Source organism: Staphylococcus kloosii (assembly GCF_003019255.1).
GTDB classification, from domain to species: Bacteria; Bacillota; Bacilli; order Staphylococcales; family Staphylococcaceae; genus Staphylococcus; species Staphylococcus kloosii.
Genome location: NZ_CP027846.1, coordinates 807,402 through 865,072 on the forward strand (window position 1 = coordinate 807,402; position 57,671 = coordinate 865,072).

The following is a 57,671-nucleotide window of genomic DNA, read 5'->3' on the forward strand; positions in this document are numbered from 1 at the left end:
GCACAACGAGAATTTAAAGTCAGTGAAATGCCAAGTTTCTTTATGAGTTTGATCACAGCTGTATTACCTGTGATTTTAATGTTAATTTCAACGATAGTACAGTTAGTAACAGGACATGAAAAAGCTACAAATGGCTTTGAAGGTTTCATTTACTTTATAGGAACAGCAGGTACTGCTATGTTAGTTGCAGTTATCTTTGCAATGTTCTCAATGGGCGTTAAACAAGGGCGAAAAAATTCAGAAATTATGGATTCAGTATCAAATGCTATCTATCCAATCGGTATGATGATCTTAATCATTGGTGGTGGCGGTACATTTAAAGAAGTACTTATTGATGGCGGTGTAGGTGATACAATTGCACACTTATTCAAAGGTACAGAAATGTCACCAATATTATTAGCATGGATTGTAGCGTCAGTATTGCGTATTGCATTAGGTTCAGCTACAGTTGCAGCAATCTCTACGACAGGAATCGTATTACCATTGTTACAACATTCAGACGTTAATATAGCACTCGTCGTATTAGCTATTGGTGCCGGAAGTGTTATCTTGTCACATGTTAATGATGCAGGATTTTGGATGTTTAAAGAGTATTTTGGTTTAACTGTAAAAGAAACATTTTTAACTTGGTCTTTATTAGAGACTATTATTTCTGTATCAGGTATTATCTTCATTTTATTCTTAAGCTTATTCGTTTAGACAAAACTATTATATAATAAAAGAAATGTATTTTATTGCGAAAATATAGAATATAATTGTAAAATAGAAGAGCACTTATTACATATATGTGCACATCTATTAGTCTTATAAATATTGTATTATGTTACGCATAGTGCAGAGCCCTAACACAATCTGTTAGGGCTTTTATTTATAATGACACAGTATTAATCATTTTAGTTATAATTGATTAAAAGAAGGTGATTTATATGGAATATAGCCAACTAGATTTACTGAAAGCACATGCACAAGAGTTGTTAGGGATAAACTTAGAGGGAATAACAATTTCAAATTTATCTCGTATTACGCAATTATTAATTTCACCATTTACTAATATTAAAAGTAAAAAATTCAATACTACGTTAAAAGAATTTTTAAGCAATATGTCTAGCGAAACAATTTATCATTATTGTAACCAGTTTGGGGTTAACTACTTCATTTTTAAGTACAATAAAACGCAAGAATTGTTTGTTTTGGGTCCATATTTAGAACAGAGACCGAATGAACAACAATGTAGAGCATTACTAAATCATAATAATATTAGTATGAGTAGACTTAATGTCTTAAAGCAATACTTTATGAAGATACCGTTATGCAGTCATAGTAAAGTAAAAAAGATGTGCAGATTAGCAATCAAATTTATTAAAGATAGAAATTACATTTATGATATAGCAGCTATAGATTTTAACTTTCATCTAGATCAAGAAAATTACGCAACGAAAGAGTTACAAACACAATATGTAGATATGGATATTAAAGCACGCTATGACATTGAAAACAGTCTATTAATTGCTGTAGAAAATGGTGATGTTAATGAAGCGGTAGAGTTATTAAGTACTATGTACGCTAAAGTAGTAGGTTTAAAACGTCTACAAGATGAAGTGCAAAATGCTAAATATAAATCATTTATCATTAATGTGTTGTGTCGAAAAGCTGTAGAACGAGCAGGGGTGGCATTAGTAACGATTGATGCATTATCTACGAAATATGCTGCTATAATCGATAGCACGACGAGTTATGAAAATATGTACGACGTAACACAAGCAATGATTATAGATTATGCACAAGCCGCTTTAAAAATTAAAGCGACATTATATAGTCCTAAAATTAATAAAGTAGTGCAGTATATCGAATTGAACTTAATGAATGAACTGAATTTAAGACAGATAGCTGCTTATGTCGATCTAGCTCCGGCATATTTATCGCGTGTTTTTAATCAGGAAATTGGTATGTCATTAGCGCAATATATAACAGAAATGCGCATGGCGAAGGCAAGTGAGTTGTTAATGAGAACGTCATTAACTGTGCAAACAATATCTGAACAAATCGGATTTAAACAAATGAGCTATTTTAGCCAAAAATTCAAACAACATTTTGAAATGACCCCATTACAATATCGCAATAAATACCAAAAATTTGTATAAATAGTGTGTATTTTATGACCGTGAAGAGACTAAATCACCAAATATGTAAATAAATTACTAATTTAGTAAATAAAATAATAAAATAGCATCTAAAATTTTAAATATTTAGTCGTTTCGATATTAAATTAATGTGAAAGTAGAAATCTGAATTAATTATCGTGCATTAATTAACGATTTTGAAAAACACTATACATTAAGCGATTTGATGACAGTTCAATCTGTCGTAGTGATATAAAAAGTTAAATCACAAAATAACAACGTTGTTATTTTGTGATTGACTGTCTTATTTTTCAAAATATAATGGTATTTAAAGGGGGAGGAAAAATAAAACAACACCAATATAAAAATTTTTAAGCAAAAAAGAAAGCGTTTTCAATAAAGTTTTAACTTTAAGTGTTGTTTTTTAGTTAACAAGGGGTGAGATTATGGTTGTTGCAAAGTTAAAATCTGAAAATAGAAGATTACGTACATTTAAAGAAATCCAAGCACCTAAACTAAAATTTAGAGAAAAACTTTCTTACGGTTTTGGTGATTTAGGAAATGGCATGATGTTTGATATGGGTCAAATATACTTGCTTAAATTTTTTACAGATATTTTAGGGATTTCAAGTGTTTATGGTGGGTTAGTCTTCTTCCTTTCTAAAATATTTGATGCTTTTTTCGACACTGGTGTTGGTGCCTATGTTGATAATAGGAAAAACATTGGGAGTAAAGGTAAGTTTAGACCTTTCATACTATACGGTTCAATACCACTAGCCTTATTTACGGTATTAACTTTTATTTCACCAGATTTAAGTTATACAGGAAAAGTAGTATGGGCATTTACAACATACATATTGTTTAATTTTGCCTATTCTGTAGTGAACATTCCTTATGGTTCATTATCGGCGGCGATGACATTAAACGCTGATGATCGTACGCAATTATCTGTATTTCGTAACTTAGGTTCACAAGGGGCATTGTTTATCGCTGGTATTGTAGTTATTCCTATGGTTAATGCTTTTCCAAACCATGCGGTGGGTTATCCATTTGCTGTTGGACTACTTGGTATTGCCGGTGTTGTTTTCCATATGATTTGTTATAAAGGTACAAAAGAACGTCACGTTATCGAACAACCTAAAACAAAAAATATTGGTCGCAAAGCCTTTAAAGAATTATTTAAAAATTTACCGTTTATTATTTTAGTTATCTATACATTGCTCACTATTACGGCACAATTTTTAAAACAACAAGTGCAACTGTATTACTTCCAATACGTTCTTGATTCACCAAATCTGGTAAGTATTGTTAGTACATTGAACTTTATCGTATTAATACCAGGTTTAATTTTAACGACGTTCTTAAGTAAAAAATTCGGTAAGAAAATGACGGCTATTATTGGCGTAACTGCATTCTTTGTTTTTGAATTTTTAAACTTCGTAGTATTCGGTGGTAACTTAAAATCATTCTTGGTAGTAAATACATTATCTAATATGAGTTTGGTTATACCTACTACTGTTTGTTGGGCTTTTATTGCCGACGTAGTTGAATATCAACAGTGGAAAACAGGTATTCGCTCAGAAGGTATTATTTATTCAAGTTATAGTTTCACAAGAAAGATTACGCAAGCATTAGCTGGTTTGATTTCAGGTTCCGCATTAACATTAGTAGGATATCAACCCAATGTGCAACAAACGGCATCTACAATATTTGGTATGAAATTCATCTTCTTTGCAGTGCCTGGAATAGCTACACTTATTGGCATGGTAATATTCTTAATATTTTATCCTTTAACAGATAAACGACATAATCAAATCGTTAAAGAGTTAGCTTTACGTGAAGAAATATAATTTTAAAATTGAAAGGGGCTTTATTATGTTATATCCAATCACAAATGAACATAGAAGTATTATAGATTTAAACGGACTTTGGAGCTTTAAATTAGAAAATGTAGGTGATGTGATCGATGCGACGAAACCATTAGTTACAAACCAAGTGATGGCTGTACCCGGTTCTTACAACGAACAAGGCGTTACTAAAGAAATTCGTAATCACGTAGGTAATGTATGGTATGAGCGAGAGTTTACAATTCCTAAAGTATTGAAAGACGAACGTGTAGTTTTACGTTTTGGTTCAGCGACACATCAAGCTACTGTATACATTGATGGCGTTGAAGTTACTTCACATAAAGGTGGCTTCTTACCATTTGAAGTAGCATTAGATGAACAATTTTCACATGGTACGCACCGTTTAACTGTGTGTGTAAACAATATTTTAGACGAAACGACGTTACCTGTAGGTCTTTATTCTGAATCAACTGACAAAAATGGTGACACAGTGAGAAAAAATGAGCCAAACTTTGACTTCTTTAATTACGCTGGACTACATCGACCAGTCAAAATCTATACAACACCGCAAACGCATATTGAAGATATTACAGTCGTACCAGAAGTATTTCCTTCATATGCTAATGTGAATTACCAAGTAGAAACGAATGCACAAAGCGATGTACAAGTAAGACTACTAGACGCAGAACAAAACGTCGTTGCAAAAACTACTGGCGCTGAAGGCACAATTGAAGTTCAATCGCCACATTTATGGCAACCATTAAATGCTTATCTTTATAATTTAGAAGTCAGTTTAGTAGATAATGGTGAAGTTGTGGATCAATACACTGAAAGATTTGGTATTCGTTCAGTCGAAGTCAAAGATGGACAATTTTTAATCAATAATGAACCGTTTTACTTCAAAGGGTTTGGTAAACATGAAGATACTTACTATAATGGCAGAGGTATGAATGAAGTAGCAAATGTGATGGACTTTAACTTAATTAAATGGATTGGTGGTAATTCATTTAGAACTTCACACTATCCATACTCTGAGGAAATGATGCGTTTAGCAGATGAACAAGGGTTAGTTGTCATAGATGAAACGACGGCAGTAGGCGTGCATTTAAACTTTAATGCTGTATTAGATGGTACGAATGAACGTGATACGTTTAAAGAAATTGGTACACAAGAAGCTCATGAAAGTGTTATTAAAGAATTAATAGCTAGAGATAAAAACTATGCATGTGTTGTAATGTGGTCTGTTGCAAATGAACCAGCTTCCATGGAAGAAGGTGCGAAAGAGTACTTCGAACCACTTGTAAACTTAGCGCGTGAGTGTGATCCGCAAAATAGACCAGTTACTATCGTGACATTATTGACAGCTCAACCAGATAATTGTTTAGTACAAGATTTAGTAGATGTATTGTGCCTTAATCGTTATTACGGCTGGTATACACAAACAGCAGATTTAGATGCCGCTAAAACAGCATTAGCTAATGAAATGGATGAATGGGGACGTAAGCAACCTAACAAACCAATTATGTTCACGGAATATGGTGCAGATACTGTTGCTGGTTTACATGCTACGGACGATATTTTATTCACAGAAGAATATCAAGTACGTTATTATGAAGCAAACCATGAAGTTGTAGATAAGTATCCACAGTTTATCGGTGAACATACATGGAACTTTGCAGATTTCGAAACAAGTAATGGTTTAATCCGTGTTCAAGGTAATAGAAAAGGTATCTTTACTCGTGAACGTCGACCTAAAGCAGTTGCACATTACTTCAAAAAACGTTGGGAAAATATTCCAGATTTCGGTTATAAAAGTTAATATGTATTTGCGCAAAAGATAAAAATAAACGTCAATTTCTATATCATTAGAAATTGACGTTTTCTGCATTTATACATAGGCTTTAAAATTATGTTTAACTTCATTATATTCATATAAAGAATTATACATACGCATACGAATATGGTCTTCAGAAGCAAATGGTATACGAATATGGTCGTTTTTATTTACAAATATACGAAATTCACGTTCAAGAGATTGTCGTTGTTCGAGTGGTAAATCAATCCATTCTTGTTCAGTGAAAAGTGCGTTGAAATAAAATTCAAATGATGTACGACCTTTTTGTTCGCGTAATTCAGCAATTCTATCTTCAAAGTTCATAAGGATACCCCCTTATTTTTAGTATCTTATTTATTACTTTATTACTAAATTGTGCAATTTACAAGTAACGAAAGTGTTGATGGTTCTTAATTAATGATTGCAGCAGTGAATATGTGGTAGGGTTAAAATAGTAAAGTAGAATAGGGAGGTAAAATAATGAACTTAAATGGTAAAGTAGCTGTGATAACTGGTGCTAGTAGTGGTATTGGAGCTGGCATTGCTCAAGCATTTGCACAGCAACAGATGAATGTCGTATTAGGCGGCCGAAATGAACAACGTCTTAAAGAAGTAGCATCAAGCATCCAAGAAGATACACAAGTACAAGTGCGTACATTTGTCGTTGATGTTACTAAAAATGACGAGGTAAATAATTTAGTGAATTTTGCCCAAGAACAATTTGGTAAAATTGATGTTTTAGTTAATAGTGCCGGCCAAATGTTGTCATCAGCAGTAACAGATGGCGATGTCGATGCTTGGGATACGATGTTAGACGTCAATGTTAAAGGAATGCTTTATGGCATAAATGCTGTGTTGCCTAAGTTTTTAGCACAATCTTCAGGTCACATTATTAATATTGCTTCTATTTCAGGTTTTGAAGTAACTAAACAAAGTACGTTATACAGTATGACAAAAACTGCTGTGCACACGTTAACACAAGGTTTAGAAAAAGAACTGGCTAAGACAGGCGTTAGAGCAACAAGCATTTCACCAGGTATGGTAGAAACTTCAATGACAGAAAGTACAGATTGGGGCGGACGTAAAAAATTAGAGCCTAAAGATATTGCTGAAGCGGCAATATATGCGCTACAACAACCCGCACATGTAAATGTAAATGAAGTTACGGTACGACCAGTCTAAAAAAGAGAGCAGGACAAAAATCTTATTTTGATAAGAAGGTTTTGTAGTCCCATCACGCCAAGGATGACTATATTTGAAAGCAGCTTGGTATAAGCACAATTTAAATTCAGTCATCTACTGCCAATAAAAAAATGAGCCTGAAGACATTATGTCTCAGGCTCTTCATCGTTACCAATTATTAATATCTGAACGTTCACCTTTAAAATTGTTCGTTTGCTTGTGACGTTCTGCTAATACTTTTTCTACTTCCGTAAAGCTTATATCTAAATCATGTAGTAAGACAAATAAGTGATACAGTAAATCTGCAGTTTCGTTTGTCACTTCTTCACGATCATTTTTCATTGCACCGATAACAACTTCAAAGGCTTCTTCACCAAACTTTTTAGTGATTTTCTCGATGCCTTCTGCTAATAAATATTTAGTATATGAATTTTCTTTGTTAGATTCGGCACTAGTAGTAATAGTTTGCCCTAGATCTTGCACGCTGAATGGAATATCAGTATTAAAACAACTTTGGCTGCCAGTGTGGCATGTTGGGCCATTAGGTATCACTTCAATAAGAATCGTATCTTGATCACAATCTAAATAAATATTTTTCACTTCTTGTGTGTGGCCAGAAGTTTCACCTTTAGTCCATAGACGTTGTTTTGAACGCGAATAAAAACATACGACATTATCTTTAAGTGTTTGTTGATATGCTTGTTCGTTCATATAGCCAAGCATTAATACTTGTTTTGTACTCGCATCTTGCAAAATAGCGGGCAATAGTCCCTTACTAAAATCAGGTTGTTGTGTCATCTTACAGGAATACCTCCTTCAGACATAAATGATTTAATTTCATTAACAGTCGTTTCTTTATCATGTAATATGCTTGCAGCTAAACCAGCTGAGACATCCGTTTGGTTAAATAAATCAACGAAATGACTAGGTTGACCGCCGCCACCAGAAGCAATTACTGGTATATTTACGCGTTGTTCGATTTCATGTAAATGTGTGACATCAAACCCTTGTTTCATACCATCATGAGTCATACTTGTGATAAGTAATTCGCCAGCACCCAATGCTTCAACTTCTTTAACCCAATCATAAACACGTTTATCTGTTCGTTTCTTACCACCATGTGTATAACAAAAATAATCATCTAATGTTGAATCATAATTACTATCTATAGCGATACAAATACATTGTCTACCAAATTTATCGCTAGCTTCTTTAATAAATTGAGGGTTTTTTAATGCGCTAGAATTTAGTGATACTTTATCAGCACCATGATTTAATAATTGTGATATATCATCTAGAGTGGAAATACCTCCGCCCACAGTTAGAGGAATAAATAACTTTTCTGCAGTTTCTTCAATCACATCTAATACTAAATCATGACCAGCCTCGGTTTTTGAAATATCTAAAAAGACTAATTCGTCTGCACCTTGCTCATTATAATAAAGCGCGTAGTCTACTGGATTGCCAATGTCTCGTAAGCCTTTAAATTGAATTCCTTTAACGACTCTACCGTCTTTTACATCTAAACAGGGAATAATTCTTTTTTTAATCAAGACAATCCCTCCCAAAATTGTGGGTTATGTGCAGCCTTACCAACGATTGCCGCATAAACATTTAATGCATCCAATTTTTTAATATCTTCTTGGTCTCGAATACCACCAGAAGCAACGATAGGAATGTCAGTTTGTTGTACTAATTTACCAGTAATTTCAAAATTAGGTCCTGCTAAACGGCCATCTTTAGAAATATCTGTATAGATTAATCCGCCTAAAGGTAAGTGGTTTATTGTCTCTACAAGGTCAAATAAATCTAACTGTGCATCTTGTTCCCAGCCGTTGATTTTAATTGCTTGTTTATAGGCATCTACCGATAAATAAATACGATTTGGGAATTGTTGTGCTACTTGCGCTAACCAATCTAAATCTTGAATAGCTTTCGTACCAACTATGCAGTAATCAATACCTTGGTCAAAGTATGCTTTTATTGTTTCTACCGTTCGTATACCGCCACCAACTTCAATTGGTTTCGTTGTGAGTTCACGTAAAGTTTTAATATAATCTTGTTCAACTGAAGTTTGTTGTTTAGCACCGATTAAGTCAACAATATGGATACGATCAACACAGTCAAATTTGCTATAATAAGTAATACTCTCTTCAGCGCTACGAGCCATTTTCTCTTCAGAATCATATTTGCCTTCTGTAAGCCTCACGCTTGTTGCATTTATTAAATCAATTGCCGGCCAAAGCTTGATCATTTAAAAATCCTCCTTGTAAAGCTTGATTTAGAATAGCTAAACCATATTCGCCACTCTTTTCAGGGTGGAATTGGATGCCGATATAATTTTCATATTGTACAATGCCTGGGATTTTAGTGCCATAGTCAGCATAAGCTATGACATTATCTGACATTTCGGCTTGATAAGAATGAACGAAATAGACATCGTGTTCTAGTTGTTTATGGTCACTAATTAAATTATTCCATCCTAAGTGAGGTACAGGGTAGGGCGATTGAATGGGGATAATTTGACCTGGTATTAATTGCAAACCATCAACATCGCCTTCAGCACTATGTTCGAATAACAATTGCATACCTAAACAGATACCTAACATTGGTTTGTCCTTAATATTTTTTAAAATTGGCAATAATTGACGTTGGTTAATTGCACGCATTGCATCTTTAAAGTGTCCTACGCCCGGTAAAATAATGAAATCCGCTTGTTTTATAATTGATTCATCGTCTGTTAATTGAGCTGCGTAACCCAAATGTTCGACCGCGCGTTTTATATTTTTAATGTTACCTAAGCCGTAATCAATGATTGCAATCATTCAATCACTCCTTTTGAGGAAGGCACGCCTTGTACATCATTTGCTGCTAAAGCATCTTTTAAAGCTCTAGCAAATGATTTAAATATAGCTTCAATTTCGTGATGCGTATTACCACCTCTTATTAAATCAATGTGTGTAGTTAAGCGAGCATTGATAACTAGCGCTCGAAAAAACTCTTCAGTTAATTCCGTATCAAAAGTACCAACTTTTTCTTTACTAAGTTCACAATTAAATGATAAATAAGGTCTACCACTAATATCCATGACAGTGCGTGCTAAAGTTTCATCCATTGGTATATAACTTGTCGCATATCGACTAAACGATTGTTTTTCTTTTACCATTTCTAGTAGTAATTGGCCTAACACAATGCCTATATCTTCTGTTACATGATGGTCATCTACCTCTACATCACCGTCAGCGCGTATTGTTAGTGTTAACTGACTATGGAAAGAAAATAGTGTTAACATATGATCTAAAAATCCCACGCCTGTATTGATTTCGCTTTTAGCGCCATCATCTGATAATGATATGTCGAGTTTTGTCTCAGCTGTATTACGCGTTTTTTGAAATTTCATATTGTTTCCTCCAATCTTGAACAATTTGAGTTAATTCATCTAATTGTTCGTCAGTAGCGATAGAATATCTAACATACTCACTCATTTCTGGTTCATCATAAATTCTAGGTTGAAACCCTTTACCGGCGATATATTGACCTAAAGAATGTGCTAAAGCCCCTTTAGTTAAAACAAAATTAGTAGCCGAAGGGAAAATATAAATAACATCTCCGACATTATCATTGAATATGTCTTTAAGGCGTTGTGCTAAATGACGTTGATGTTCAATAAATTGTCTTGTTGTTGTCGAATGTTCAAACATATATATAGCGATATTTAAAGTTACTGTATTGAGTGGATAAGGATGTTCAATTTGCTTAATTTTATCTATTGTTTTAGGTGTGCTTATTAATACACCTAATCGAAGTCCAGCAATAGCAAATGCTTTAGACAACGTGCGCATTTGTAACACATGATCTGCCATACTGAAGTCATATGCTTCGCCAAAATCTAAATAGGCTTCATCAATAACGAAATAACCTCCGATGTCTTTCATTTTATTAGCAATCGCTGTTAAAAATGAAACGTCATATTGTTTGCCTGATGGGTTATGCGGATTACTCATGATGAAAAACGAAGGTTGATGTGTATCTATAGCCTTTAGAATTTTATTCAAATCGAACGTTAAATCTGTCTCTGCCTCTACAAAATGAATAGGGCGTTGAACTTGTTTAGCATAAGCTTGATACATAAAGAAATCTGGATTCAAAGTTAACGCAGGTCCTTCTGGCATAATAAGCATTAACTTTTGAATTAGTTCGTCAGACCCGTTACCTGCAATAATTTGCTCAGCTTCAAAACCATAAAACTGAGCGTATGCTTCTTTAAAACGTTCATATTCTGCATCTGGATAAAAGTTAAAGGCAGATTTACTAATGATAGAAGCTATTAATTCTTGCGATAATGGTTTAAGTGGGCTTTCATTTTTGTTAATTCTAATCATTATGATTCTCCTTTATTGATGCGCACCTTAATTGATTGTTCATGATTAAATAACTGCTCAGTGTGTGCGATAGTTTGCGCAGATTGTTGAATTTGGTTGAACGTCTGTTGAGACAAGTTAATAACAGAATGTCTCGTTAAAAAGTCATTTACAGATAGGCCGTTAGCAAAACGGGCATTTTGATTCGTTGGTAATACGTGGCTAGGTCCTGCAACGTAATCCCCAATAACTTCAGGAGAATAATAACCTAAGAATAAAGCGCCAACATGACGCACATGATTTAAATAAGCTTCAGGATCTTTAGTCTGAATAGATGCATGTTCTGGCGCAATGCTATTCATTACATCGCAAGCATCGTCAAAATTTTCAACATGAATAAGATAATGATTGCTATCGATACTTGCTTTTACAATGTCACGACGTTCTATTGTTGATAACGATTCAGTTATTTTTTGTTCTAGTTTTTGAAGTACAGTTAAGTCTTCACTAATAACAAAAGTACGTGCTAATTCATCATGTTCAGCTTGAGCAAAGACATCATAAGTAATTGCTTCTAAATCTGCAGTATCATCGATAATCAAGGCAATTTCACTTGGTCCTGCTATTTGGTCGATACCAACAGTTCCAAATAGATATTTTTTTGCGTATGCAACAAATTGGTTACCTGGGCCAACGATTTTATCTACCTTTGGAATGGTTTCTGTACCATAAGTTAAAGCTGCGATACTTTGAGCACCGCCAACTTGATAGACAGAAGTTATGCCCGTGATATAACAAGCAGCAAGCACGACATCTGATACACCTTGTTGTTGAGGTGGTGTAACAACTACGATATTATTCACGCCGGCTACTTGAGCTAGCGTCGCAGTCATTAACACTGTTGAAGGATAACTTGCTTTACCACCTGGTACATATATACCTACACTATCAAGTGGGTGATATAATTCATAACACTCTTCTTGGCTACGCTTTGATTCCCATTTAATAGATTCTTGGTACGCTTTAATACGTTCATAACTTTGTATTAATGATTTTTTAAGTTCGCTATCTATACGGCTATAAGCTTGCTTAATAGCATCGGCCTTAATCGCAAGTTGAGGTGTATCGACTTGATCAAACTGTTTATTATAGCTACGTATTGCAGCATCTCCAGAATGCTTAACATTATCACAAATATCTTTTACTAAAGGATATAAGTCCTCATTTAACGCAGGTGTATCTTTTGTTGAGTTTAGAAAAGAAGTTTTATTTAAAATCAATGAGTGACACCTCCAAAGTTTGTATAAAGCGATCTATATCTTTAGACTTTTGAAAATATGAATGTTTATTAGTGATTAGTTTCGCATTAATAGATGATATTTCGTCTTTTTCGACTAAGCCATTTGATTTGAGTGTTGTACCTGTTTGAACGATATCAACGATACCATCTACCATTTCAACTAAGCATGCAAGTTCTATAGAACCAGATAGCTTTACTAATTCAACATCTATACCTTGTTGTTCGAAATAATTTTGTGCAGTCTGTACATATGATGTTGCGACTTTATTAAATGTAGTCGTTTCTGGTTTTGCAGCTAGTGCGAAATGACAATCACCAAAAGGTAGGTCCAATAAATTATTAATGTTATATTGTCCTTCATCTAGTATATCGCTACCAACTATGCCAACATCTGCTACGCCTTGTTCTACATAAATTGGGACGTCACTACCTTTGACTAAAATAAATTGAATATCTTCCACTGATATTAATAATTGGCGTTGTCTATTTTCTAATGCTGCTACGATTTTAGTTTCATTTTTTTCGTGTAAATATTGAATAAAGCTTTTTAAAAGTCTGCCCTTGGCTAATGCAACTGTCAACATAACGTTTTCTCTCCCTCAAAATTAAAGTATAAATCCTAGGCCGAAACCTTCTAATGTGCCTTTGTAATAACCGCCAGTTAATTGTTGCTCTTTATTACGTTGTAACGTACAACTCATAAATGCGCCTTTATAATATGAACGTGGTGGTTGAGGCGTGATATCTAAATGGATATTATTTACGCCCAATGATTTGAAATATTGTTCCCAACGTGTCAATGCTTGTATCGTTGTATGGTCCGGCGTATACAATTGAGTTAACAAGTTTAACTGTTCAGTCGTATTAGTCGTCAGCAATTGGATAATAGGGTGCGCAGTACCTAAAAGTTGAGATAACGCCGAAATATTGCGCTCTTGAATATATTTTAACGTCGTGTCGTCTTGATATTGTTGTTCTAGTAATAAGTCTATAAGTTGGTAATGGCCTAAAATAATAAAATCAATGTCATCGTCTAGCGTTGTTTTAATAAAGTCGTAAAATACGCTAAAGTCATGTTGCATTTGAGTAACAGTTGGATTGTAGTGTTCAATTCCGAGCTGTGTATTAACAATATTATCTCTTATTATAGGTCCAGAATATGCTACTTTATCGTAGTCAGCAGGGTATTGACTGTAATAACGTAATAATTGATCAGTAAAGTCATTACGTAAAGCAAAAATTTGATGGTTATGTTGCCAAAAACTACGTTCCGTCATTTGATGTAAGTCATCTTGAGTGAGCGTAGGCCACTTTAAAGATTCAATAAAGCTGAAGTCAACAAGTTCAAAATTTGTAGCTTCAAAATGCTTTAAAAAAGCAATTTCTTTCTCTTTGTTTGCGATTAAAGTTGTTGAATTTGTCATAAAACCATCCTTTACATTTGCTTTTACTCTCTACCGAAGTAAAGTATTAAATGATAAATAACACTGTAACACACCAATTGTTTAAATTCAATCAATTTTCTGAATATTATAGCGGAATTAATAGCACTTTATAATTCAGCGTAGAAGTTAAATTACAAAGTGCAATGCTAGACTTAATAATTTATGGATTTGCCGTATGCTATATAATTTGCCATATCATCATTTGGCACCATATTGCCACCTGTAGCCCAAACGATATGTGTTGTGTTTTTAGTATTTAAATGCGGTAAGTGTTGAACAGTTTGTGCTAGACCATCGAATCCTGAAGCGGCTGAAGGTTCAACGTTAATTTGTTCGCTAATAGACAATAAATACAAGTAACGATACATCATATTATCTTGCACAGTATATGAACCGTATAACATAGGTGACATGATTTTACTTACTAATTTAGAAGGGCGGGATACAGCTAATCCATCGGCATCTGTTCGACCGTCTAAACCGATATCTGTTACCGCAATACTATCGAATAATTGTGTCATTAAACCTAATGTCATACAAGGTGCATGTGTTGGCTCGGCAAAGAAACAATAAACATGAGGACCTAATACTTTACGTAAACCAAATGCGACACCACCAGGTCCACCACCCACACCGCATGGAATGTGAACACATAAAGGATGCTCTGAATCAATGGTGATATTTTGTGCTTCAAGTTGCTCTTTTAGACGTAAGGCAGCAACTGTATAACCTAAAAATAGATCTTCAGAATTCTCATCATCAACAAAATGACACTTTGGATCTGTTTGAGCAATCTTTCTACCTTCTGCCACAGCTACTTGATAATCAGAATCATGTTCGGTCACAGTCACACCTAAAGAACGCAATAACTCTTTTTTCCACTGACGTGCATCGCTAGACATATGGACATTAACAGAAAAGCCTAATTTAGCACTCATAATACCAATACTTAAACCTAAGTTACCCGTCGAACCAACGGCAATTGTATAGTCAGAAAAAATTTTGTGATAATACTCTGAGTTTAATATTGCGTAATCATCATCTTTTGTTAGTGTACCTTCAGTCATAGCGATGTGTTCTGCAAATTTTAATACTTCATATATGCCACCGCGCGCCTTGATTGAACCAGAAATAGGTAAAGCATTATCACATTTTAATAGTAATTGTCCTGCTAAACCAATGCCTTGTTGTTCTTTTAAAAGGTTTTGCATATCTGGAAGTGGGACAAGTGCAGACTCAATGATACCGTTGGAAGTGCGTGTTTCAGGAAAAACACATGCTAAATAACTACTAAAACGTCTTAAACGTCCATCAGCTTCTTCAATATCTTTAACAGAATACGACGACATTGAGGCATATTCAAAACGAGGATTACGCCAAAAAATTGGTTCATAATGCTGCATGTTTTGAATAAGGGGATAGTTATTTTTTAAAGTTATTACATCAATCATTATTGTTCCACTCCTTGCTTTTATTTATTAAGTAATTGAGCAATTAAAAATAAATGTACTAAACGTTCCTATGTAACAACTATTTACATAGGAACGTTATTTTTGCTTAATTTAATTATATAATGTTTATTTTTATTTAGTAAGTAAAGGGCCACCTGGACCTAATGGTAATCCGAGTAAATACCAAATAATCATAAACAATGGCCACACAATACTTAATACGATGGTATAAGGCATTAAACTTGATATTAAAGATCCGAGTTGCATATTTTTGTCGTATTTTTGAGCGTATGATAACAATAATGGTAAATAAGGCATCATTGGTGTGATAGGGTTGGAAATTGAATCTCCAATACGATATAACATTTGTGTGAACGCCGGATGGAAACCTACGAGTATAAGCATCGGTATGAATATTGGCGCTAAAATACCCCATTTTGCAGAGGCACTACCAATTAACATGTTTATTAACGCGCTAAGAATAATAATACCGATAATTAACACGACGCCATTTTGACCTTTCAATAGTTCAGCACCTTTTACAGCTACAATAATACCTAAATTGCTCCACTCTAAAAATGCTAATAGTTGTGCTGCGAAAAAGACGATAACGATAAACGAACCCATAGAAGACATAGAATCAGTAAACATTTGACCTAAGTCTTTTGTATTGCTTATTTCTTTAGTCATTACCCCATAAACAATACCCGGAATTAAAAATACAATTAGCAAAATTAAGCCAACGCCATTTAAAATTGGCGCATCATTGAGTAGACTGCCCGTCTTGGCATTACGTAAAAAACTATTTTCAGGTATGGCTAAAATAATTAAAACTATTATTGAAGCGACAAAACTAATATTAGCCCAAAATACTGCACGTTGTTGTGTTGGCGTGATTGAATTATTTGAATCATCCGTACTGATATCAGAATTTGTATCGTCATATGTACCTAATCTCGGTATAACTAATTTCATAGTAACCCAGTAAACTGCAGGTAATAATACGACAACACTTGCTGCAATAAAATACCAGTTCATTGCCACATTAATATGTATTTTATCTGTCACGATTTTTGTTGCTGGTTCTGTAAATGAGTACACTAAGGCATCAGTCATACCTAATATTAAATTGGCTGAGAATCCTCCTAAAGCCGATGCATAAGCCATAGCTAAACCTGCTATAGGGTGGTAACCTAATTTAATAAATACCATTGCTGTAATAGGTGGTAAGACGATAGGTGCTGCATCTCCAGCCGCATTACCTAATATGCCTATAGCAATAATACAAGGTACGATAATCTTTTTAGGTGCTTTATTGACGACTTGAATCATTAATTTATCAAAATAACCAGTTTTTTCAGCAACTCCAATGCCTAACATCACTGCTAGCACTAGGCCTAAAGCTGGGAATTCGGAGAAATTTTTTATAGCATCGTTTAAAATCATTTTGAGACCATCGCCACTTAATATACTTTTAATTTCTACGACCTTACCAGTACCCGGATGCTTAACTGAAACATGAAATAATGACACGATCCATGTAAGAATTGCTAAACCGAGACACATTAAAAAGAAAAGAATACTAGGATCTGGTAAACGATTACCAACACCCTCTACGACGTTTAAAAATTTATTCATAAGTGATTTTTTTTGTTTAACATTTGAACTCATAAAATCGCCCCCCTTTGAAACTTATCGAAAGTATAACAAAGCAAATGGTAAAAAAACATAATTTTCTGAAAAATTATCATTTTCAATTTTTATTATGTGACTATCTACTTATTCTTATGGATTATTAATTTTATAAAAGCAACTACTGCTTACCATATGTTTAGTGCTCGCTTAAACAGGCAATCTTTAAATAAGTAAGAATAACGTGGCGATTATTAAAGGAGTGAGTTTGAATGGGAAGATTAGATAATAAAGTGGCAGTAATAACAGGTGCAAGTACTGGTATAGGTCAAGCATCTGCCGAAGCATTAGCGAATGAAGGTGCTGAAGTATTAGCTTTCGATATATCAAAAGACATTGACGCTACAGTTAAAGCTATAAATAATGCAGGTGGTAAGGCTAAAGCTTATCATATTGATATTTCTGACGAACATGCAGTAGAAAGGGCAGCCAAAAGTATTCAAGAGAGCTATGGCACGATAGATGTGCTATTTAATAACGCTGGTGTTGATAATGCAGCTGGCCGTATTCATGAGTATCCTATTGAGGTATTCGATAAAATTATTAACGTCGACTTAAGAGGGACGTTTTTAATGACAAAATTCTTTATCCCACTCATGTTGGATAACGGTGGCTCTATTATTAATACTGCATCATTTTCTGGTCAAGCCGCTGATCTAAACCGCTCAGGGTATAATGCGGCTAAAGGTGGCGTTATAAACTTTACACGTTCGACAGCAATAGAATATGGTCGTGAAAATATACGTGCAAATGCGATTGCTCCAGGTACGATTGAAACGCCATTAGTCGATAAACTTGTAGGTAGTGCAGAGGACAAAGCCGGACAAGATTTTAGAGAAAATCAAAAATGGGTAACACCATTGGGTCGTTTAGGTAAGCCAAGTGAAGTAGGTAAATTAGTGACGTTTTTAGCTTCTGATGATAGTTCATTTATTACTGGTGAAACGATAACGATTGATGGTGGTGTGATGTCTTATACATGGCCTGGGGAAATGTTAAGTGATGATAGTTGGAAAAAATCAATTAAATAAATACAAAAAGCTGATAGCATCGCGCTACCAGCTTTTTGCTTATTTACCATTTAATGCTTTCAACTGTCTCATCGTCTAGTGATTTAACAATTTCTGTGATTAAATTAACCGAATTTTTATAGTCGTCAGTATGCAGCACCGAAACGTTAGAATGCATATAACGTAACGCCACGCCGATAGATAGTGTAGGCACACCTTCGTTGGCTACATGAATACTACCAGCATCTGTGCCGCCACCAATCGTAGTATCCAATTGAATTGAGATATTATGTTTTTTCGCAATTTGCTTAACGTGTTTACTGAAACCTACATGTCCAATAATACTACTATCCATAATGATGACAACAGGACCTTCACCAAGAGCAGTATCACTAAGTTGAGACATGTCTGGTGTGTCATATGCTACGGCAACATCGACAGCTATCGCCAAATCAGGTTTGATTTTATTTGCTGCTACTTTAGCACCACGTAAACCAACTTCTTCTTGTACATTTGCACCAGAATATAAATCAATGTTAATATCATCATTTTTTAAATTATCTAATACATCTACAGCAAGAGCACAACCATAACGATTATCAAACGCTTTTGCTGTTAAATATTTATTGTTGGCTAAAGTTTCAAATTCGCTATATGGCGTAATCATATTACCTATGTCTATGCCAAATTGTTGCGCTTCTTTTTTACTTTTAACCCCGATATCTATAAACATATCTTTAATATCTATTGTTTTTTTACGTGCTTCTTGTGATAAAGCATGAGGTGGCTTAGAACCAATAATACCACGGATTTCTTTGCCTTCATCTGTAGTTATCGTTACTTTTTGTGAAAGCATTACTTGGTTCCACCAACCTCCAACTGGAGTGAATTTAATAAAACCATTCTTATCAATTTGCGTAACGATGAAACCAATTTCGTCTAAATGGCTGGCAACCATAATCGATTTAGTACCATTAGTTGCATTCTTTTTCCCGAAAATGCCACCTAAGTTATCTTCAATAATTTCATCACTAAGTGGTTTTAAGTAGTCATGCATTAAAGACTTAACTTGCATTTCATGACCAGAAATACCATTTACATCTGTTAAAGTTTTTAACAATTCTATTGAATTTTTCATAAAATAACCCCCCCAATGTTTTTATTTAATTATATTGTAGCACTAAATTTTTGAAATGCTATTAATGCAATACTTATACAATTTATAAAATTAAAAAGACTGGGCATGAACTTATACCTCAGTCTTATTGTCTATTTTGTACAGTTAAAATGTTTATCTGGTACCGACATTACTTATGATTCTAATAATTTAAGCTTATAATCATTAATTGATTGTATGGTACCGTCATGTTTTTTAATAATAATATGATCTTTATTAATTTGTGTCGGACTGTTAACACCAACAGCTGCCGCGATATTGAATAAGCCTTCGTGTAAACTTGTAATATAGTTAGTCACACGATATTTCTTTTCTTCTACTATAAGCGCTTGTTCCTTTTTAGGGTCGGTTGTAGCAACGCCAACTGGACAAGTATTTAAATGACATTGTTGACTCATGATACAACCAACACTAATCATCATTCCACGCGCAATATTGACTAAATCTGCACCTAATCCTAATGCTATAGCAATTTTATCTGGCGTAATAAGTTTACCTGAAGCAAAGATTTTAACTCGATCACGGACTTCATATTTTTCTAACATGGCTGATACGATAGGTAAGGCTGTAAATAATGGTAGACCAACACCGTCTTGTAATTCTTGGAATGTAGCTCCAGTACCACCTTCGCCACCATCTATTGTAATGAAATTAGGGTAAATACCTGTTTCTACCATCGTATTAACTAGTGTTTCAATTTCAGCAGTAGAACTAACAACGATTTTAAACCCTACAGGTTTTTGTCCCACCGTTTGTAAATGTTCGACCCACGATAGTAACTCATATGTATTGTTTATAAAATCAAAGCGGTTAGGTGAGTTAATCGTTACCCATGGTTTTACTTTTCTAATTTTAGCGATTTCTTCTGTAACTTTATTGCCTTGCATATGCCCTCCGCGTGTTTTAGCGCCTTGTGCAAGTTTAATTTCGAATGCTCTTATAGCTTCAGAATCAGCTAACTCTTTAAATAAATCTATGTTGAAATTACCATTTTCGTCTCTGACACCAAATAGGCCAGGACCGATTTGGAAAATAATGTTTGTATTACCAGTAAGATGATATTTTGATAGGCCACCTTCACCTGTATTCATCCACGTGCCTGCTTGACCTAACCCTTTGGATAAAGCGGTAATTGCATTACCACCTAAAGCACCGTAGCTCATACCTGATTGACCAACCAAACGTTTCAAACGAAATGGATGAGCCAGTTTAGGACCAATAATTATTTCGTCTTCATCATCTAAGAAGTAAGGATTAATTTGTGATTTTTCGCGATGCTCATCTCTTTCGAAAAGGCGTTCGTTATCTATTTTATAAATAAAGCTAGAAATTAATACACTTTGATCAATGCGCAACTCGGAAGCCTGATGTGGAAACATTGTATTTTTAATATAAAATCCTGCGTCGTAATCTTTTTCCGTTCCGAAGCTTGCCATTCTTGAATTGTATTTCCCAGCTAAAACAATGTTTTTATAATCTAATCTGGAAAATGGTTTGCCTTCTTTATCCTCTAGGAAAAAGTATTGACGCATTTCTGGTCCGACTTTCTCAAAGAAATATCTTATACGTGCTAATAAAGGATAATTACGTAACACACTATGTTGAGTTTGACGTTTATCTTTGAAAATTAATAATGCAGCAGTAATAACTCCCCCAAGTAAAAAGCATACAATAATAATATTTACTATAAATTGTAAAATTGTTAAAAGTGTCATATTCATTCCTCCCCATCAAATCTAATATTACATCATATAGAAATTTTTACAATTAAAAATAAGCGTAATTTAACTAAATAGTGCACAGTATAAATTTAAAAAATAATAAAATGCGTTAGTACTTTAAATAGTTGATGATAATAAGTTTTAAGTAGCTGAAAAAGTGTTATTACTAAGTAATAAACAATTTGTCACAGGGGACTTTTTGTATAGATAATATAAAAGTTAAGGTGGTTTTTTATTAGAATATGGAGGAAAAAACATTGTTACAAATCAAAGACGTTTCATACATCGCAGATGATCGTACAATTATTGATGATTTAAGTTTCACTGTTAACAAAGGTGAAACTATTGCAGTAATTGGACCATCTGGTAGTGGTAAAAGTACATTGTTTAGATTGATGAGTAATTTAATAAGTCCGACTAAGGGATCGATAACGTTAAACGGGACGCCTTATGAACAAATTAATCCTGAACAATTAAGGATGGAAGTAAGTTATTTATTACAGCAAAGTGATTTGTTTGAACCTACAATAGGTTTGAATTTGTCGTTCCCAGCACGTGTACGCAACGAAAAATTTGATAAAAAACGTGCAAAACAATTATTGAAAAGAGTAGGTATGGGACATTATAACTTAGATGCGAGTGTTAACCACTTATCTGGAGGAGAACGACAACGTATAACGATTGCTAGACAGCTCATGTATATCCCTCAAATATTGTTATTAGATGAAGCAACAAGTGCTCTTGATGCTAAAAATAGGGAAACTATTGAAAAAATGATTTTTGATTTGGCTAAAGATGGCGTCACAATTATGTGGATAACACATAATGACGATCAAAGTATGCGTAACTTTAGCAAACGTATAAAAATTGTGAATGGAAAAATAGAAAGTGAGGAGAATTTATCATGAGTGTAACAGCATTAGCCCTAACAGCCTTACTACTGTTATTTCCTATTATTGTTTCTTATAAAGAGAAATTGTATATTACCAAAGATTTATTAATTGCTACTGTACGTGCCATTGTACAACTTACAGTATTAGGATTCTTACTACATTTTATTTTTAATATAAATCAAGTTTGGATTTTAATTTTATTTGTTTTGGTTATTATTATTAATGCTTCATGGAATACAATTCATCGTGCATCACCAGTTATGCACCATGTTTTTTTAGTGTCTTTTGTCGCAATATTTGTTGGCGTGACTTTACCGCTTGTAGGTGTAACTTTAACTGGAGCCATTAGTTTTAAACCTAATGAAGTTATACCGGTTGCCGGAATGGTCGCAAGTAATAGTTTAATTGCGATTAACCTTGCATATCAAAATATGGATAAAGAGTTTGTGCAACAATTAGAACAAATAGAAGCTAAATTAGCGCTTGGGGCAGACCCTAAGATGGCGTCCAAAGCTACGGTACGAGAAAGCATTAGAACTGCTATTGTTCCAACGATTGATTCTGTTAAAACCTATGGTATCGTTTCGATCCCAGGTATGATGACAGGTCTTATTATCGGTGGAATGCCACCATTAGATGCCATTAAATTCCAATTAATGGTTATATTTATTCACACTACGGCAACGATTATGTCAGCACTTATCGCTACATATATTAGTTATCGACAATTCTTTAACTATCGTGATCAACTCATTGCGAGAACAATGCATGACGTTAAATGATAAGTAGAATAATTAAAATTATTTTTAAGTGAGCCTGAGACATTATCGTGTCTTCAGGCTCAATTTTTTATATTGGCAGTAGATGACTGAATTGAAAATACGCTTATATCAAGCTTCTTTCAAATCTAGTCATCTTTGCCGGGGTGGGACTACAAAATCTTCTTATAAAAATAAGATTTTTGTCCCGCTCCCTAAGATTTTGCCGTGCATGCTTGCCTTGATTTAGGATAGTATGGCTTGAGCCTGTAGTCTCTCACTCATACGCTTCTCCAAGGCGTCAGCACGATACAAAATCGTTACAAAGTTAATCTTTTTTATTGCTATTGTAAGTATATTGGGACTCCCAAACCTGTTGACGCATGGTATATAATAGAATGGCTATGTGAAAAATGACAATAGGAAGGAGGAACCGTATGACTATAATGCGTACGACGACTTTTATATTTAGTATTTTTATTGTTGGTATGGTTGAAATGATGGTTGCTGGGATCATGAACTTAATGAGTAATGATTTAAATGTTTCTGAACCCGTTGTAGGGCAACTTGTAACGTTATATGCCATTACTTTTGCTATCGCAGGACCAATTTTAGTAAAGTTAACGAATAAATTTAACGCTAGACCATTATTACTTATAACTTTATTCGTATTTATTATCGGAAACTTAATTATTGCTATAGCACCAAACTTTACGATATTAGTGATAGGTAGAATCTTATCATCGGCAGCGGCATCGCTTATCGTTGTTAAAACACTTGCGCTTACTGCATTGCTCACTTCTCCGCAAAATAGAGGGAAAATGATTGGTATAGTTTATTCTGGCTTTAGTGGTGCAAATGTTTTAGGTGTTCCAATCGGTACAATTATTGGTGATTGGATAGGATGGCGTTTCACCTTTGTGTTTATCGTTGCTATTAGCGTTATTGTAGGGATATTAATGTATATTTATATACCTGTAAGCAAAGAAAATAAAGCAACAACACAAACAGCATCATCGAATAATCAAACGCTATCTCGTGTGTTAAGACCATTTGAGATAGGCAAATATTTATGTATTACATTTTTATTATTAGTAGCAAATTCAGTAACATTTATTTATATTAATCCACTAATGTTATCGAATGGTCATACTTTATCATTTGTATCAATTGTTTTACTAATAAACGGAATTGCTGGTGTTATGGGAACGTCAATGGGAGGATTCTTATCAGATAAATTGACGAGTAAATATTGGCTGACAATCGCAACAACAATATTTATCGCTATGATGTTACTGTTGAACTTAGTATTGCCTGGGACTATTTTGTTATTATTAACTATATTTATATGGAATGTCATGCAATGGAGTACTAATCCTGCAGTACAAAGTGGTGTCATCGAACACGTTGCAGGCGATACGAGCCAAGTTATGAGCTGGAATATGTCTAGTTTGAATGCCGGTATTGGTATTGGAGGCATTGTCGGCGGACTTGTAGTATCAAAAATGAGCGTCCATGCAACGACTTACGTAACAGCCATTATTGCATTTGTTGCATTGATTATAATTATTAGTTTAAAACCAAGAGCTAAATATGCTAATGAAACCGTCAATAATAATTAAATAATTCAATTAATAGCCAAACGTTATCACTAACGTTTGGTTTTTTCATGTATTCGGTTTACTTTTTATTAATTAAAATGATTAGATTAGATTATAAATAAAACTTTAAATGGAATATTAAATTGATATTGTAGTATGATATAAATAATTAATAAGACGTGACTATTGGAGGGGAAAATATGAGCGACAATAAACCGACACATGATAAAGTAGATAGCTTTATTGACAATTTAAAACAATGGCAGGATGAGTTTAAATTTTTTAGAACATTATTATTAGAATCTGAATTAACAGAAGACTACAAGTGGATGCATCCTTGCTACACTCTTAACAATAAAAATGTCGTTATCGTTCAAGATTTTAAACATTACTGTGCATTATTATTTGAAAAAGGCGCTATTATGGAAGATAAATATAATAGTTTAATCCAACAAACTAAAAATGTTCAAGCAGCGAGACAATTACGATTTGAAAGTTATGCAGAAGTGCAAGAACGTAAAGATGAAATTGCATGGTATATAGCAGAGGCTATTAAAATAGAAAAATCAGGTAAAAAGGTACCAATGAAAAAAACTGAGGACTATGAAATGCCTGAAGAATTACAAGCAAAATTTGATAGCATGCCAGAATTAAAAACAGCGTTCGATAACTTAACGCCAGGTAGACAGCGTCAGTATATGTACCACATCGGACAAGCTAAAAGATCTGCGACAAGAACGCAACGAGTTGAAAAATATGTTGATCATATACTTAATGGTAAAGGTATGAATGACTAAAATTATATGAAATAAACTAATGAAAGAAGGGACGTAAATGGCAAGATCATCTAAACGCATTCAATTATTAAAATCAGCTGCAAACATTGTAAACGAACAAGGAATTGAATATTTAACTTTAGATGCTGTTGCTAAACGAGCTGGAGTTAGTAAAGGCGGGTTACTATATCATTTCAATAATAAAGCTGCATTAATACAAGGCTTGGTTAATTATGCAGATGAATTGTACCGTACCAACGTTAATGAACATAAAGCTGAACAAACAGAACAGCAAGGTAAATTGATACGCGCTTTTATTGAAGCGACAAGAGAACATCGTAAAGAAAATGCCTCCATAACTTCTGGTATGTTAGCAGCACAAGGTACGGATAGTAACTTGTTATTGCCATTACAAGAAACATATAAATCATGGCAATCCGAAATCGAGAACGATGGTTTGGATGAAATAGATGCGACGATTTATAGGCTAGCAGTAGATGGATTGTGGCTGTCTGAAATATTTGGTATAGATGCAATAGATGAACAAATGCGTCAAGCTGTGTTAAATCGTTTAGTAGATTATTCATATCAAAATAAAAAATAAATATTTAATTTTCTATAACCTAAGAGGTAGTAAGTGTTCGAGCTTATTACCTCTTTTTTATTGCCTAGACAAAGTTGAAACTAAACCGTCCAGTTGGTACACTAACCAATGTGTTAATTCAAGTTTGGAGGTAAAATTATGAACAAAGTCATGCTTACAGTTGCTTTAACAGGAGCGGGAGATACTGTAGAGAAAAATAGTAATGTACCTGTTACACCTGAGGAAATTGCAGATTCAGCAATTAAATGTGCAAAAGCAGGTGCGACGGTAGCGCATATTCATGTAAGAGATCCACAAACTGGAAAATTAAGTCATAACGTAGAATTGTTTAAAAAAGCTGTCGAACTAATAAGAGCAGCAGACGAAGATATCATTATTAATATTACTTCAGGTGGTGGCGGTGATTTTATACCGAATTTAGAAAATCCTGAAGTAGGTGGCGTAGGTACTGATATGCAAACACCCGAACAACGTCACGAACCGGTAGGTAAATTATTACCAGAAATCTGTACACTAGATTGTGGTAGCGTCAATATGGGAGATGATGTTTACTTAAGTCCTACAAATTGGTTGCGTAAACAAGCAGCACTTATTCAAAAAGCGGGCGTTAAACCAGAATTAGAATGCTTTGATACAGGCCATGTCAGCTTTGCTAAACAACTTATTAAAGAAGGTTTGATTGATGGTCAACCATTGTTCCAATTTTGTCTAGGTATACCTTGGGGCTTAGAAAATGATCCAGAAACAATTGAATATTTAAAAACGCGTATACCTGAAGACGCATCTTGGTCGGCGTTTGGTATCGGCCGTTTACAATTGCCAACGGTTGAAGAAGTGGCAAAACGAGGCGGTAATGTACGTGTAGGTTTAGAAGATAACTTATATCTATCTAAAGGTGTAAAAGCTACAAATGAGCAACTCGTAGAACGTGCTAAAGAGATACTTAGTGAGTTGAATATTGAACCGATGACGCCACAAGAAGCAAGAGAATACTATAATTTAAGAGACCCTAAAGGAGACTTATAAATGAAATTTGCTGTAGTTGGAACGGGAGTAATAGGTAGCGGTTGGATTACAAGAATGTTAGCGCACGGGCATCAAGTAGTCGCAACAGATCCAAGTGAAGGCGCATATGAGCGTATGTTGACTCAAGTTAAACAGAACTGGCCATACGCTAAAGAATTAGGTATGAGTGAGCATGCATCATTAGACAATTTGACGTTTACTGAATCATTAGCTGAAGCGGTAAAAGATGCTGACCATATTCAAGAAAATGTGCCAGAAATTGAAGAACTTAAAGATAAAGTATTAACTGAAATTGACTTCTATGCCAAACCAGATGCGACGATAGGATCAAGTACATCGGGTATTATGCCATCTGAATTACAACAAAATTTAAAACATCCTGAACGTTTTGTGGTAGCACATCCATTCCACCCAGTGTACATTTTGCCGTTAGTCGAAATTGTAGCAGGACAAAATACATCAGAAGCTACTTCTATAGCTGCAGAACAACTTTATGAAAGTATTGGTATGGACGTGTTACATGTCAGAAATGAAATTGAAGGACATATTGCAGACAGATTAATGGAAGCACTATGGAGAGAGGCATTGCATATCGTAAATGACGGCATCGCCACAACAGAAGAAGTAGATAAGGCATTTACTCATGCGGCTGGGTTAAGATATGCACAATATGGACCGTTTATGACTTTCCATTTAGCCGGTGGAGAAGGTGGTATGCGTCATATGCTTAAACAATTCGGTCCTGCATTGAAAAAGCCATGGACTAAATTGGTTGCACCAGAACTAACTCAAGATTTATACGATAATGTCGTTGAGGGTTGTGAAAAGTCATCTCAAGATTATTCGATGTCTGATTTAGATAAAAAGCGTAACGAATTTCTAGTCAAAGTGAAAAAACTTGCAGAAGAATATTGGCCAGAAGATACGCCACAGATGAAAAAATCAGAAGGACAGACGGTGTATTAGTATGACTTATGAATTATATAGTTTTCATACTGACGTAAAAGCTGAATGGGTGGATCACAACAACCATATGAACGACGCAGCATACAATCGTGTTTTTAGCGATGCAACGGATAGTTGGTTAGCTTTTTTAGGATTAGATAAAGAGGCTATTGAGCAATTATGTTATACAGTATTCACATTGGAAAATCACGTTTTATTTTTAAAAGAGATGAAGTTACATGAGCCAGTTACAGTTAAAGTTGCATTAATTGATCATGACGCCAAAAGACTGCATGCGTTTATGACTATGTTAAATGAAGACAATGTTAAATGTGCAACATACGAAGTGATGTTGATGGGGATAGATACTAAAAACCAACGACCAAGCCCTTTTCCTGAAAAAATTAAATCAGCTATAAACGACTATGCGAGTAAGGCTGATAAGCATGAAACACCTTTAGAAATTGGACATAAAATTGAAATTATAAAGAAATAAGTCTATGATAATAATGTATTTAACCGTAACAATTAAAAAAATTTTTTAATTGAACAAACCGGCATTAAATACAAAAAAAGATTAAATCTTGCAATTTCTAGACAACATAAATTTTATTAGATATAGACATTACCATTGTTAACGATGGTCTTAATTGTCTAAGTCATATAAAACGAGAAAATGGGTCGTTCGTATCTTGTTTTTACTTATTCGTGAATTTGTAATACATCTTACTGATGGCCCTTTTGCTTATTAAGGGGACAAATTACATACAGAAAGGAATTAGTCAATGTTAAGTATTAAAAACTTATCAAAAGTTTATTCTGGAGGAAAAAAAGCTGTAGACAATATCTCTTTAGATATTGAAGCTGGGGAATTTATTGCTTTTATTGGTACAAGTGGTAGTGGTAAAACGACTGCCTTAAGAATGATTAACCGCATGATCGAATCAACAGAAGGTCAAATTAAAATAAATGGCAAAGATATAAATAAAATGAATGGCGTTGAATTACGTCGTAGTATTGGATATGTAATTCAGCAAATTGGTCTTATGCCACATATGACTATTAAAGAAAACATCGTACTCGTACCTAAGTTATTAAAATGGTCTCAAGAGAAAAAAGATGCAAAAGCAAAAGAACTAATTAAATTAGTAGACTTACCGGAAGAGTTTTTAGATAGATATCCATCTCAATTATCTGGTGGTCAACAACAACGAATTGGTGTAGTGAGAGCCTTAGCTGCGGAACAAGACATTATTTTAATGGATGAACCTTTTGGTGCGCTAGACCCAATTACACGTGACACATTGCAAGATTTAGTTAAAGAATTACAACAAAAATTAGGTAAAACATTTATCTTTGTTACACATGATATGGATGAAGCGATTAAATTAGCAGATAAAATTTGTATTATGTCTGAAGGGAAAATCGTACAATTTGATACGCCTGACAACATTTTACGTAACCCTGCTAATGATTTCGTACGTGACTTTATTGGTCAAAATAGATTAATTCAAGATCGACCTAATATGAAATCAGTTAAAGAGGCAATGATTAAGCCAGTAACAGTAAATGTTGATCGTACATTAAATGACGCTGTTGAAATTATGCGTGATAGACGTGTTGATACAATCTTTGTTGTTGGTGAAAAAAATCGTTTATTAGGCTATCTTGATATTGAAGATATTAACCAAGGTTTAAGAAACAATAAAGAACTTATCGACATGATGCAACGTGATATATACAGAGTACGAATAGATAGTAAGTTACAAGATTCAGTACGTACTATCTTGAAAAGAAATGTACGAAACGTGCCTGTAGTAGACGAAGACAACCATACACTAATTGGCCTTGTTACAAGAGCAAACTTAGTAGATATTGTATATGACAGCCTATGGGGCGATTTAGATACAGATGAAAACAAAGATGCAATTATTGAACCTGCTGATGTGGGAGCTGATAACAAATGATGGATTTTCTAGCCCAAAACGGTAGTCAGTTAGTGTCTAAAACGATAGAACATTTTTATATTTCTATCATAGCTTTACTAATTGCGATAGTAGTTGCTGTTCCTATTGGAATTTTGTTATCAAAACTAAAACGTACTTCGAATATCGTGTTAACGATTGCCGGTGTACTTCAGACAATACCAACGTTAGCGGTATTGGCCATTATGATTCCGATATTTGGTGTAGGGAAAACACCAGCTATCGTAGCATTATTTATCTATGTACTATTACCGATTTTAAATAATACAGTACTTGGTGTGCAAAATATCGATAAAAATTTAAAAGAAGCTGGCACAAGCATGGGTATGACACGCTTTCAATTAATGAAAGATGTCGAATTACCATTAGCATTACCACTTATTTTAGGTGGCATAAGATTATCATCAGTTTACGTAATAAGTTGGGCAACATTGGCAAGTTATGTAGGCGCTGGTGGATTAGGTGACTTCGTATTTAACGGCTTAAATCTATATGATCCATTGATGATTGTTAGTGCAGCAGTGTTAGTTACAGCTTTGGCACTATTTGTAGATTTTATACTGTCTTTAATAGAAAAATGGGCAGTTCCAAAAGGGTTAAAAGTATCTAGATAATTGAAGGAGGACATTATGAAACACGTAAAAAGCAAATTGTTTATTCTCGTCATATGTCTAGTTTTATTATCTGGATGTGGCTTACCTGGATTGGGAGATAGTAAGTCTAATGATGACGTGAAAATTACTGCAGTTGCGAATAGTGAATCTCAAATCATGGCACACATGGTGAGATTACAAATTGAACATGATACCAAAGGTAAAATACAACCAACATTAATTAATAACTTAGGTTCAAGTACCATTCAACATAGTGCATTAGTTAATGGCGATGCTAATATTTCTGGTGCACGTTACACAGGTACAGATTTGACTGGTGCTTTAAATGAAGATCCGATAAAAGATCCTAAAAAAGCGCTCAAAGTAACACAAGATGGATTCCAAAAAAAATTCCATCAAAAATTCTTTAACTCATATGGCTTTGCAAATACTTACGCATTTATGGTAACGAAAGAAACGGCTAAAAAATATAATTTAAAAACAGTATCTGATTTAAAAAAATACCGTAATCAATTACGTTTAGGTATCGATAGTTCATGGGCTAATCGTAAGGGTGATGGTTATCCTGGTTTTACTAAAGATTACGGTTTTTCTTTCAAAACGGTAAGACCGATGCAAATTGGTTTAGTATATGATGCGTTGCAATCTAAAAACTTAGACGTTGCAGTAGGTTATTCAACAGACGGTCGTATTGCAGCATATGACTTAAAAGTATTAAAAGATGATAGAAAATTCTTTCCGCCATATGATGCGAGTGCGGTTGTAACGGACAAACTATTGAAAAAACATCCAGAAATCAAACCATCAATTGAAAAATTAGAAAATAAAATTTCTACAAAAAAAATGCAAGAATTAAATTATAAAGCTGACGGAAAAGGTCAAGAACCAGCAGTCGTAGCAGAAGAATTTTTAAAGAAACATAATTATTTCGAAGACGATAAAAAGAAAGGTGGTCAATAATCAATGAGTGGAAATTTATTACAACAATTAATTGAATATTATTCTGTAAATTTTGGCTACCTATGGGAATTATTTATAAAGCATTTGTTAATGTCTGTATATGGCGTGCTATTCGCCGCAATAGTAGGTATTCCAATTGGAATATTTATTGCACGATATAGTAAATTATCATGGGCTATTATTTCAATAGCTAATATTATTCAAACAGTACCTGTTATTGCGATGTTAGCAATATTGATGCTTGTTATGGGGCTAGGACCTACTACAGTAGTTGTTACAGTATTTTTATATGCACTGTTACCGATTATAAAAAATACGTATACTGGTATTAGTAGTGTCGATGTCAATATTAAAGATGCGGGTAAAGGCATGGGTATGACCAAAAACCAAGTTTTAAGAATGATTGAATTACCACTTTCAATGTCAGTTATCTTAGGTGGTTTACGTATCGCACTTGTTGTTGCGATAGGTGTTGTTGCCGTAGGGTCATTTATCGGAGCACCTACATTAGGCGATATCGTCATTCGTGGTACCAATGCTACCGACGGCACAACTTTTATACTTGCCGGTGCGATTCCGATTGCTTTAATTGCTATTATTATTGATGTTGGTTTAAGATTATTAGAAAAACGTTTAGATCCATCAAATAAAAAAAGCAAAAAACAACCCACACCGACAACACCAGAATCAAACGCATAAGGGGAGTTGACTTATATGGCGGTTATTACGCTAAATTATAATTCGAAAACAATTGGTATGCATCAAAATATCACTATTATCTTACCTGAGGATGACAGTTATTTTGAGGCTCATAAAGAAGCTAAACAATTAAAATCACTCATGTTACTACATGGTTTATCAAGTGATGAAACAACGTACGTGCGTTACACAAGCATCGAAAGATATGCTAATGAACATCAATTGGCAGTTATTATGCCTCGTGTCGATCATAGCGCCTACAGCAATATGGCTTTTGGACATAATTATTATGATTATATATTAGAAGTTTATGATTATGTCCATCAAATATTGCCACTATCTAAAGATAGAGATGATAACTATATTGCCGGTCATTCAATGGGTGGTTATGGCACGATTAAATTTGCATTAAACGAAGGCGACAGATTTAGTAAAGCTTGTCCATTATCTGCCGTGTTTGATGTCAATCTATTATTAAATATTGATTGGTACGACTTTTCTCCACAGGCAATAGTAGGCAATGAACAGGATATAACAGGTACAGATTTAGACGTGTATCATCTTGTTGATGAAGCAATAGCACAACAAAAATTGATACCTGAACTATTGATAATGTGTGGTACAGAAGATTTTCTGTATGACGATAACAAACAATTTATTAATTATTTAGATGACCGAGGCGTCGCATATCAGTTCAAAGAAGATCGCGGTGAACATGATTATGCATACTGGGATAAAGCGATAAAGCAAGTTATCGAATGGTGTACGCAAACTAAATAAATAACAAAAGCCTATCAGCTTTGTGTTGATGGGCTTTTTTGTAAGTGAAAATTAGGTTTGACGGAGTTTAAAAATACGAAAATGTATTTTTATTAGAAAACTACTATTATTACACTTTGTATAAATAAATTATTTAAAATTTTTAATTTTAAAGTTTTACTTTTGGCTTTTTGTTTTTCAAAATGGTACTCTTTTCAAATGGACTTTTTTAAATAGTAGGTAAAGAAACTTTTGATTAATAAGTTCAATGTAAAATTAATAAGTTATTTATTATAATTTGAAATAGCGGTAGACTTTTTTAAAGTGTCAATGGGCGTCATGTTAAAAAGGTGTATAACTATTTTAAATGAGGACTAAGTGGTAAGTAACTTTAGGAGGAAAAATGAAATGGATACATCTCGAACCTTTAAAGGAGATAATCGACTTCTTTTAGGGATATTTTTAGCAGTAATTACTTTTTGGTTATTTGCCCAATCATTAGTTAATATCGTCCCTGATTTACAAAAATCATATAGTACGAATGACGGTATTATTAGCACTGCAGTGAGCTTAACAGCTTTATTGTGCGGTTTGTTTGTCGTTGGTACTGGCGGTCTAGCAGATAGATACGGCAGAATGAAAATGATATATATAGGTTTAGTGCTGAACATTATTGGCTCAATACTAATAGTAATACCGGGTAATGGACTAGCTTCATTGTTAGTCATTGGTAGAGGCGTACAAGGATTGTCTGCTGCCTTTATTATGCCTGCTACTTTAGCAGTAATTAATGAATATTATATTGGTAAAGATCGTCAGAGAGCTTTGACGTATTGGTCAATAGCTTCTTGGGGTGGTGGTGGTATAACTTCATTTTTCGGTGGTATTATGGCTACTTATTTAGGATGGCGTTCAATATTTATCGTCTCAATTATTGTCACAATAATTGCAATGATTTTAATTAAACACACACCTGAAACAAGAGCGCCATTAACGCAAAAAGCTAAAAATGCTAAATTTGATTTTAGTGGCTTAGTGATATTAATTATTGCAATGTTAAGTATTAATTTAATTATTACGCAATCATCACATTTTGGTATAACATCACCATTAATTTTAAGTTTAAGTGCGTTGTTTATCATTGCAATGATTGCTTTTGTTATTGTAGAACAAAAACTTGTTAACCCACTCATCGATTTTAAAGTTTTTAAACATAAAGCTTATAGTGGTGCAACGATTTCTAACTTTATGCTTAATGCAGTAGCAGGGACACTTATTGTAGCAAACACGTATTTTCAGTCTGGATTACATTTCAATTCATTCCAATCTGGTGCAATGTCTATCACATATTTAATTTCAGTGTTAATTATGATTCCGGTTGGTGAAAAAATAATGCAAGCAATCGGTCCTAAAAAACCTATGTTGTGGGGAGCTGCATTAAATGCACTTGGAATAATTTTAATTTCCTTTACTTTCTTATCATCTATGTATTATATCGTCATATGTATTGTTGGATATTTACTATATGGTATAGGACTAGGAATATACGCGACTCCTTCAACGGATACGGCAGTTACGACAGCGCCAGAAGATAAAGTAGGCGTAGCCTCAGGAATTTATAAAATGGCATCTTCACTAGGTAATTCATTTGGTGTAGCAATTTCTGCCACTGTATTTAGTGTTATGACTGCACATTACAATGTACATCTGGGTGCTATGTACGGATTCTTCTTTGATGCACTACTAGCTATATTAGGATTTGTTGCAGTATTAGTCTTTGTTCCTAGAAATCAAAGTAATATATAAATTATAAAGAGTTTAAGTAATAAATATGAGTATCAACTGTTAAAGTTGTTGTCATTTTTATATTGCTTAAACTCTTTTTGCTTTTATTTGCTATATGTTTAAAGAAAATATTATACTCATATAAAAGCGTTTTCAAAGGGGTGAATGAAGCTATGGGATTACTATGGCAAACATATGAGGATAGGGAACAATTATTAAAAGATCTGGTTAATCAAGAAACGATTACCAATTCACCGGGAGAGTTAAAATTCCCTAAACTAGTAGAGCAAAAATTATTGAAATTGGACTATTTTCAACAACATCAGGAACATATTACATTAGCTAAGACAGAAGATAACAAGGATCTTGTTAATGCTCTGTATAAAGGAGCGACGGCTACTAAAACTGTAGTCTTAATAAGCCATTTTGATACAGTGGGGATAGATGATTTTACCACATATAAAGATGCTGCATGTAATCCAGATAAATTAGCACAACTTTTTACTGAAAATAGGGGTAATTTAAGCGATGCCGCAGTTGAGGATTTACAATCAGGTGATTATTTATTTGGACGAGGCATCATGGATATGAAGGCAGGACTAATGTTACATTTATCATTACTTGAAAAAGCAAGTACAGAACAATGGGATGTGAATTTATTACTTGTAACTGTTCCAGATGAAGAGGTTAACTCTTCAGGTATGCGTAAAGCAGTGGAAGTCATCGAACAATACCAACAAGATTTTAATCTTGATATTGCTTTACATTTAAATAGTGAGCCTACTTTCCAACAAGAAACAGGTGACCCAAGTCATGCCATTTACAGTGGTTCTATAGGGAAAATAATGCCAGGCGTGTTATGTTATGGTATCGAAACACATGTTGGTAATCCATTGAGTGGTTTAAGTTCAAATTATATGAATAGTTACATTACACAAGCAATAGAATATAATCGTCAATTTAAAGAACAGTATGAAGGTGAGTTTACACCGGTACCAGTTGCGATAGTTAATAAAGATATTAAAGAAGCGTATGACGTCCAAACACCATTTAGGACGTTTGCTTTATATAATATGTTCTTATTCAATAAAACACCACAAGCTTTATATCGCCAGTTTTTAGATGTAGTTATTAAAGCCGTCGAACGTTGTGAAAGCGATTGGCTGAATATTTTAGAACAAGAAAATTTGCAGTTTGATTCAAAAATTAATGTACTTACATATGAGCAATTAAAACAATATGCAGTTGAGCAATACGGTCAAGATTATATCGATAGCCTGATTGATGAGGTGTTAAATAATACACCAGAATTACATTTGCAAAGTGTTAAAATAGCAGATGAATTAATGAAAATTTGTCGCGACATTACACCAGCTGTAGTCACTTTTTTCGCACCACCATATTATCCGGCTGTCAATTCTTCACAAGAACCGATCGTCAATGATATTATCAACACAGTTACAGAAATTAATAACCAACAGTTTAAACGGGCGACGCGTCGAATTAATTATTTTAATGGTATTAGTGATTCAAGCTATTTAAACTTAAATACCAGTGTGGAAAAAATGGAAGTATATGCAGATAATACACCAAGCTTTAATCATACATACCATATTCCATTTGATACGATTAAAAATATTAGCGCACCAATTATATTATGTGGGCCAAGAGGTAATGATGCGCACAAGGTAAGTGAACGTTTAAACAAGACGAGTGCATTTACAGAGTTGCCTATTGTTTTGGAAGCAATTATAAAACAATATTTCTGTAAATAGTTGTGCAAAAAATATTATTTAAGTTATATTTATTATTAGATGAATTTATGGAGTGTTGTATATGGTTAATGCATACAAAGACTTTTGGAAAAGGTATGTAGATTTTACTAATAAATCTAATAGACAAGAATTTTGGATACCTGTATTAACGCATATAATAATCATTTTTGTCGTAGCAATTATCGGAATGGCTGCATTTATAGCAGGTTCTTTTGTTGTCGGCGCAATATTGTCTGCACTCGTTGGAATTTTTGTATTGGCTAATATCATTCCAATGATTGCTATAACGATGCGTAGATTTTATGATGCGGGACGTAAAAGAATGACGGCATTAATATTAATTATATTATCGCTTGTCTTAGATGTTTCTTTTGATATTGTGCAAGTGAATGGTGTAGCTATATTCTTAAATGTAGTGACATTTATTTGTACTATTATATTAGTAGTAATTGCCTTGCTTCCATCAAAGCATGTAGCAGAAAATGAACTGAAATGGCTATAATAATAATATAGCAAAATAATAAGCACCGTAACTCACTTTAATAGCGGGTTAGGGTGCTTTTATTAATTGTCGTGTTCTGTGCGATAGTAATCCATTCTAATTTCTTGATAAGTCTTACCAAAATATACAGGCGCTGTATTTTGTGTTCTTTTGAAGCCTACTTGTTCGTAAAAATTAATTGCATTGTCATTTTCTTCAACTACCCACAATGTCACGTTGTCTGGATATGATAGCTCGAGGGCACGTTGAGTTAATGCGAAACCAATCATATGACTTTGATATTCTTCGAGTAAATATAATGCGAAAATTTCACTCCAGTCATCATTATCATTTTGTTCTTCAGTTTTTCCAAATGAAATAAAACCAACTACCTCGTCATCGATAATTGCAACAAGTGTAGGTGCATTTTGAGAAAAAGATTTTTTAATAAATTGATGTCGGTCAAGATCTTCTAAATAGTTATCTACTGAGAGTGGTGTATATGTTTCCATCCAACTTTCATAGTGGACGATGGCTTTTCCTTGTTTATCTTCTTCACGCATTTCTCTAATCGTAAACTCCATACCAGACCCTCCTCATTCGTTAAATTGATACAATTATAGCACTTTTAAATAAATAAAAAAATTAAAAGAACTGTAATTAAAGTTTGTAAAAACTCTACTAATTTAAATATAAAAACCTCTACTAAGTAACTTAAAAATGTTAAAAGTTTCTTAGTAGAGGTGTATTAAATATTAGTGTGACGACATGACGATTTCATTGTAGTTAATATTTTCACGAATCTGAGATGCTACCTTATCGTCGATTTTTTGCTGTTCTATTAATTGGTCTAAAAATTGTCGTTGTAAATAGAGTCCTTCTAATTTTTGAGCTGAAGTTTGAGTTGGAATGAGACCTTTTTTAATTTTACTTTTGTTTCTAATACTAGATAAACGTTGTTGATACTTGTTTAGCACGATACTAACTTCTAAGTAATTATCCTCATTTTGCTCTTGCTTCAAACGTTTAATAACTTGATGGTTGATTGTACGTATAACGTTTTTAACTTCTTGATAATGCGACTTGAATTGTTCAATTTCATTATCATCGCTATGACGTTTAGCTCTAAAACGTAAAATTAAAATTTTAATCACAGTTTTAATTTTATATGTGCTTGACGCTTCCTTAAATTGACGAGTATTTTCAAGCAACGCGCGATAGTTAAGTAATGTTTGCCTATCTAGCTTGTCTTGATCTATTAATTGCTCTAAAGTTGCTGTTTCTACTTGACTCGCTATACTTTCTAAACGTTGTACTTCTTGGCTGTTTTTATTATCAGGATCTAAATTTAATAAGAAGAATAACTCTTCATAATAATCAGATAGAATAGCCTGGTAATTTTGATTGTCTTGTTCTTTAGATAATTTTTTAAAATGAAAAATAACTTTTTGAACTATATAGACTTTCGCCGTTTGATAACTCATAGATGTCGAAATAGACTTAGTTTCTGATGGTGTAATTAATGGGAGCACTATTTGAGCTAGTACTAAACTAATTAACACCATTAATGATGCTATAAAGAGTAAATCGTTTTTGTAATGAAATGGCGTATGATTTGCTAGTAATGTCGGTAAAGTCAATGCCATCGACAGCGATATCGTACCGTGAATACCACACATGGTCATTGTAAATGCGTATTGAAGTCGATTAACTGGTCGTTCTTCACCGTCATCTAAATAAGATTGAATATTGTTTGGATAGTAAAACACTTTATATAAAGCAAAGACCCAAATAAAACGGAATGCATAGATAGCCAATGCTATAAGTAATGTAGTGATAATTAAAAATGAAATATTGTCACGCTCATGAGCAATAATTTCTGAAACAACTTTAGGAATGATATAACCCAATACAACAAAGACGAAACCGTTAAGTGCATAACTTAAAGTATTCCAAATTTGATTATAGTTCATTTGTAATTCGGTTTGTGCACGAATTAAACGATCACGTTCAAATCCGTGGATTAAACCAGCGATAACAACTGCGATAATACCTGATGCATGGAATTGCTCAGCTATTAAGTAAGTAGCAAAAGGTGTTAATAATTGGATGAAAATAAGCGTATTACTATCTTTTAAAGATTTAGTAGTTGTTAAGTATATTCTCAAGCGTATAATCGCAAAACCAATAATTAAGCCTATAAGTACACCTAATATAGTTGAGATAACAAATTGTTCCACTGCATGAATCGCAGAGAAGGCACCTGTAACTAAAGCTGTTACAGCGATTTTAAATGAGATAATACCTGCAGCATCATTGAGTAATGATTCTCCTTCTAAAATCGTTATTGAACCTTTAGGTAAGATTTTTCCTTTTGTAATTGCTTGTACCGCAACTGCATCGGTAGGGCATAATATTGCGGCGATAGCAAAAGCAGCTGGCATTGGTAAGTTTGGCCAAATCCAATGGATGAAAAAGCCGACGCCAATAACAGTAGCGAATACTAAAGCCATTGCCATTAAAATAATTGGTTTACGGTATTCTAATAATTTAGTACGTGAAACATGTGTACCCTCCACAAATAATAGTGGAGCGATAACCGCCATCATAAATACTTCAGAATTAAATTCGAAGTGTATGGGAATAGGTAGAACAAATAGACAAACGCCTAGAGCTATTTGAATAAAAGCCATTGGAATCTTTTCGAATTTATTATGTATAACTGAACTGACGATAACGGCCATTATAAAAATTAAAAAAGCTTCTAATAATAACATAAGTACTCCCTTTTTAGTTTTAGTACTATTTATTTTATCATGACGAACGTAAGAATAAACGCAATAGAGTTTAATATAATTAAATTGAAAAAATAATGTAGTTTTCATGTAATAATGGGCTAATTAATAATAAAAATAATGCTGATATGTCATAATTAATAAGATATAAACAATAGAAGAGGGATTGAAATGAAAATTGGTGTAATAGCGGACTTACATATTGATAGAGGGAATAAGTATTCACCTGAAGACTTTGAATATTGTCTGATAAAGACCGCTCAAAATAAAGATATAGAACTATTACTTATAGCCGGAGACATTTCAAATAATTATCAAATGACTGCAAATTATATAAATAAAATTAAGCAGTTGCTCAACATCCCTGTATTATTTATTCCTGGCAATCATGATTTTTGGACGAATGATACTGACAGATCATCATTAGAAATATTAGATTTTTATTTGAACATGAATGAATGTTTAATTGATAGACCGTATTGTATCAACGATGAATGGGCGATTGTAGGTAATACGGCTTGGTATGATTATAGTTATGGTGATAGTAAATTTTCTGAAGAACGCTTAGCGCAACGTAAATATTATGGCGCTACATGGCAAGATAAAGAAAAAATCGACTGGCCATTGAACGACCAATCGATGTCTGAATTAGCATTAAAACAAACCGAAAAAGATCTAGCTAAAGTAAAAGATAAGAAAATAATATTGATGACACATATTGTGACGCATAGTCAATTTGTTGTACCGACACCACATCGCATTTTTGATTACTTTAACGCATTTATAGGTACATCAAAATTTAATAAGCTATATAACACATACCCAATTAAGTACAGCATTATGGGGCATGTACATTTTCGAAAAAGTGTAGAAGAAGCGGGCATTACTTATATTTGCCCTTGTTTAGGATACGAACGACAATGGCGTACCAAAGATTTACAAACCGAACTTGACAATACTTTAGTGACTATAACGGTATAAATTTAATAGTTAGTTGTTTTTAGATAAAAACTCATTTTACCCGGCGCGTTATAACTTGTTTCCATTTTATCTTTTCTAATTTTTAATATTTGTCGACGCGTTGGTACGATTGCAGGTAGATAAATTTTTTGGAATACATTTAACCATAATGGATCAATATAATAATAGTATGTCTCATCATAACCTACTAAAACAGTAGTGTGAATATTAGAGACTAATTTGGTTGGAATATTATCAAATTTAAATACACGTGACACAGGTTTTTGGCCTAAAACTGTATGATATATGACTACAGGTTGGCCATGATCGATTACTTTGGTTAATTCGGTTAATGATTTACCCGTGCTATCTATAATGTCAGCATCGTAATTTTTTAAGTAAGGGACAATAGCATTTGGAAATATTGTCTGATGGTGGCCTAATTTGATAGAAAAATGATGACCCACATAACCCTTATATGGATTGTTATCATGTTTGGGCCAATGACGCATTAATTTTAAAGGTGAAATATTGATATGATTATGCCTTAAAATCATTGAGGCACACACTCCCTCACATCCCATTATAATAGGGATAGGACTTAATTGGCTTAGTGGTTTAACGTTGAGCAATTTTTGCATAATTTAGGCACTCCATTATTGTGTGAATAATTTCTTATGAATATTATAGCGCTTATATTAAGAAAATTATTATAAAATGCTTTATAGCAGTAATCAAGAATTATACTTTTAAAGTGAAAAGGTGATAATGATGAACTATCGTGTAGAGGAAAAAGTAAGCTTTATAGTATCTGGATATATACGTGAATATGCATCTGGTCAAGAAGCACAAGAAAATATCTATCGTTTTTGGTTAGATTTTAATGAGTATAACAACGGTCAATATTTAATGGGATTAAAAAACAATCAATTAGATGGACTAGTAGGGTTGTGTATACCACGACAATCTGGAGCCATGGATTATTTGATAGGCGTATCTGTCAATAAAGCAATCAATGGTTGCGAGACCATCGAACTTCCAGTGACAAAATATATTGTATTTGATGCGGTTGGGAAAGTGCCAGAATCAATCCATCGAGCAATGAAAGAAATCCATCAGCAAGTGTTACCTAAATTGGATATCACTTTAAAAAATGCTCCTTTCTTTGAATTGTATCATTCTGGAGATACAGGAGACGATAATTATGTAACTGAATTATGGTTTCCAATTGAATAATAAATAAACGCCGTATATCATCAAAGTTTGATATACGGCGTCTTTATTAATTTTCTTTTATAGTTGAACGTAAATTATATTTTAGTAAGATTTCCAATATAATTATAATAAAAGTTGTGATAATTAATACACTCACGTATGGTACAAAGCTGTACTGACCTTGTATGCCAACTAATGGTGACATTATTCCACCAAGTATAAATTGGAACAATCCTAATAAGCTTGAAGCATTACCGCTGCCACCTGTACGAGATTCCATAGCTAATGCGAAACTCAAAGGACCAATTCCTGTAACAGGACAGACGTTTAAAAAGAAACCTATAATTAAGACCCAGATAGGTAAATGTAAGGATAATCCTATAAAGATAACAACTACACCTACAATTTGAATAAGCGTGAGTAAGATTAATAAGCTAAAGCGACTAATATATTCGACTAGTTTAGCAGTAACCTGACTCATTATAATTAAACCGATACTATTAATTGAAAAAATAATACCTAATTCTTGTGGTGATAAGCTATAAATTTTCTGCGTAATAAAAGGGCCGGCAGAAGCGAAACTAAATAGCATAACGTACGTTAAACCTTGCAACAACATAGGAATAATAAATTTCTTTTGTTTTAATAAAGCACCAAAGTCTTTAAATATTTCAGTGAAATTTAATTGTGCCGTGTCATGTGTACGTGTTTCTTTCATTTTGAATATAGCTAATAACAATATAATAAAACTTATAATCGTTAATGCTACGAATACTGCTCTCCAGCCAGCTAAGCTCAACGCATAACCACCAAGTGGAGGGGCTAAAATGGTAATGATACCATTAACTACAAGCAATGAAGCTAATGCTTTTGCAAGAGAGGGTCCTTCGTAATTATCACCTACAGAAGCTTTAGCAATAACAATAGCGCCACCACCTGTTAATCCTTGTATAAAGCGTAATGCTAAGAAAAATGGCAATGTAGTTGTAAAGATAGCTATAAGTGATGCAACGGTATAAATCGTAATAATTATAAGTGCGATCTTTTTGCGTCCAAATGCATCTGATAACGGCCCAAAGATAAATTGGCCTAACGCCAATCCTATCATTGCAAATGACATCGTAAGCTGGACGTGCGATGTTGTTGAACCAAAATCTTTAAGTACGTGTGGTAATGACGAAGCATACATATCTATAGTTAAAGGACCATAAGTGGTCATAATACCTAATACAATAATAATCATTAAAGGTAAGGGACTTTTAGTCTGTGTGTCCATTTAGTGTTCTCCTTTATTTAACAGTCAGTTGTTAATTATAACGTTAGTCTATTATTTTGTAACTAGTTATTATGATTTTTGTCTATTAATAATAGACGTGCAATATTTACGGCCGTTTGTTCCATATATTTACGGCCATTGTCTAATGCGTCTTTTAGTGAACAAGGGTGTTGTAAAATGCTAAATACAGATGATATGCCATGGTCATATACTGCTTGATAACCTTCACCAAGACTGCCAGCAATTGCTATTACCGGTATATTTAATTGTTGTGCAGCATGAGATACGCCAATCGGTGTTTTCCCATAAATTGTTTGATAATCCATTTTACCTTCACCGGTAATTACTAAGTCAGCATCTTTTACGCGTTCTTTAAATTGAGTTTCTTTTAGCACAATATCGATACCTTTGGCTAAATTAGCATTTAAAAATGCTAATAACCCAGCGCCCAATCCACCTGCTGCGCCAGCACCTTCAATGTCTTTTACAGACACGTTAAGTTGTTGCTCAATCACCTCATGGTAATGTGTCAATGCAGCATCTAATTGTTTTACCATCTCTTCTGTAGCACCTTTTTGTCTGCCATATATTTCACTAGCGCCATATTTACCTAATAAAGGATTGGTTACGTCACATGCTACTTCAATCGATGTATGTTTAAGCTTATGATTTAGATTACTCGTATCTATATGTGATAGTTTAGCCAAAGCAGCACCGCCAGCATTGAGTGGTTGATTTTCGCTATCGAGAAATTTACAACCTAATGCACTTAACATGCCTGCGCCACCATCATTTGTGGCACTACCACCTATGCCTAAAATAATATGTTTAGCACCTTGTTCGAGTGCATCGTTAATAAGTTGACCAGTACCATAACTAGTTGTAATTAATGGATTTTTATCCTCTTCAGCGATTAAATCTAGCCCAGAAGCACTGGCCATATCAATAATTGCAGTATTTGTTTCATGAGAATAACCATATGAAGCGGTTATCATTTTGTTAATAGGGTTTTGTACAGAGATTTTTCGGTAGCTAGCATTTAAAGCATTGACTAAAGCTTCTGTAGTCCCTTCGCCACCATCAGCCATAGGAATTTTATCAAACACTGTTGAGTTAGGAAAAACGTGTGAAAAGCCTGTTTCAATTGCATTAGCAACTTCTATTGCAGTCATACTTTCTTTAAATGAATCCGGTGCGATAACTATTTTTTTTATATTTGTCATGATTTAAGCCTCCAACGTTGCCTTATAATGAATATATTAATCTTAATATGAAAAGGTTTACAATGCAAAATCGCGATAACTTAATTTTTGCGTTGTTTTGTTAGAAAGTTTAATCTAACAAATAGCATTATTTGAAAAGTTAAATGAAGAGCCTTTTAAATTACAGAAAGTGAAAACTTTTCTATAGAGCGTGAACATATTTGAAAAAATGGGTAGAGAATAATATAGTTTTGAGTTGTTAGATATCAATAATATTTTGATTTTTGAAAGAAGGTATAATAATGGTTAGTTCAAATAAAATAATAGATATCCATCATCATATTATTCCGAAAGTATATAAAAATGCACTAAAAGAATTAGGTATAACGACTGCGGGAGGCTTCCCGATTAAAAATTGGGAGCCTCAAGATAGTTTAGAGATGATGGATGAACTCGATATAGATGTTGGTGTGACTTCTATTTCAGAGCCAGCAACGTTACCTTTTAAAAAAGCTAAAGCTGCCAAAGTCGCTCGCCAAGTTAATGAATATCAAGCGCAATTAAAGCGAGACTATCCCAATAGATTTAAAAGTTTCGCCTTATTACCTATGCCACATGTTAAAGAAACTTTAAAAGAAATAGATTATGCATTAAATGTATTACACCTTGATGGAGTAGGTTTGCTATCAAATTATGGTGATGATTTCCTGGGAAATGACAAATTTGATATAGTAATGCAAGCATTAGAACAACATCACGCAAATGTCTTTATTCATCCAAGTTCGACTTCAAAAAATTTAAAGCGCCAGAATATATTTTTGCAGATTTTATAGAAGAGTTTACATTTAATACTACTAGAGCAGCTTCTAATTTAATCTTTAGCGGAACATTAGAGCGTTATAAAAATATTAATTTCATCTTGGCGCATGCAGGTGGGACGTTACCGTATCTAACATGGAGAATTAATGAAACGTTACGCACTCAAAAATATATAATGGCGGATCCCCGAAATAGGTTGAACGAATTTGTAAGTAGTAGTAAGCGTGAACTTGCAAAAGAAGTAATTAAACATCCATTTCAAAATATACTGATGTTTAAGAAGTATCGTAAAGGATTGAAACGGTGGGCAACGTTAAATGAAAGTACAGCATATTATATAAATAGATTTTATTTTGATACAGCACTATCAACAGGAGAATCAGTGTTTGCATCATTAAAAGAAGTTACAGATATTTCTCACATTTTATTTGGCTCGGATGCCCATTATGCACCAAATAGTTGGGTTGCTAAAATGGAAGAAAATATCGATGACTCGCAACACTTAAATGATAGTGACAAAACAAAAATATTCAATAGTAATGCTCTAGATATATTATATTAAATAAGCATGTATGCATTCACACTTAAGAAATGTGTTAAGAACATAAAGGAGAACAAAATGAAAATAACTCAAACTCAATATGAAGTTATTAAATTTATCATAGTGGGCGGTATAAATACTGTAAATTACTATATTGTTTATTTATTACTATTGAAAATATTAGGCGTTAATTATTTAGTTAGTCATATTACAGGGTTTATCGTGGCTTTTGTAATTTCTTATTATTTAAATTGTTACTTTGTTTATAAAGTAAAACCAACATGGAAAAAGTTTATTCAATTTCCTATTACACAGGTGATTAATATGGGAATGCAAACTGGATTGCTCTATGTGTTTGTTCATTGGCTGCATATGTCTTCTGTCATTGCGCCATTTATAGGTTTAATTATTACGATACCAATAACTTTTGTACTATCTAAATATATATTAAAAGATGATTAATATTAATGATTACTTGGAACTTTTAAAGACTTATAAGCTAAGTGAATTTGCTAATATTTTATAAAAGATTTTTAGGTTAAGCTAAATCATTTATTACAACATTTGTATTAAATAATTTTTATATAAAAAACGTTGTAAATATTTGTTGAATCGGTCATAATAATATTTCAGTCTGGTTTAAGGTGGTTTAGCGCTATGAATCAAAGTAATAATTTAAAAATAGCACAAAGAGGTGCTTATTTAAGTTTAATAGTCTATATTGTATTATCTATAGTTAAATTTATTGTTGGGACGCTTTACCATTCGGCAGCAGTAAGAGCAGACAGTCTAAACAATATGACAGACATCATCGTATCTTTAGCCGTAATTGTAGGATTGAAAATTTCAATCAAACCTGCCGACAGTAATCACCCATATGGTCATTTGAAATCAGAAAATATTTCCACATTATTAGTATCATTTATTATTATGTTTGTTGGTATTCAAGTTGTTTTCGAAAATTTACCTCGTATATTTACCAACGAAAATGCAACACCTAATGTTATTACAATTTACGTCAGCATCATCAGTGGTGTAATCATGCTAGGTGTGTATATTATTAATCATAAATTAGCAGTTAGAACATCAAGTAGCTCACTAAATTCTGCAGCGAAAGATAACTTATCTGATGCACTTGTCAGTATTGGTACAGCTATTGGTTTAGTATTTACTCAATTTGGATTACCTATAGTCGATATCATTTTAGCAACATTATTGGGCTTGTTAATCATTTATACTGGTTTTGGTATTTTTAAAGAATCTATTTTTGCGTTGAGTGATGGATTTAATGAACATGAGTTAGAAGCATATAAAAATTATGTGCAAGAAGTAGAGGACGTTATAGACGTTCAATCAATCAAAGGAAGATATTATGGTAGTAGTGTGTTTGTGGATGTGACAATTATTGTTGCTTCAGATTTAACTTTAGAACAGGCACATCAAATATGCGACGAAGTTGAACAACATATGCATTCTAAAGGCATTTCTTCAGTTTATGTGCATCCCGAACCATATTCCATTCAATAAAATATATATAACAACAAAGCATGTTGAATATGCTATCTAAAAAACATCTTTTTTTACTGATTATTTTCAGGAAATAAGATGTTTTTATTTTATAAACTTGTCTATTATATTGTGAAAAAGTGTATAGATCATTTGAGCCGTGACGTTTAATACAAGTCAGTGTAACAACTGAAATTAATAAAAAAACTGCCAACAAAGCAAATCACTTTGTCGACAGTTAAAACCTCACCTATATTAGCAAAGTTTTATTTATAGAAATTACCACCAACCGTTAGCTTCACGGAAAGAAATTGCTGCATCAATTGAACCGTAACGTTCTTTGGCATATTGAACCATACCTTTAGTTTGTTCTTCAACAGAACCAGTTCCCCATGATTCTTTAGTTTGACCTAGACCTTGATAGCCTAATTCATTAACTGCATTAGGATTACCACCTGATTCAGGTAATACTACTTTTTGCCATAATTCTTCAGTACCACCAGCATTTAAAAATTGTTGATGTACAGATTCAGTTGATTGGCTTGCTTGAGTAGTTTCCGCTGCATGAGCGTCAGATGAACTAGCACTAATACCTACGCCAGCTGCTGTTATTGATAAAGTTGCGAAAGATGCTAATAAAAATTTCTTCATTATAAAAATCCTCCTGTAATTTCTTTCACTGAATGTGTGAAAGTATGCATTATTGCTTTTAAATTCGCTATATAAATAGTTACTTTATTGTGTTAAGTCATTTATGAATTAACGTAGACTAATATAACATCTAAAAATTTTGCATAGGTTACAGCAACATAAAAAAAGAATGAGTATTATGACTTTAAGAAGACAAATATTGCAATATATCGTGTAATTTGTAACAAAAGTAAGTGAATTAATTGTATAATTTGGCTCAAGCTTACATACTAGTAAGTATAGGAAAGCGAATATAAGTATTACATTATTGAAATAAATTTGAAATAAAAAATATGTAACAGAAAGAAGGATGAATATGCCTAAACTTATATTATGTAGACACGGACAAAGTGATTGGAATGCTGAAAACTTATTTACAGGCTGGGCAGATGTTGATTTATCTGATCAAGGGAAAAAAGAAGCTATCACTTCTGGGAAAAAACTGAAAGAACAACAAATTGATATAGACATCGTCTTTACATCACTATTAAGAAGAGCTATTAATACGACATATCATTTATTATCACAATCTGATCAATTATTTATACCAGTTCATAAAACATGGCGTTTGAATGAACGACATTACGGTGGGCTACAAGGTTTAAATAAAGATGATGCACGTAAAGAATTCGGTGAGGAACAAGTACATTTATGGAGACGTTCATATGATATTGCACCTCCAGAACAGAGTGAGGAACAACGACAAGGGTATTTAAATGATAGAAAGTATGAACATGTCGATAGAAGAGTAATGCCTGAATCAGAAAGTTTAAAAGATACTTTAGAACGCGTTATACCGTATTGGAATGATCAAATTTCACAACAGTTATTAGATGGTAAAACGGTGCTTGTTTCTGCGCATGGTAACTCGTTACGCGCTTTAATTAAGTACTTAGAAGATGTATCTGACGAAGATATTGTAAGTTATGAAATCAAAACAGGTGCACCTCTTATTTACGATTTAACTGATGATTTAAAAGTAACAAATAAATATTATCTATAAAAAAGAGGATGATATCCAAATAATGGGTATCATCCTTTTTTACTAGGTAGGGTTAGAGTATGTAAGGAGAAAATACTTCATTTACTTAAGAATTAAACTGCTTTTTTATTACGCTTGTGCTGTTTGATTATCTTGAGTGCTCTTTTTCTCGTTTTGATATTTGGGCTTTTTAAATTACGTCTTGCTGTCTGTAAATCTTGTTTCATAATATAACCTCCTTAGAATATGTCTTTTATTATGCTACAAAATGAAATAATTGTAAATAGGAATTGTTACGATTTAAAAAATAATTTTAAATCTTTTTGGAAGTCAAAATGTTTTTGTTTCTAAAAGGTTAAAAATTATGTATAATGTGACGTTGCAGTCAAAAAAACTTGAAAAATTACAAACCTTAACGGAGACGACAGTAGGAGGAAACATGTCACATAAAAATAAATTAATCATGGTTATAACTATGTTGTTTGGTGGCTTTTTTGGGTTATTAAATGAGACCTTACTAACAACAGCATTACCAAGTATTATGAAAAACTTCAAGATAGAATACACGCAAGTACAATGGTTAACAACGGCCTTTTTATTAATGAATGGCATAGTCATACCATTATCAGCAATGATTATTCAACGCTATACAACAAGACAAGTGTTTATGAGTGCAATTGCAATATTCTTTATAGGTACAATTATCGCTGGATTTAGTCCAAACTTTACTGTTCTTTTAATAGGAAGAATAGTTCAAGCAATGGGCTCAGGGATTATGATGCCGTTAATGATGACAACAATATTAGATGTATTTGAACCACATGAACGTGGTAAGTATATGGGCACATTTGGTTTAGTTATTGGTTTAGCACCAGCTATAGGACCTACATTGTCAGGATATTTAGTAGAATATTTTGATTGGAGATCACTATTCCATGTTGTTGCTCCAATTGCAGCATTAACTTTTATTGCTTCACTTAAATTTGTACGGAATGTTGGTACAAATAGAAAGACGCCGATAGATGTTTTATCAGTTACGTTATCTATCCTAGGCTTCGGTGGTTTATTATATGGTACAAGTTCAATTTCAAGAGACGGATGGAATGATCCTGTTGTATTAACAACAGTCATTGGTGGCGTTATATTAGTAGCCTTATTTATCATTAGACAAACGAAATTACCAATGCCATTACTAGATTTTGGCGTATTTAAAAATAAAGAGTTTGCAATTGGTATAATCATCATGGCATTTACGATGATATCTATGATTGGTTCCGAAACAATATTGCCAATGTTTGTACAAAATATTATGAAAGAATCAGCATTACAATCAGGTTTAATCTTATTACCTGGTGCCATCGTTATGGCAATTATGTCGATTATTTCAGGCTTTTTATATGAAAAATTTGGAGCTAAAATTCTTGGCGTTATTGGTATGTTGATTGTTGTTATAACAACTAGCTTTTTCATAGTTATGAATGGTGAAACATCTAGTGGACTCTTAGCTACTATTTATGCTATAAGAATGATTGGAATAGCATTAGGACTAATGCCATTAATGACACATACGATGAACCAACTTACTCGCGAAATGAACGCCCACGGTTCTTCAATGACCAATACGGTTCAGCAAATTGCTGCTTCAATTGGCACGGCAGTTTTAATTACAATCATGAGCCAAGTTGCAAAATCATTTAAACCAGACATGAGTGATTATAAAGGAATGAATCAAAAAGAAATGGGTATTAAAATACAACATGATGCTTTACTTAGTGGTTATCATGGTGCATTTTGGTTTGCTGTTTCTATTTCAGCTATTAGTTTGCTATGTGTCTTTATGTTAAAAAGCAAACGTAAGCAAACAATAGAAAAAGCATAATTTGTTAGAAATTAACTTTGGGGGAATACGATGGAACATTATATGAAGTTAAATAGTGAGCCATTTCAACAAATAAAGAATGGTACAAAAACGGTTGAGATCAGGTTGCATGATGAAAAAAGACAACAAGTGCGTGCAAATGATATTATTATTTTTTCACATATAGAAGATAAAAATAAAACAATTAAAGTTAAAGTGAAAGAAACGGTTGAATTTCCTTCATTTCAAGCTTTGTTAAAACAATACACTAATGAAGAAATAGGGGCAGATAAGGATACACAATTGTCGCAAAACCTTGCTTCTTTATACAATATATATAGCCAAAGAGACGAATTGGATTATGGCGTACTTGCAATTAACATTAGATTGATTAAATGAAATATGTAAGTGAATTTTTATAAGCTAACAATTTTGAATGGAGGGTAGATTGTGAGAAACAATTGCCTTTCATTTTTTATTAAGCAAAATAATAAACTATGCTATAATTTGAAAGAAATATTAAGATATGTAAATTTATAGTCAGTATAAAGGGAAATTATTTTTAGTAGAGTTTGTAGGAGAGAGAAGAATGAAAAAGGTATTATTTAGTTTTATAGCTATCACAGTATTATTAGCAGGTTGTAGTAGTGGTAAGTATGCCGACAAAATTGATAAAGCAGTTAAGGCTCAAGAAAAATATCAAACGAAATTAGCAAAAGGTCAAAAAGGTGATGTTAAAAAGAAATTTGATAAAAAAGATGCAAACGTATATGTCTATAAAAAAGGTAAATATGTAACATTAGCATATAAACCATTAAAAGGTGACGCTGAAGCACATTATTACACATATAAATTTAACAATAATAAACCTAAATTGATTAAAAACTTTAATTCTAAAGGTTATGTACAAGAGCATAAAGCAGACTATAAAGAAGAAAATATGAACAAAAATTAGTTCATTGGTTATTTTGGAGGACGCATGAAAAAAATTTGGACACTTACAATCATCAGTTTAATATGTATTGTGCTATCTGCATGTTCCAACCAGCAAAACGCACATAAAGAAGATAAATACACCAAAGATGGTAAGGTGAAATTAATTATTTATGGAGATTTCAAATGTCCATATTGTAAAAAAGTAGATACTAAAATTTTACCTAAACTAAACCGACAGTATATTAAAAAGGGTAAGGTCGACTATCGATTTGTGAACATGGCATTTTTAGGTGAAGATTCTATCATTGGTTCACGCGCAGGTCATGCCGTTCAACTTTATGCGCCACAACAATATTTCCAATTTCAACAATCAATGTTTGCCCAACAACCAAACAATGAAAAGAAATGGATTACAACAACAAAAGTAGATCAACAGATTGATAAATTATCATTAGATACTTCGACAAAAGAAAAAATAAAAAAAGACTACAATTCACAAGATAGTAAATCTTGGAAAGCTGCCAAAAAAGACCAGCAGTTATATAAGAAAAATAAAATTAAGACAGCACCAACAGTCTTTATTGGTGGTACGAAAGTAGAAGATCCTTATAAATATAACAATTATAAGCATCTAATTGAGAAAAAACTAAAAAAAGCAAAATGATAAAAAAGAACATTTCTTAACTTGGATTAAAAGTTAAGAAATGTTTTTTGGATTAAATCGAAATAATTACGAATAACATATTGAGTTTTGTTAGGAAAACAGTTATAATTATAAATCGTAAACATTACTATTTAAGGAGAATGACATGAAAAAGATAACGTTTTTGACTCTGTTAGTTTTAATGATTGGCGTTGCAGCTGTTGCTTGTAGTAATAGTAACGGTGATAACAAGGATAATAAAAAGGTTAAAGTTTATACTACCGTTTATCCATTAACTTCATTTGTAGAACAAATAGGTGGCGAGCATGTTGATGTAAAATCAATATATCCTGCTGGAACTGATTTACATAGTTATGAACCAACACAAAAAGACATTCTAAAAGCTTCTAAAGCAGATTTCTTTGTATACACTGGTGATGATTTAGATCCTGTAGCAAAAAAAGTGGCAGGCACAATTAAAGATAAAGATAAAAAATTATCACTACAAACACATATCAAACAAAGCGAATTACTTTCAGACCATGACGATGATGAACACGAACATGGGCATGGTGGAGAAGAACATCATCATGGTAAATACGACCCTCATATTTGGTTAGATCCAGTGTTAGATAAACAATTTAGTAAAAATATAAAAGATAAGCTTATCGCACAAGATCCTAAACATAAAAAAGAATATGAAGAAAATTATAAAAAGTTAGCACAAGACTTAACTAAGATAGATGAGCAATTAACAGCTATTACAAAAGATAAACAAAATAATGTAGCATATATTTCTCATGATTCAATAGGATATTTAGCTAAAAGATATGGCTTTAAGCAAGAAGGCATACAAAATATGAACGCTGAAGATCCTTCACAAAAAGATTTAACTAAAATTGTACATGATATTAAATCACATAAAGTGAAGTACATTTTATTAGAAGAAAACGTCTCAACAAAAGTTACAGATACTGTACGCAAAGAGACTGACGCTAAGCCTGTGAAGTTCAATAATATGGAAAGTGTATCTTCAAAACAATTAAAAGATAAAGATGTTACTTATCAATCCATTATGCGCGAAAATATTAAAAGTTTAGATAAAGCTTTACAAGATTCATAACTGTTTTGTTGCAATCAATAATAATAAAGCACCTCAATCTAAAGGACGTTCCTTTGGGATGAGGTGTTTTTTGATTGTAAAATGTCAATTGGTGGTAAATAAATAAAGTGAAGTTTAATGGTTGATATATTTTATGTATTTGGTATAATAAGTATATTGATAAATTTGGAGGAATGACGTATGACACAATTTAATTTTGATAAAGCACATTCAGCATTAGAATTTTCTATTCGACACTTAGCAATTTCTAACGTAAAAGGACGTTTCACTGATTTTGAAGCTAATATCTCAGGTGATATTAATGATTTAAGTTCAATTAAAGGTGACGTAGTAATTAATGCAAGTTCGGTAGATACTGGCGTAGAAGACCGCGATAAACATATACAAAGCGGAGATTTCTTCGATGTGGAAAATTACCCTGAATTTAAATTTACTATTAAATCAGTAAATGATAATTCTGTTACTGGTGACGTAACTATTAAAGGTGAAACACATGAAGAAACTTTCGACGCTAAATTACAAGGTATTAGCAAAAACCCTATGAATGGTGCTGACACTGCAGGATTTATCGTAGACGGTAAAATAAATCGCGATAAATATGGCATCACATTTAACCAAGCATTAGAAACTGGCGGTATGATGTTAGGTAAAGATGTTAAATTTGAAGTGAGCTTAGAGTTCGCATTAGAAGACTAATATAGTAGTGAACTACAGCAATTAGCATTGTAAAGAATACGATTTAAATCATATTAACTTAACAATTAATATGGATGATAAATATAAACAGAGAGTGGGTTAGATAATCAATTTGATTACTAACCCACTCTTTTTGTTAAGTGTAAATTAAAAAGGGTATTGGTTGAAGCATATAATTAATATTGGAGGTGCGAACATGAGTATACCGTTACCTAAAATAGGCAAACCTGCAACAAATGCATTAATAAATAAAAATATTGCTACCTTAGAGGATGTTGCTAAGTATGATAAACAAACATTAGCTTCTTTTCACGGTGTAGGTCCGAAAGCAATAAAAATTTTGGAAGAAAATCTTGAAATGCATGCATTAACTTTCAATTATAAACAGGAGAGCGACTTGCCATTTAAACTGAGTGGTGATCTTAAATGTGATAATGCACCTAAAAGACGACTAATGTTAGATTTTTTAATTGCAACAGCAACGCTAGATAACACTTTATTAGATGAAGTCGTACATAACGATTTTATATGGGAAGTACCTGGCGCATTTACAATAAATGACAAAGATAACTTTATGAAAGAATTAAGTGAACACGCGTCCTCGATAGAATCAATGACAGTGATATATAATATTAGCCATGGTAAAACGGGTGCTATCAATGGTTATCAAGAGATGAAAGATGGAGGTAAAGTTTATTTTGCAGATTTTATGGAATTTGATAGCCATAAAAAAGATGCTAAAATTAAAAAGGTTACATCCTATGTCATTATGAATGAAGGAGAAAGTTAAATGGGTTTAGAAGTAAATAATAATAAAATCATTTTTACAAGAATTTTTAAAGCAACTACAAAAGCTGTATACAAAGCATATACAGATAAAACATTATTTGCACAATGGTTCCATCCTAAAGGTGCAACTACAGAAGTTTTCGAATTTAATGTACGTGAAGGTGGCAAAGCTTTTTTTGCAATTCACACGCCGCAAGGCACGAGTTATACAGTTACACAATATAATAAAGTTTCAGCGCCTAACTATATAGATTACAACGACTTTTTTGCCAATGCGCAAGGAGAAATTAATAAAACGATGGCTGGTATGCATAACATAATAGAAATAGAGGACGAAGGCGAAGGGTATGTAAAAGTCATTGCCACTTCAGAATTGCCTGATGCTGCATCAGCCCAACGTTTAATAGACATGGGTGTAGAACAAGGTATGCATAGCACATTTGATAATTTAGAACAGTTACTCTCTTCATAAAAAACACACGACTCAAGCTATAATATAGCAATTTGAGTCGTGTGTTTTGTTTATATAGATTCGCCATTAGTTTGAATTACATTTTTAAACCAATCAAATGAATCTTTTTTAGTACGTTTTAATGAACCTTCGCCGTTATTATCACGGTCTACATGAATTAAACCATAACGTTTTTTCATTTCACCAGTAGTGAAAGAAACAATGTCAATTATACCCCAAGGTGTGTACCCCATTAAATTCACACCATCTTCATGAACTGCATCAATAGAGGCTTTGATATGAGAACGTAAATAATCTATTCTATAGTCGTCGTGAATATTTCCTTTATCATCAAATTTATCTACAGCACCCAAACCATTTTCAACAATAAATAATGGAATTTGATAGCGATCGTATAAAACATTCAATGTGTAGCGTAAGCCAGTAGGGTCGATTGCCCATCCCCAATCACTTTGCTCAATGTAAGGATTATCGACAGAATTTGGTAGGCCACCATTTGTAACGTTTTCGCCTGTATAAGCCTCAGCATCATGCTTAACTACTGTGGACATATAGTAACTAAAGCCTAAGTAATCTACAGTACCTTCTTGTAATATTTGGTCATCACCAGTTACCCAACCGATGTCATATCCTTTTGTTTCAAACATTTTATTAGCATATCCAGGGTAAAAACCTCGAACTTGAACATCTGGGAAAAAGAATCTTAATCGATTAGCTTTGACTGCTTCCATCATATCTTCTGGATTACAAGAGTACGGATAAATAGGTACATGTGAAATCATAGCGCCAATTTGAAAATCAGGATTTATTGTCTTTCCTATTTTTACCGCTTTTGCACTTGCAATTAGCTCATTATGCGCAACTTGATATAAAACTTCTTCAGGATTTTCATTTTCCTCGATTGTTACACCTGAATTAGTCCATAAGAAAATTGGATTGTCTGTATCCATTTGATTGTTTATTTCATTAAACGTCATCCAATATTTAACCTTATTTTTATATCTTTCAAATACAGTTTCAGCAAAATGTGCGAAAAAGTCAGCAACTTTTCTATTTCTAAAACCACCATACTCTGTAGCTAAATGTAAAGGAATTTCAAAATGAGATAATGTTATTACAGGTTCTATTCCGTATTTTAAGAGTTCATCAAATAAATCATCGTAAAATTTTAATCCAGCTTCATTCGGTTGTTCTTCATCACCATTTGGAAAAATACGTGTCCATGCAATAGAAGTTCTTAAACATTTTAGTCCCATTTCATTAAATAATGCTATATCTTCTTTGTATTTATGATAGAAATCGATGCCTACATGGTTTGGATAATATTTCTCGGGATCGACTTGCTTAGTTATTTGGCGAGGTTTTCCATGTTCTCCAGCAGTCATAACATCGATAACGCTCAATCCTTTGCCATCTTCGTTATATCCGCCTTCAAATTGATTGGCAGCCAATGCGCCACCCCATAGGAAGTTATTTGGTAATTTAGACATAGTATCTCTCCTTATTTTTTAATTATTGTTAAAATACTTTCTTTTTCCACAACATTGCTTTTTTTAGTTGGAATTATATCGCTAAACTCATCAGAATTAGTAATGATTAATGGCGTAATAATATCAAAACCTTGCTTTGTAATTGTTGCATTATCAAAGTTAATTAGTGGTATACCTACATCTACTTTATCGTTTTCTTGAACTAATAACTCGTATCCTTCGCCGTTTAATTTTACGGTATCTAATCCAATATGAATTAATATTTCTATTCCATCATCTGAAGTTATACCAATGGCATGTTTAGTGGGAGTTACCATACTAATCGTACCTTTAATAGGTGAGTGAACAGTATTCTGTTCTGATTTAATTGCAATTCCTTTACCCATCATTTCTTGAGAAAATATAGGGTCATTAACATCCGACAAGGGAATTAAGACACCATTCATTGGTGAAAATACTGTCGTTTCTAGAGTTTCTTGAAGGGACTGGTTCTTCTGATTATTATTTACATTTGCATCGTTTTCCACTTCTTGAGTAGTGTCATCACCATAACCGAATATTTGTATTAATACGATTGGTAATATAATTGCGATTGCCGAACCAATCAAGATGCCCCAAATAGATGTGGGATTGCTTGAGCTATAACCATTGATTACAGTAATAGGTCCAGGTAACCCAGCATATGCATAATATTTTGGACTAAAGAAACTTGCGACAAATGCACCAATTGCACCACTAATACAAGCAATAATAAATGGTTTTTTAAAGCGTAAATTAATACCATACATAGAAGGTTCTGTTATGCCAAAAATACCTGTTACTGCAGCTGATGATGCAACTCTTTTTACATCTATAATTTTGGATTTTATTATTACAC

At 33.1% G+C, this 57,671-nt stretch carries 57 protein-coding genes and 2 pseudogenes (2 of these 59 cut by a window edge); 36 read left to right on the top strand and 23 right to left on the bottom strand.

Going from position 1 to position 57,671, the window contains the following annotated elements:
• The 4 genes from C7J89_RS03805 to uidA all read left to right on the top strand — a co-directional run.
• Positions 1 to 699, top strand: the 3' portion of a protein-coding gene (locus tag C7J89_RS03805) for a gluconate:H+ symporter (RefSeq protein ID WP_103294929.1). Its footprint begins 660 nt before the window's first position; the window shows 699 of its 1,359 coding nt (coding positions 661-1,359); its start codon lies beyond the left edge, outside the window; the stop codon is at positions 697 to 699.
• A 227-nt stretch (positions 700 to 926) separates the two neighbouring features.
• Positions 927 to 2,141: a helix-turn-helix transcriptional regulator gene (locus C7J89_RS03810; protein ID WP_103294930.1), complete on the top strand. Its 1,215-nt coding sequence runs from the start codon at positions 927 to 929 to the stop codon at positions 2,139 to 2,141.
• Between the two features lie 425 nt (positions 2,142 to 2,566).
• A complete protein-coding gene (locus C7J89_RS03815; protein ID WP_103294931.1) occupies positions 2,567 to 3,970 on the top strand; it encodes an MFS transporter in 1,404 nt (467 codons plus the stop codon).
• A 25-nt stretch (positions 3,971 to 3,995) separates the two neighbouring features.
• Positions 3,996 to 5,786, top strand: a complete 1,791-nt coding sequence (gene uidA, locus C7J89_RS03820) for a beta-glucuronidase (RefSeq protein ID WP_103294932.1) — start codon at positions 3,996 to 3,998, stop codon at positions 5,784 to 5,786.
• Between the two features lie 69 nt (positions 5,787 to 5,855).
• Here uidA and C7J89_RS03825 read toward each other — a convergent pair whose 3' ends face one another.
• Entirely contained in the window at positions 5,856 to 6,125 is a 270-nt protein-coding gene (locus C7J89_RS03825; protein WP_061853673.1) for a DUF1413 domain-containing protein, read from the bottom strand.
• A 153-nt stretch (positions 6,126 to 6,278) separates the two neighbouring features.
• Between C7J89_RS03825 and C7J89_RS03830 the strand changes: the two genes are divergently transcribed.
• Positions 6,279 to 6,983: an SDR family oxidoreductase gene (locus C7J89_RS03830; protein ID WP_103294933.1), complete on the top strand. Its 705-nt coding sequence runs from the start codon at positions 6,279 to 6,281 to the stop codon at positions 6,981 to 6,983.
• 168 nt (positions 6,984 to 7,151) lie between these two features.
• On the opposite strand, the gene hisIE is transcribed toward C7J89_RS03830, so the two are convergent.
• From hisIE to C7J89_RS03885, 11 genes are all read right to left on the bottom strand, one after another.
• Entirely contained in the window at positions 7,152 to 7,781 is a 630-nt protein-coding gene (hisIE, locus tag C7J89_RS03835) for a bifunctional phosphoribosyl-AMP cyclohydrolase/phosphoribosyl-ATP diphosphatase HisIE (protein ID WP_103294934.1), read from the bottom strand.
• Complete coding sequence (gene hisF / locus C7J89_RS03840) at positions 7,778 to 8,536, bottom strand: imidazole glycerol phosphate synthase subunit HisF (RefSeq protein ID WP_061853670.1); 759 nt, start codon at positions 8,534 to 8,536, stop codon at positions 7,778 to 7,780. The genes hisIE and hisF overlap by 4 nt, the downstream gene beginning before the upstream one ends.
• A complete protein-coding gene (gene hisA / locus C7J89_RS03845) occupies positions 8,533 to 9,237 on the bottom strand; it encodes a 1-(5-phosphoribosyl)-5-((5-phosphoribosylamino)methylideneamino)imidazole-4-carboxamide isomerase (RefSeq protein WP_061853669.1) in 705 nt (234 codons plus the stop codon). The genes hisF and hisA overlap by 4 nt, the downstream gene beginning before the upstream one ends.
• Positions 9,212 to 9,808, bottom strand: a complete 597-nt coding sequence (hisH, locus tag C7J89_RS03850; protein ID WP_103294935.1) for an imidazole glycerol phosphate synthase subunit HisH — start codon at positions 9,806 to 9,808, stop codon at positions 9,212 to 9,214. The genes hisA and hisH overlap by 26 nt, the downstream gene beginning before the upstream one ends.
• A complete protein-coding gene (hisB, locus tag C7J89_RS03855) occupies positions 9,805 to 10,383 on the bottom strand; it encodes an imidazoleglycerol-phosphate dehydratase HisB (protein ID WP_061853667.1) in 579 nt (192 codons plus the stop codon). The genes hisH and hisB overlap by 4 nt, the downstream gene beginning before the upstream one ends.
• Entirely contained in the window at positions 10,361 to 11,365 is a 1,005-nt protein-coding gene (locus tag C7J89_RS03860; protein WP_103294936.1) for a pyridoxal phosphate-dependent aminotransferase, read from the bottom strand. Before C7J89_RS03860 ends, hisB begins: the two co-directional genes overlap by 23 nt.
• Positions 11,365 to 12,621, bottom strand: a complete 1,257-nt coding sequence (gene hisD, locus C7J89_RS03865; RefSeq protein ID WP_371860688.1) for a histidinol dehydrogenase — start codon at positions 12,619 to 12,621, stop codon at positions 11,365 to 11,367. Before hisD ends, C7J89_RS03860 begins: the two co-directional genes overlap by 1 nt.
• A complete protein-coding gene (gene hisG / locus C7J89_RS03870) occupies positions 12,611 to 13,228 on the bottom strand; it encodes an ATP phosphoribosyltransferase (RefSeq protein ID WP_061853664.1) in 618 nt (205 codons plus the stop codon). Before hisG ends, hisD begins: the two co-directional genes overlap by 11 nt.
• A gap of 21 nt (positions 13,229 to 13,249) precedes the next feature.
• Positions 13,250 to 14,068, bottom strand: coding sequence for an ATP phosphoribosyltransferase regulatory subunit (locus tag C7J89_RS03875; RefSeq protein WP_103294938.1), 819 nt, complete (start codon positions 14,066 to 14,068; stop codon positions 13,250 to 13,252).
• Between the two features lie 173 nt (positions 14,069 to 14,241).
• The gene (locus C7J89_RS03880) at positions 14,242 to 15,540 is read right to left on the bottom strand and encodes a D-serine ammonia-lyase (protein WP_103294939.1); all 1,299 of its coding nucleotides are present in this window, start codon (positions 15,538 to 15,540) and stop codon (positions 14,242 to 14,244) included.
• A 132-nt stretch (positions 15,541 to 15,672) separates the two neighbouring features.
• The gene (locus C7J89_RS03885) at positions 15,673 to 17,211 is read right to left on the bottom strand and encodes an AbgT family transporter (RefSeq protein WP_103294940.1); all 1,539 of its coding nucleotides are present in this window, start codon (positions 17,209 to 17,211) and stop codon (positions 15,673 to 15,675) included.
• Positions 17,212 to 17,444: 233 nt separating this feature from the next.
• Here C7J89_RS03885 and C7J89_RS03890 point away from each other — a divergent pair, with 233 nt between their 5' ends.
• Positions 17,445 to 18,263: an SDR family oxidoreductase gene (locus C7J89_RS03890; protein WP_103294941.1), complete on the top strand. Its 819-nt coding sequence runs from the start codon at positions 17,445 to 17,447 to the stop codon at positions 18,261 to 18,263.
• Between the two features lie 43 nt (positions 18,264 to 18,306).
• On the opposite strand, the gene C7J89_RS03895 is transcribed toward C7J89_RS03890, so the two are convergent.
• Complete coding sequence (locus tag C7J89_RS03895) at positions 18,307 to 19,380, bottom strand: M42 family metallopeptidase (protein ID WP_103294942.1); 1,074 nt, start codon at positions 19,378 to 19,380, stop codon at positions 18,307 to 18,309.
• Positions 19,381 to 19,553: 173 nt separating this feature from the next.
• Positions 19,554 to 21,134 carry an FMN-binding glutamate synthase family protein gene (locus tag C7J89_RS03900; protein ID WP_103294943.1) on the bottom strand — a complete coding sequence of 527 codons (1,581 nt, stop codon included), beginning with the start codon at positions 21,132 to 21,134 and terminating at the stop codon, positions 19,554 to 19,556.
• Positions 21,135 to 21,382: 248 nt separating this feature from the next.
• Between C7J89_RS03900 and C7J89_RS03905 the strand changes: the two genes are divergently transcribed.
• From C7J89_RS03905 to C7J89_RS03980, 16 genes are all read left to right on the top strand, one after another.
• A complete protein-coding gene (locus tag C7J89_RS03905; protein WP_061853657.1) occupies positions 21,383 to 22,048 on the top strand; it encodes an ABC transporter ATP-binding protein in 666 nt (221 codons plus the stop codon).
• Positions 22,045 to 22,815: an ABC transporter permease gene (locus C7J89_RS03910; protein WP_061853656.1), complete on the top strand. Its 771-nt coding sequence runs from the start codon at positions 22,045 to 22,047 to the stop codon at positions 22,813 to 22,815. The genes C7J89_RS03905 and C7J89_RS03910 overlap by 4 nt, the downstream gene beginning before the upstream one ends.
• 413 nt (positions 22,816 to 23,228) lie before the next feature.
• Complete coding sequence (locus C7J89_RS03915) at positions 23,229 to 24,413, top strand: MFS transporter (RefSeq protein WP_061853655.1); 1,185 nt, start codon at positions 23,229 to 23,231, stop codon at positions 24,411 to 24,413.
• Positions 24,414 to 24,592: 179 nt separating this feature from the next.
• A complete protein-coding gene (locus C7J89_RS03920) occupies positions 24,593 to 25,189 on the top strand; it encodes a YdeI/OmpD-associated family protein (protein WP_103294944.1) in 597 nt (198 codons plus the stop codon).
• A 37-nt stretch (positions 25,190 to 25,226) separates the two neighbouring features.
• A complete protein-coding gene (locus C7J89_RS03925; RefSeq protein ID WP_061853653.1) occupies positions 25,227 to 25,772 on the top strand; it encodes a TetR/AcrR family transcriptional regulator in 546 nt (181 codons plus the stop codon).
• Between the two features lie 138 nt (positions 25,773 to 25,910).
• Complete coding sequence (locus C7J89_RS03930; RefSeq protein WP_103294945.1) at positions 25,911 to 26,798, top strand: beta-keto acid cleavage family enzyme; 888 nt, start codon at positions 25,911 to 25,913, stop codon at positions 26,796 to 26,798.
• Positions 26,799 to 27,764, top strand: coding sequence for a 3-hydroxyacyl-CoA dehydrogenase NAD-binding domain-containing protein (locus C7J89_RS03935; RefSeq protein WP_103294946.1), 966 nt, complete (start codon positions 26,799 to 26,801; stop codon positions 27,762 to 27,764). It abuts the gene before it with no gap.
• Position 27,765: 1 nt separating this feature from the next.
• On the top strand, positions 27,766 to 28,239 hold the full coding sequence (locus tag C7J89_RS03940; RefSeq protein WP_103294947.1) for a thioesterase family protein: 474 nt from the start codon (positions 27,766 to 27,768) through the stop codon (positions 28,237 to 28,239).
• A gap of 289 nt (positions 28,240 to 28,528) precedes the next feature.
• Complete coding sequence (locus C7J89_RS03945) at positions 28,529 to 29,710, top strand: betaine/proline/choline family ABC transporter ATP-binding protein (protein WP_103294948.1); 1,182 nt, start codon at positions 28,529 to 28,531, stop codon at positions 29,708 to 29,710.
• Positions 29,707 to 30,342, top strand: a complete 636-nt coding sequence (locus C7J89_RS03950; protein WP_103294949.1) for an ABC transporter permease — start codon at positions 29,707 to 29,709, stop codon at positions 30,340 to 30,342. Before C7J89_RS03945 ends, C7J89_RS03950 begins: the two co-directional genes overlap by 4 nt.
• Before the next feature lie 15 nt (positions 30,343 to 30,357).
• The gene (locus tag C7J89_RS03955; RefSeq protein WP_061853647.1) at positions 30,358 to 31,302 is read left to right on the top strand and encodes an osmoprotectant ABC transporter substrate-binding protein; all 945 of its coding nucleotides are present in this window, start codon (positions 30,358 to 30,360) and stop codon (positions 31,300 to 31,302) included.
• Positions 31,303 to 31,305: 3 nt separating this feature from the next.
• Positions 31,306 to 32,001, top strand: coding sequence for an ABC transporter permease (locus C7J89_RS03960; protein WP_103294950.1), 696 nt, complete (start codon positions 31,306 to 31,308; stop codon positions 31,999 to 32,001).
• A 15-nt stretch (positions 32,002 to 32,016) separates the two neighbouring features.
• Positions 32,017 to 32,781: an alpha/beta hydrolase gene (locus tag C7J89_RS03965; protein WP_103294951.1), complete on the top strand. Its 765-nt coding sequence runs from the start codon at positions 32,017 to 32,019 to the stop codon at positions 32,779 to 32,781.
• A gap of 387 nt (positions 32,782 to 33,168) precedes the next feature.
• A complete protein-coding gene (locus C7J89_RS03970; RefSeq protein WP_103295348.1) occupies positions 33,169 to 34,566 on the top strand; it encodes an MFS transporter in 1,398 nt (465 codons plus the stop codon).
• Between the two features lie 152 nt (positions 34,567 to 34,718).
• Entirely contained in the window at positions 34,719 to 36,320 is a 1,602-nt protein-coding gene (locus tag C7J89_RS03975) for a M20/M25/M40 family metallo-hydrolase (protein WP_103295349.1), read from the top strand.
• Positions 36,321 to 36,381: 61 nt separating this feature from the next.
• Entirely contained in the window at positions 36,382 to 36,822 is a 441-nt protein-coding gene (locus tag C7J89_RS03980; protein WP_103295350.1) for a DUF805 domain-containing protein, read from the top strand.
• Between the two features lie 62 nt (positions 36,823 to 36,884).
• Here the strand turns inward: C7J89_RS03980 and C7J89_RS03985 are convergent, their stop codons facing one another.
• Both C7J89_RS03985 and C7J89_RS03990 read right to left on the bottom strand, forming a co-directional pair.
• Complete coding sequence (locus C7J89_RS03985) at positions 36,885 to 37,385, bottom strand: GNAT family N-acetyltransferase (protein WP_061853641.1); 501 nt, start codon at positions 37,383 to 37,385, stop codon at positions 36,885 to 36,887.
• Between the two features lie 171 nt (positions 37,386 to 37,556).
• Positions 37,557 to 39,578 (bottom strand): cation:proton antiporter, encoded by a 2,022-nt coding sequence (locus C7J89_RS03990; RefSeq protein ID WP_103295351.1) that lies wholly within the window; start codon positions 39,576 to 39,578, stop codon positions 37,557 to 37,559.
• Positions 39,579 to 39,767: 189 nt separating this feature from the next.
• Here C7J89_RS03990 and C7J89_RS03995 point away from each other — a divergent pair, with 189 nt between their 5' ends.
• Complete coding sequence (locus C7J89_RS03995; RefSeq protein WP_103295352.1) at positions 39,768 to 40,577, top strand: metallophosphoesterase; 810 nt, start codon at positions 39,768 to 39,770, stop codon at positions 40,575 to 40,577.
• A gap of 2 nt (positions 40,578 to 40,579) precedes the next feature.
• On the opposite strand, the gene C7J89_RS04000 is transcribed toward C7J89_RS03995, so the two are convergent.
• Positions 40,580 to 41,197: a C39 family peptidase gene (locus tag C7J89_RS04000; RefSeq protein ID WP_229294242.1), complete on the bottom strand. Its 618-nt coding sequence runs from the start codon at positions 41,195 to 41,197 to the stop codon at positions 40,580 to 40,582.
• Between the two features lie 127 nt (positions 41,198 to 41,324).
• Here C7J89_RS04000 and C7J89_RS04005 point away from each other — a divergent pair, with 127 nt between their 5' ends.
• Positions 41,325 to 41,792, top strand: a complete 468-nt coding sequence (locus tag C7J89_RS04005; protein WP_229294243.1) for a GyrI-like domain-containing protein — start codon at positions 41,325 to 41,327, stop codon at positions 41,790 to 41,792.
• A 46-nt stretch (positions 41,793 to 41,838) separates the two neighbouring features.
• Here the strand turns inward: C7J89_RS04005 and C7J89_RS04010 are convergent, their stop codons facing one another.
• Together C7J89_RS04010 and C7J89_RS04015 are read right to left on the bottom strand one after the other, a co-directional pair.
• Positions 41,839 to 43,047 (bottom strand): putative multidrug effflux MFS transporter TcaB, encoded by a 1,209-nt coding sequence (locus C7J89_RS04010; RefSeq protein ID WP_103295355.1) that lies wholly within the window; start codon positions 43,045 to 43,047, stop codon positions 41,839 to 41,841.
• A 62-nt stretch (positions 43,048 to 43,109) separates the two neighbouring features.
• Entirely contained in the window at positions 43,110 to 44,270 is a 1,161-nt protein-coding gene (locus tag C7J89_RS04015) for a glycerate kinase (protein WP_103295356.1), read from the bottom strand.
• Positions 44,271 to 44,551: 281 nt separating this feature from the next.
• On the opposite strand from C7J89_RS04015, the pseudogene C7J89_RS13560 reads away from it, so the two are divergent.
• The 3 genes and pseudogenes from C7J89_RS13560 (at position 44,552) to C7J89_RS04030 (ending at position 47,136) form a co-directional block, all read left to right on the top strand.
• A pseudogene (locus C7J89_RS13560) lies at positions 44,552 to 45,630 on the top strand (amidohydrolase family protein).
• A 57-nt stretch (positions 45,631 to 45,687) separates the two neighbouring features.
• Positions 45,688 to 46,071, top strand: coding sequence for a GtrA family protein (locus tag C7J89_RS04025; RefSeq protein ID WP_061853633.1), 384 nt, complete (start codon positions 45,688 to 45,690; stop codon positions 46,069 to 46,071).
• A gap of 195 nt (positions 46,072 to 46,266) precedes the next feature.
• Positions 46,267 to 47,136 (top strand): cation diffusion facilitator family transporter, encoded by an 870-nt coding sequence (locus C7J89_RS04030; protein WP_061853632.1) that lies wholly within the window; start codon positions 46,267 to 46,269, stop codon positions 47,134 to 47,136.
• Positions 47,137 to 47,394: 258 nt separating this feature from the next.
• Here C7J89_RS04030 and C7J89_RS04035 read toward each other — a convergent pair whose 3' ends face one another.
• A complete protein-coding gene (locus C7J89_RS04035) occupies positions 47,395 to 47,766 on the bottom strand; it encodes an aggregation-promoting factor C-terminal-like domain-containing protein (protein WP_061853631.1) in 372 nt (123 codons plus the stop codon).
• Positions 47,767 to 48,121: 355 nt separating this feature from the next.
• Between C7J89_RS04035 and C7J89_RS04040 the strand changes: the two genes are divergently transcribed.
• Complete coding sequence (locus C7J89_RS04040; protein ID WP_103295357.1) at positions 48,122 to 48,808, top strand: 2,3-diphosphoglycerate-dependent phosphoglycerate mutase; 687 nt, start codon at positions 48,122 to 48,124, stop codon at positions 48,806 to 48,808.
• 92 nt (positions 48,809 to 48,900) lie between these two features.
• Here the strand turns inward: C7J89_RS04040 and C7J89_RS04045 are convergent, their stop codons facing one another.
• Positions 48,901 to 49,014, bottom strand: coding sequence for a putative metal homeostasis protein (locus tag C7J89_RS04045; protein WP_103295358.1), 114 nt, complete (start codon positions 49,012 to 49,014; stop codon positions 48,901 to 48,903).
• A 137-nt stretch (positions 49,015 to 49,151) separates the two neighbouring features.
• Here C7J89_RS04045 and C7J89_RS04050 point away from each other — a divergent pair, with 137 nt between their 5' ends.
• From C7J89_RS04050 to C7J89_RS04085, 8 genes and pseudogenes are all read left to right on the top strand, one after another.
• Positions 49,152 to 50,666, top strand: coding sequence for an MDR family MFS transporter (locus C7J89_RS04050; protein ID WP_106884391.1), 1,515 nt, complete (start codon positions 49,152 to 49,154; stop codon positions 50,664 to 50,666).
• A 30-nt stretch (positions 50,667 to 50,696) separates the two neighbouring features.
• Positions 50,697 to 51,044 carry an ASCH domain-containing protein gene (locus tag C7J89_RS04055; protein ID WP_103295360.1) on the top strand — a complete coding sequence of 116 codons (348 nt, stop codon included), beginning with the start codon at positions 50,697 to 50,699 and terminating at the stop codon, positions 51,042 to 51,044.
• Between the two features lie 190 nt (positions 51,045 to 51,234).
• Positions 51,235 to 51,600 carry a cystatin-like fold lipoprotein gene (locus C7J89_RS04060; protein ID WP_103295361.1) on the top strand — a complete coding sequence of 122 codons (366 nt, stop codon included), beginning with the start codon at positions 51,235 to 51,237 and terminating at the stop codon, positions 51,598 to 51,600.
• A gap of 24 nt (positions 51,601 to 51,624) precedes the next feature.
• Complete coding sequence (locus tag C7J89_RS04065) at positions 51,625 to 52,245, top strand: DsbA family protein (protein WP_103295362.1); 621 nt, start codon at positions 51,625 to 51,627, stop codon at positions 52,243 to 52,245.
• A gap of 145 nt (positions 52,246 to 52,390) precedes the next feature.
• Positions 52,391 to 53,335 (top strand): annotated as a pseudogene (locus tag C7J89_RS04070) (metal ABC transporter solute-binding protein, Zn/Mn family); the annotation flags it as partial.
• Positions 53,336 to 53,527: 192 nt separating this feature from the next.
• Positions 53,528 to 54,043, top strand: a complete 516-nt coding sequence (locus C7J89_RS04075; RefSeq protein ID WP_061853624.1) for a YceI family protein — start codon at positions 53,528 to 53,530, stop codon at positions 54,041 to 54,043.
• Positions 54,044 to 54,239: 196 nt separating this feature from the next.
• Positions 54,240 to 54,833: a helix-hairpin-helix domain-containing protein gene (locus C7J89_RS04080; RefSeq protein ID WP_103295364.1), complete on the top strand. Its 594-nt coding sequence runs from the start codon at positions 54,240 to 54,242 to the stop codon at positions 54,831 to 54,833.
• Positions 54,834 to 55,304: an SRPBCC family protein gene (locus C7J89_RS04085; RefSeq protein ID WP_061853622.1), complete on the top strand. Its 471-nt coding sequence runs from the start codon at positions 54,834 to 54,836 to the stop codon at positions 55,302 to 55,304. It begins immediately after the preceding gene.
• A gap of 50 nt (positions 55,305 to 55,354) precedes the next feature.
• On the opposite strand, the gene C7J89_RS04090 is transcribed toward C7J89_RS04085, so the two are convergent.
• Together C7J89_RS04090 and C7J89_RS04095 are read right to left on the bottom strand one after the other, a co-directional pair.
• The gene (locus C7J89_RS04090) at positions 55,355 to 56,794 is read right to left on the bottom strand and encodes a 6-phospho-beta-glucosidase (protein ID WP_103295365.1); all 1,440 of its coding nucleotides are present in this window, start codon (positions 56,792 to 56,794) and stop codon (positions 55,355 to 55,357) included.
• An 11-nt stretch (positions 56,795 to 56,805) separates the two neighbouring features.
• A protein-coding gene (locus C7J89_RS04095; protein WP_103295366.1) for a beta-glucoside-specific PTS transporter subunit IIABC crosses the window boundary here: on the bottom strand, positions 56,806 to 57,671 show its final stretch. Its footprint extends 1,027 nt past the window's final position; 866 of the gene's 1,893 nt are visible here — the last part of the coding sequence; the start codon falls outside the window, past its right edge — the gene reads right to left on this strand; its stop codon occupies positions 56,806 to 56,808.

Bases quoted from the DNA above. Each gene is read 5' to 3' on its own strand.
- C7J89_RS03810 (WP_103294930.1), top strand. From the start codon at position 927: ATGGAATATAGCCAACTAGATTTACTGAAAGCACATGCACAAGAGTTG.
- C7J89_RS03815 (WP_103294931.1), top strand. From the start codon at position 2,567: ATGGTTGTTGCAAAGTTAAAATCTGAAAATAGAAGATTACGTACATTT.
- uidA (WP_103294932.1), top strand. From the start codon at position 3,996: ATGTTATATCCAATCACAAATGAACATAGAAGTATTATAGATTTAAAC.
- C7J89_RS03825 (WP_061853673.1), bottom strand. From the start codon at position 6,125: ATGAACTTTGAAGATAGAATTGCTGAATTACGCGAACAAAAAGGTCGT.
- hisIE (WP_103294934.1), bottom strand. From the start codon at position 7,781: ATGACACAACAACCTGATTTTAGTAAGGGACTATTGCCCGCTATTTTG.
- hisA (WP_061853669.1), bottom strand. From the start codon at position 9,237: ATGATCAAGCTTTGGCCGGCAATTGATTTAATAAATGCAACAAGCGTG.
- hisH (WP_103294935.1), bottom strand. From the start codon at position 9,808: ATGATTGCAATCATTGATTACGGCTTAGGTAACATTAAAAATATAAAA.
- hisB (WP_061853667.1), bottom strand. From the start codon at position 10,383: ATGAAATTTCAAAAAACGCGTAATACAGCTGAGACAAAACTCGACATA.
- C7J89_RS03860 (WP_103294936.1), bottom strand. From the start codon at position 11,365: ATGATTAGAATTAACAAAAATGAAAGCCCACTTAAACCATTATCGCAA.
- hisG (WP_061853664.1), bottom strand. From the start codon at position 13,228: ATGTTGACAGTTGCATTAGCCAAGGGCAGACTTTTAAAAAGCTTTATT.
- C7J89_RS03875 (WP_103294938.1), bottom strand. From the start codon at position 14,068: ATGACAAATTCAACAACTTTAATCGCAAACAAAGAGAAAGAAATTGCT.
- C7J89_RS03880 (WP_103294939.1), bottom strand. From the start codon at position 15,540: ATGATTGATGTAATAACTTTAAAAAATAACTATCCCCTTATTCAAAAC.
- C7J89_RS03885 (WP_103294940.1), bottom strand. From the start codon at position 17,211: ATGAGTTCAAATGTTAAACAAAAAAAATCACTTATGAATAAATTTTTA.
- C7J89_RS03890 (WP_103294941.1), top strand. From the start codon at position 17,445: ATGGGAAGATTAGATAATAAAGTGGCAGTAATAACAGGTGCAAGTACT.
- C7J89_RS03895 (WP_103294942.1), bottom strand. From the start codon at position 19,380: ATGAAAAATTCAATAGAATTGTTAAAAACTTTAACAGATGTAAATGGT.
- C7J89_RS03900 (WP_103294943.1), bottom strand. From the start codon at position 21,134: ATGACACTTTTAACAATTTTACAATTTATAGTAAATATTATTATTGTA.
- C7J89_RS03905 (WP_061853657.1), top strand. From the start codon at position 21,383: ATGGAGGAAAAAACATTGTTACAAATCAAAGACGTTTCATACATCGCA.
- C7J89_RS03910 (WP_061853656.1), top strand. From the start codon at position 22,045: ATGAGTGTAACAGCATTAGCCCTAACAGCCTTACTACTGTTATTTCCT.
- C7J89_RS03915 (WP_061853655.1), top strand. From the start codon at position 23,229: ATGACTATAATGCGTACGACGACTTTTATATTTAGTATTTTTATTGTT.
- C7J89_RS03920 (WP_103294944.1), top strand. From the start codon at position 24,593: ATGAGCGACAATAAACCGACACATGATAAAGTAGATAGCTTTATTGAC.
- C7J89_RS03925 (WP_061853653.1), top strand. From the start codon at position 25,227: ATGGCAAGATCATCTAAACGCATTCAATTATTAAAATCAGCTGCAAAC.
- C7J89_RS03930 (WP_103294945.1), top strand. From the start codon at position 25,911: ATGAACAAAGTCATGCTTACAGTTGCTTTAACAGGAGCGGGAGATACT.
- C7J89_RS03935 (WP_103294946.1), top strand. From the start codon at position 26,799: ATGAAATTTGCTGTAGTTGGAACGGGAGTAATAGGTAGCGGTTGGATT.
- C7J89_RS03940 (WP_103294947.1), top strand. From the start codon at position 27,766: ATGACTTATGAATTATATAGTTTTCATACTGACGTAAAAGCTGAATGG.
- C7J89_RS03945 (WP_103294948.1), top strand. From the start codon at position 28,529: ATGTTAAGTATTAAAAACTTATCAAAAGTTTATTCTGGAGGAAAAAAA.
- C7J89_RS03950 (WP_103294949.1), top strand. From the start codon at position 29,707: ATGATGGATTTTCTAGCCCAAAACGGTAGTCAGTTAGTGTCTAAAACG.
- C7J89_RS03955 (WP_061853647.1), top strand. From the start codon at position 30,358: ATGAAACACGTAAAAAGCAAATTGTTTATTCTCGTCATATGTCTAGTT.
- C7J89_RS03960 (WP_103294950.1), top strand. From the start codon at position 31,306: ATGAGTGGAAATTTATTACAACAATTAATTGAATATTATTCTGTAAAT.
- C7J89_RS03965 (WP_103294951.1), top strand. From the start codon at position 32,017: ATGGCGGTTATTACGCTAAATTATAATTCGAAAACAATTGGTATGCAT.
- C7J89_RS03970 (WP_103295348.1), top strand. From the start codon at position 33,169: ATGGATACATCTCGAACCTTTAAAGGAGATAATCGACTTCTTTTAGGG.
- C7J89_RS03975 (WP_103295349.1), top strand. From the start codon at position 34,719: ATGGGATTACTATGGCAAACATATGAGGATAGGGAACAATTATTAAAA.
- C7J89_RS03980 (WP_103295350.1), top strand. From the start codon at position 36,382: ATGGTTAATGCATACAAAGACTTTTGGAAAAGGTATGTAGATTTTACT.
- C7J89_RS03985 (WP_061853641.1), bottom strand. From the start codon at position 37,385: ATGGAGTTTACGATTAGAGAAATGCGTGAAGAAGATAAACAAGGAAAA.
- C7J89_RS03990 (WP_103295351.1), bottom strand. From the start codon at position 39,578: ATGTTATTATTAGAAGCTTTTTTAATTTTTATAATGGCCGTTATCGTC.
- C7J89_RS03995 (WP_103295352.1), top strand. From the start codon at position 39,768: ATGAAAATTGGTGTAATAGCGGACTTACATATTGATAGAGGGAATAAG.
- C7J89_RS04000 (WP_229294242.1), bottom strand. From the start codon at position 41,197: ATGCAAAAATTGCTCAACGTTAAACCACTAAGCCAATTAAGTCCTATC.
- C7J89_RS04005 (WP_229294243.1), top strand. From the start codon at position 41,325: ATGATGAACTATCGTGTAGAGGAAAAAGTAAGCTTTATAGTATCTGGA.
- C7J89_RS04010 (WP_103295355.1), bottom strand. From the start codon at position 43,047: ATGGACACACAGACTAAAAGTCCCTTACCTTTAATGATTATTATTGTA.
- C7J89_RS04015 (WP_103295356.1), bottom strand. From the start codon at position 44,270: ATGACAAATATAAAAAAAATAGTTATCGCACCGGATTCATTTAAAGAA.
- C7J89_RS04025 (WP_061853633.1), top strand. From the start codon at position 45,688: ATGAAAATAACTCAAACTCAATATGAAGTTATTAAATTTATCATAGTG.
- C7J89_RS04030 (WP_061853632.1), top strand. From the start codon at position 46,267: ATGAATCAAAGTAATAATTTAAAAATAGCACAAAGAGGTGCTTATTTA.
- C7J89_RS04035 (WP_061853631.1), bottom strand. From the start codon at position 47,766: ATGAAGAAATTTTTATTAGCATCTTTCGCAACTTTATCAATAACAGCA.
- C7J89_RS04040 (WP_103295357.1), top strand. From the start codon at position 48,122: ATGCCTAAACTTATATTATGTAGACACGGACAAAGTGATTGGAATGCT.
- C7J89_RS04045 (WP_103295358.1), bottom strand. From the start codon at position 49,014: ATGAAACAAGATTTACAGACAGCAAGACGTAATTTAAAAAGCCCAAAT.
- C7J89_RS04050 (WP_106884391.1), top strand. From the start codon at position 49,152: ATGTATAATGTGACGTTGCAGTCAAAAAAACTTGAAAAATTACAAACC.
- C7J89_RS04055 (WP_103295360.1), top strand. From the start codon at position 50,697: ATGGAACATTATATGAAGTTAAATAGTGAGCCATTTCAACAAATAAAG.
- C7J89_RS04060 (WP_103295361.1), top strand. From the start codon at position 51,235: ATGAAAAAGGTATTATTTAGTTTTATAGCTATCACAGTATTATTAGCA.
- C7J89_RS04065 (WP_103295362.1), top strand. From the start codon at position 51,625: ATGAAAAAAATTTGGACACTTACAATCATCAGTTTAATATGTATTGTG.
- C7J89_RS04075 (WP_061853624.1), top strand. From the start codon at position 53,528: ATGACACAATTTAATTTTGATAAAGCACATTCAGCATTAGAATTTTCT.
- C7J89_RS04080 (WP_103295364.1), top strand. From the start codon at position 54,240: ATGAGTATACCGTTACCTAAAATAGGCAAACCTGCAACAAATGCATTA.
- C7J89_RS04085 (WP_061853622.1), top strand. From the start codon at position 54,834: ATGGGTTTAGAAGTAAATAATAATAAAATCATTTTTACAAGAATTTTT.
- C7J89_RS04090 (WP_103295365.1), bottom strand. From the start codon at position 56,794: ATGTCTAAATTACCAAATAACTTCCTATGGGGTGGCGCATTGGCTGCC.